The organism is Streptomyces sp. SL06 (assembly GCF_058244745.1).
Window position 1 is genome coordinate 6785299 of the sequence record NZ_JBSYOT010000002.1, and the last position, 57071, is coordinate 6842369.

45 protein-coding genes, 5 pseudogenes and 1 riboswitch (2 of these 51 only partly in view) are annotated in these 57071 nt (G+C 72.2%); of the genes and pseudogenes, 24 read left to right on the plus strand and 26 right to left on the minus strand.

From position 1 onward, the window contains the following. The 3 genes from AC4IHM_RS31185 to metE all read right to left on the minus strand — a co-directional run. On the minus strand, positions 1 to 232 hold the start of the coding sequence (locus AC4IHM_RS31185; RefSeq protein ID WP_490870313.1) for an ABC transporter permease. It extends 566 nt beyond the left edge of the window; 232 of the gene's 798 nt are visible here — the first part of the coding sequence; its start codon is at positions 230 to 232; its stop codon lies beyond the left edge, outside the window. Continuing rightward, positions 229 to 1146 carry an ABC transporter ATP-binding protein gene (locus AC4IHM_RS31190; RefSeq protein ID WP_490870314.1) on the minus strand — a complete coding sequence of 306 codons (918 nt, stop codon included), beginning with the start codon at positions 1144 to 1146 and terminating at the stop codon, positions 229 to 231. Before AC4IHM_RS31190 ends, AC4IHM_RS31185 begins: the two co-directional genes overlap by 4 nt. A gap of 169 nt (positions 1147 to 1315) precedes the next feature. Beyond that, on the minus strand, positions 1316 to 3628 hold the full coding sequence (gene metE / locus AC4IHM_RS31195; RefSeq protein ID WP_490870315.1) for a 5-methyltetrahydropteroyltriglutamate--homocysteine S-methyltransferase: 2313 nt from the start codon (positions 3626 to 3628) through the stop codon (positions 1316 to 1318). A gap of 164 nt (positions 3629 to 3792) precedes the next feature. After that, positions 3793 to 4015: riboswitch (cobalamin riboswitch) on the minus strand. Positions 4016 to 4305: 290 nt separating this feature from the next. Between metE and AC4IHM_RS31200 the strand changes: the two are divergent. From AC4IHM_RS31200 to AC4IHM_RS31210, 3 genes and pseudogenes are all read left to right on the plus strand, one after another. Beyond that, positions 4306 to 4828: pseudogene (locus AC4IHM_RS31200) on the plus strand (GNAT family N-acetyltransferase); the annotation flags it as partial. A gap of 4 nt (positions 4829 to 4832) precedes the next feature. After that, positions 4833 to 5186: pseudogene (locus AC4IHM_RS31205) on the plus strand (helix-turn-helix domain-containing protein); the annotation flags it as partial. Between the two features lie 74 nt (positions 5187 to 5260). Further along, positions 5261 to 7084 carry a glycoside hydrolase family 2 protein gene (locus tag AC4IHM_RS31210; RefSeq protein WP_490870993.1) on the plus strand — a complete coding sequence of 608 codons (1824 nt, stop codon included), beginning with the start codon at positions 5261 to 5263 and terminating at the stop codon, positions 7082 to 7084. A 59-nt stretch (positions 7085 to 7143) separates the two neighbouring features. Here the strand turns inward: AC4IHM_RS31210 and AC4IHM_RS31215 are convergent, their stop codons facing one another. From AC4IHM_RS31215 to AC4IHM_RS31240, 6 genes are all read right to left on the minus strand, one after another. Then, on the minus strand, positions 7144 to 8082 hold the full coding sequence (locus tag AC4IHM_RS31215; protein ID WP_490870316.1) for a TauD/TfdA dioxygenase family protein: 939 nt from the start codon (positions 8080 to 8082) through the stop codon (positions 7144 to 7146). Between the two features lie 303 nt (positions 8083 to 8385). Next, on the minus strand, positions 8386 to 9219 hold the full coding sequence (locus AC4IHM_RS31220; protein WP_490870317.1) for a class II glutamine amidotransferase: 834 nt from the start codon (positions 9217 to 9219) through the stop codon (positions 8386 to 8388). A 47-nt stretch (positions 9220 to 9266) separates the two neighbouring features. Then, entirely contained in the window at positions 9267 to 10745 is a 1479-nt protein-coding gene (locus AC4IHM_RS31225) for a glutamate-cysteine ligase family protein (RefSeq protein WP_490870318.1), read from the minus strand. A gap of 136 nt (positions 10746 to 10881) precedes the next feature. Further along, positions 10882 to 11385 (minus strand): peptidylprolyl isomerase, encoded by a 504-nt coding sequence (locus AC4IHM_RS31230; RefSeq protein WP_490870319.1) that lies wholly within the window; start codon positions 11383 to 11385, stop codon positions 10882 to 10884. 49 nt (positions 11386 to 11434) lie between these two features. Then, a complete protein-coding gene (gene gap, locus AC4IHM_RS31235) occupies positions 11435 to 12433 on the minus strand; it encodes a type I glyceraldehyde-3-phosphate dehydrogenase (protein WP_490870320.1) in 999 nt (332 codons plus the stop codon). A 146-nt stretch (positions 12434 to 12579) separates the two neighbouring features. Beyond that, entirely contained in the window at positions 12580 to 13536 is a 957-nt protein-coding gene (locus AC4IHM_RS31240) for a GlxA family transcriptional regulator (protein WP_490870321.1), read from the minus strand. A 180-nt stretch (positions 13537 to 13716) separates the two neighbouring features. Between AC4IHM_RS31240 and htpG the strand changes: the two are divergent. Together htpG and AC4IHM_RS31250 are read left to right on the plus strand one after the other, a co-directional pair. Continuing rightward, positions 13717 to 15619: pseudogene (htpG, locus tag AC4IHM_RS31245) on the plus strand (molecular chaperone HtpG). Between the two features lie 253 nt (positions 15620 to 15872). Beyond that, a complete protein-coding gene (locus tag AC4IHM_RS31250; RefSeq protein WP_490870322.1) occupies positions 15873 to 16994 on the plus strand; it encodes a peptidoglycan recognition protein family protein in 1122 nt (373 codons plus the stop codon). A 75-nt stretch (positions 16995 to 17069) separates the two neighbouring features. On the opposite strand, the gene AC4IHM_RS31255 is transcribed toward AC4IHM_RS31250, so the two are convergent. After that, positions 17070 to 18170 carry a serine hydrolase domain-containing protein gene (locus AC4IHM_RS31255; protein ID WP_490870323.1) on the minus strand — a complete coding sequence of 367 codons (1101 nt, stop codon included), beginning with the start codon at positions 18168 to 18170 and terminating at the stop codon, positions 17070 to 17072. Between the two features lie 244 nt (positions 18171 to 18414). Here AC4IHM_RS31255 and AC4IHM_RS31260 point away from each other — a divergent pair, with 244 nt between their 5' ends. Continuing rightward, entirely contained in the window at positions 18415 to 19134 is a 720-nt protein-coding gene (locus tag AC4IHM_RS31260) for a GntR family transcriptional regulator (RefSeq protein ID WP_490870324.1), read from the plus strand. A 3-nt stretch (positions 19135 to 19137) separates the two neighbouring features. Here AC4IHM_RS31260 and AC4IHM_RS31265 read toward each other — a convergent pair whose 3' ends face one another. Genes AC4IHM_RS31265 through AC4IHM_RS31280 form a run of 4 tightly spaced genes read right to left on the minus strand, consistent with a single transcriptional unit; the run spans position 19138 to position 23127 of the window. Continuing rightward, positions 19138 to 19998, minus strand: a complete 861-nt coding sequence (locus tag AC4IHM_RS31265) for an amidohydrolase family protein (RefSeq protein WP_490870325.1) — start codon at positions 19996 to 19998, stop codon at positions 19138 to 19140. Next, positions 19995 to 21023 carry an aldo/keto reductase gene (locus AC4IHM_RS31270; RefSeq protein ID WP_490870326.1) on the minus strand — a complete coding sequence of 343 codons (1029 nt, stop codon included), beginning with the start codon at positions 21021 to 21023 and terminating at the stop codon, positions 19995 to 19997. Before AC4IHM_RS31270 ends, AC4IHM_RS31265 begins: the two co-directional genes overlap by 4 nt. After that, a complete protein-coding gene (locus tag AC4IHM_RS31275; protein ID WP_490870327.1) occupies positions 21020 to 21775 on the minus strand; it encodes an SDR family NAD(P)-dependent oxidoreductase in 756 nt (251 codons plus the stop codon). Before AC4IHM_RS31275 ends, AC4IHM_RS31270 begins: the two co-directional genes overlap by 4 nt. Continuing rightward, positions 21772 to 23127: an enolase C-terminal domain-like protein gene (locus AC4IHM_RS31280; RefSeq protein ID WP_490870328.1), complete on the minus strand. Its 1356-nt coding sequence runs from the start codon at positions 23125 to 23127 to the stop codon at positions 21772 to 21774. The genes AC4IHM_RS31275 and AC4IHM_RS31280 overlap by 4 nt, the downstream gene beginning before the upstream one ends. A 297-nt stretch (positions 23128 to 23424) precedes the next feature. On the opposite strand from AC4IHM_RS31280, the gene AC4IHM_RS31285 reads away from it, so the two are divergent. The 3 genes from AC4IHM_RS31285 (at position 23425) to AC4IHM_RS31295 (ending at position 27587) form a co-directional block, all read left to right on the plus strand. Next, positions 23425 to 23943, plus strand: coding sequence for an SRPBCC family protein (locus AC4IHM_RS31285; RefSeq protein ID WP_490870994.1), 519 nt, complete (start codon positions 23425 to 23427; stop codon positions 23941 to 23943). 40 nt (positions 23944 to 23983) lie between these two features. Beyond that, positions 23984 to 26278 (plus strand): FdhF/YdeP family oxidoreductase, encoded by a 2295-nt coding sequence (locus AC4IHM_RS31290; protein WP_490870329.1) that lies wholly within the window; start codon positions 23984 to 23986, stop codon positions 26276 to 26278. 100 nt (positions 26279 to 26378) lie between these two features. Continuing rightward, complete coding sequence (locus tag AC4IHM_RS31295) at positions 26379 to 27587, plus strand: Cmx/CmrA family chloramphenicol efflux MFS transporter (RefSeq protein ID WP_490870995.1); 1209 nt, start codon at positions 26379 to 26381, stop codon at positions 27585 to 27587. A 54-nt stretch (positions 27588 to 27641) separates the two neighbouring features. Here AC4IHM_RS31295 and AC4IHM_RS31300 read toward each other — a convergent pair whose 3' ends face one another. Continuing rightward, entirely contained in the window at positions 27642 to 28727 is a 1086-nt protein-coding gene (locus AC4IHM_RS31300) for a MerR family transcriptional regulator (protein WP_490870330.1), read from the minus strand. 374 nt (positions 28728 to 29101) lie between these two features. Between AC4IHM_RS31300 and AC4IHM_RS31305 the strand changes: the two genes are divergently transcribed. Further along, the gene (locus AC4IHM_RS31305) at positions 29102 to 31321 is read left to right on the plus strand and encodes an MMPL family transporter (protein WP_490870331.1); all 2220 of its coding nucleotides are present in this window, start codon (positions 29102 to 29104) and stop codon (positions 31319 to 31321) included. A 43-nt stretch (positions 31322 to 31364) separates the two neighbouring features. Here the strand turns inward: AC4IHM_RS31305 and AC4IHM_RS31310 are convergent, their stop codons facing one another. After that, positions 31365 to 32042, minus strand: a complete 678-nt coding sequence (locus tag AC4IHM_RS31310) for a CBS domain-containing protein (RefSeq protein WP_490870332.1) — start codon at positions 32040 to 32042, stop codon at positions 31365 to 31367. Positions 32043 to 32416: 374 nt separating this feature from the next. On the opposite strand from AC4IHM_RS31310, the gene AC4IHM_RS31315 reads away from it, so the two are divergent. From AC4IHM_RS31315 to AC4IHM_RS31335, 5 genes and pseudogenes are all read left to right on the plus strand, one after another. Continuing rightward, the gene (locus AC4IHM_RS31315; protein WP_490870333.1) at positions 32417 to 33808 is read left to right on the plus strand and encodes an MFS transporter; all 1392 of its coding nucleotides are present in this window, start codon (positions 32417 to 32419) and stop codon (positions 33806 to 33808) included. Between the two features lie 500 nt (positions 33809 to 34308). Further along, positions 34309 to 34509, plus strand: a pseudogene (locus tag AC4IHM_RS31320) (AMP-binding protein); the annotation flags it as partial. 94 nt (positions 34510 to 34603) lie between these two features. After that, complete coding sequence (locus AC4IHM_RS31325) at positions 34604 to 35821, plus strand: AMP-binding protein (RefSeq protein ID WP_490870334.1); 1218 nt, start codon at positions 34604 to 34606, stop codon at positions 35819 to 35821. Positions 35822 to 35939: 118 nt separating this feature from the next. Beyond that, the gene (locus AC4IHM_RS31330) at positions 35940 to 37997 is read left to right on the plus strand and encodes a TerD family protein (protein ID WP_490870335.1); all 2058 of its coding nucleotides are present in this window, start codon (positions 35940 to 35942) and stop codon (positions 37995 to 37997) included. 166 nt (positions 37998 to 38163) lie between these two features. Next, positions 38164 to 38550, plus strand: a complete 387-nt coding sequence (locus AC4IHM_RS31335) for a DUF4232 domain-containing protein (protein WP_490870336.1) — start codon at positions 38164 to 38166, stop codon at positions 38548 to 38550. A 53-nt stretch (positions 38551 to 38603) separates the two neighbouring features. Here AC4IHM_RS31335 and AC4IHM_RS31340 read toward each other — a convergent pair whose 3' ends face one another. The 3 genes and pseudogenes from AC4IHM_RS31340 to AC4IHM_RS31350 form a co-directional block, all read right to left on the minus strand. Beyond that, entirely contained in the window at positions 38604 to 39800 is a 1197-nt protein-coding gene (locus AC4IHM_RS31340; protein WP_490870337.1) for a glycoside hydrolase family 64 protein, read from the minus strand. A gap of 168 nt (positions 39801 to 39968) precedes the next feature. Then, positions 39969 to 40484: a hypothetical protein gene (locus AC4IHM_RS31345; protein WP_490871025.1), complete on the minus strand. Its 516-nt coding sequence runs from the start codon at positions 40482 to 40484 to the stop codon at positions 39969 to 39971. Between the two features lie 130 nt (positions 40485 to 40614). Next, positions 40615 to 41640: pseudogene (locus tag AC4IHM_RS31350) on the minus strand (MFS transporter); the annotation flags it as partial. Between the two features lie 193 nt (positions 41641 to 41833). On the opposite strand from AC4IHM_RS31350, the gene AC4IHM_RS31355 reads away from it, so the two are divergent. Next, a complete protein-coding gene (locus tag AC4IHM_RS31355) occupies positions 41834 to 42442 on the plus strand; it encodes a TetR/AcrR family transcriptional regulator (protein WP_490870338.1) in 609 nt (202 codons plus the stop codon). On the opposite strand, the gene AC4IHM_RS31360 is transcribed toward AC4IHM_RS31355, so the two are convergent. Genes AC4IHM_RS31360 through AC4IHM_RS31375 form a run of 4 tightly spaced genes read right to left on the minus strand, consistent with a single transcriptional unit; the run spans position 42431 to position 45876 of the window. Next, on the minus strand, positions 42431 to 43369 hold the full coding sequence (locus AC4IHM_RS31360) for a LysR family transcriptional regulator (protein WP_490870339.1): 939 nt from the start codon (positions 43367 to 43369) through the stop codon (positions 42431 to 42433). The two genes, AC4IHM_RS31355 and AC4IHM_RS31360, sit on opposite strands and share 12 nt — an antisense overlap. 10 nt (positions 43370 to 43379) lie before the next feature. Further along, positions 43380 to 44522 carry an NAD(P)/FAD-dependent oxidoreductase gene (locus tag AC4IHM_RS31365; protein WP_490870340.1) on the minus strand — a complete coding sequence of 381 codons (1143 nt, stop codon included), beginning with the start codon at positions 44520 to 44522 and terminating at the stop codon, positions 43380 to 43382. Beyond that, complete coding sequence (locus AC4IHM_RS31370; protein WP_490870341.1) at positions 44519 to 44707, minus strand: ferredoxin; 189 nt, start codon at positions 44705 to 44707, stop codon at positions 44519 to 44521. The genes AC4IHM_RS31365 and AC4IHM_RS31370 overlap by 4 nt, the downstream gene beginning before the upstream one ends. Then, the gene (locus AC4IHM_RS31375; protein ID WP_490870342.1) at positions 44704 to 45876 is read right to left on the minus strand and encodes a cytochrome P450; all 1173 of its coding nucleotides are present in this window, start codon (positions 45874 to 45876) and stop codon (positions 44704 to 44706) included. The genes AC4IHM_RS31370 and AC4IHM_RS31375 overlap by 4 nt, the downstream gene beginning before the upstream one ends. Positions 45877 to 46112: 236 nt before the next feature. Between AC4IHM_RS31375 and AC4IHM_RS31380 the strand changes: the two genes are divergently transcribed. Genes AC4IHM_RS31380 through AC4IHM_RS31405 form a run of 6 tightly spaced genes read left to right on the plus strand, consistent with a single transcriptional unit; the run spans position 46113 to position 52880 of the window. Then, complete coding sequence (locus AC4IHM_RS31380) at positions 46113 to 47087, plus strand: phosphotriesterase family protein (RefSeq protein WP_490870343.1); 975 nt, start codon at positions 46113 to 46115, stop codon at positions 47085 to 47087. A gap of 50 nt (positions 47088 to 47137) precedes the next feature. Next, a complete protein-coding gene (locus AC4IHM_RS31385; RefSeq protein ID WP_490870344.1) occupies positions 47138 to 48091 on the plus strand; it encodes a phosphotriesterase family protein in 954 nt (317 codons plus the stop codon). Positions 48092 to 48103: 12 nt separating this feature from the next. Beyond that, complete coding sequence (locus tag AC4IHM_RS31390; protein WP_490870345.1) at positions 48104 to 49219, plus strand: FAD-dependent oxidoreductase; 1116 nt, start codon at positions 48104 to 48106, stop codon at positions 49217 to 49219. A gap of 4 nt (positions 49220 to 49223) precedes the next feature. Beyond that, complete coding sequence (locus AC4IHM_RS31395) at positions 49224 to 50147, plus strand: alpha/beta hydrolase (RefSeq protein ID WP_490870346.1); 924 nt, start codon at positions 49224 to 49226, stop codon at positions 50145 to 50147. A gap of 36 nt (positions 50148 to 50183) precedes the next feature. Further along, positions 50184 to 51122, plus strand: coding sequence for an MBL fold metallo-hydrolase (locus AC4IHM_RS31400; RefSeq protein WP_490870347.1), 939 nt, complete (start codon positions 50184 to 50186; stop codon positions 51120 to 51122). 18 nt (positions 51123 to 51140) lie between these two features. Next, entirely contained in the window at positions 51141 to 52880 is a 1740-nt protein-coding gene (locus tag AC4IHM_RS31405) for a CocE/NonD family hydrolase (RefSeq protein ID WP_490870348.1), read from the plus strand. Here AC4IHM_RS31405 and AC4IHM_RS31410 read toward each other — a convergent pair. Genes AC4IHM_RS31410 through AC4IHM_RS31420 form a run of 3 tightly spaced genes read right to left on the minus strand, consistent with a single transcriptional unit; the run spans position 52805 to position 55247 of the window. Further along, a complete protein-coding gene (locus AC4IHM_RS31410) occupies positions 52805 to 53347 on the minus strand; it encodes an NUDIX domain-containing protein (protein ID WP_490870349.1) in 543 nt (180 codons plus the stop codon). The two genes, AC4IHM_RS31405 and AC4IHM_RS31410, sit on opposite strands and share 76 nt — an antisense overlap. Continuing rightward, positions 53344 to 54414 (minus strand): serine hydrolase domain-containing protein, encoded by a 1071-nt coding sequence (locus tag AC4IHM_RS31415; RefSeq protein ID WP_490870350.1) that lies wholly within the window; start codon positions 54412 to 54414, stop codon positions 53344 to 53346. The genes AC4IHM_RS31410 and AC4IHM_RS31415 overlap by 4 nt, the downstream gene beginning before the upstream one ends. After that, entirely contained in the window at positions 54411 to 55247 is an 837-nt protein-coding gene (locus AC4IHM_RS31420) for an IclR family transcriptional regulator (protein WP_490870351.1), read from the minus strand. Before AC4IHM_RS31420 ends, AC4IHM_RS31415 begins: the two co-directional genes overlap by 4 nt. 54 nt (positions 55248 to 55301) lie before the next feature. On the opposite strand from AC4IHM_RS31420, the gene AC4IHM_RS31425 reads away from it, so the two are divergent. Then, positions 55302 to 56879, plus strand: a complete 1578-nt coding sequence (locus AC4IHM_RS31425) for an ABC transporter substrate-binding protein (protein ID WP_490870352.1) — start codon at positions 55302 to 55304, stop codon at positions 56877 to 56879. After that, positions 56876 to 57071: the 5' end (the start) of an ABC transporter permease gene (locus tag AC4IHM_RS31430; protein WP_490870353.1), read on the plus strand. It continues 797 nt past the right edge of the window; 196 of the gene's 993 nt are visible here — the first part of the coding sequence; its start codon is at positions 56876 to 56878; its stop codon lies beyond the right edge, outside the window. Before AC4IHM_RS31425 ends, AC4IHM_RS31430 begins: the two co-directional genes overlap by 4 nt.

The following is a 57071-nucleotide window of genomic DNA, read 5'->3' on the forward strand; positions in this document are numbered from 1 at the left end:
CGACGATGTACGTCGTCAGGCTGAGGCTCGTCGGATCCCAGGCCCGCCGCTCCGTGGCCGTCGACGTGCGGTAGATCTCACCGGCGGCGCTCGTCGCCAGGGCCGTGATGCCGAGCCCGACCAGGAAGAGACAGGCCAGCGTGTACCAGGTGGAACGCAGGCTGCGAAGCTTGATCCACTCCGCGTGGAGGGTGCGGGCGAAGGCCACCCCCGGCGTGGTCGGCGTACTCATGCGGTGGCGCTCCCGCGGTAGTCGAGGCTGTCCTTGGTCAGTTCCATGAACGCGTCCTCCAAGGAGGGGCGCCGCGGGGCGAGTTCGCTCAGGACCACGCCGTGCCGGGCGGCGAGCCGGCCGATGTCCTCGGCGGTCATGCCGGAGACGACGAGCGAGGACCCGGCACCCTCCCGCACGCTCGCTCCGGCGGCCGTCAGGCGCGGCGCGAAGGCACCGGCCCCGGGTGTGCGGACGAGCACGGTGGACGCCCCGTTGGCGCGCAGGAACTCGTCCACCCCGGTGTCGGCGATGATCCGGCCCCGGCCGATGACGACCAGGTGGTCGGCGGTCCGCGCCATCTCGCTCATCAGGTGGCTGGAGACCAGCACCGCCCGGCCCTCCCGGGCGAGGGAGCGCATGAAGTCCCGGATCCAGCGGATGCCCTCGGGGTCGAGCCCGTTCACCGGCTCGTCGAAGATCAGCACCCGGGGGTCGCCGAGCAGCGTCGCCGCGATGCCGAGCCGCTGGCGCATGCCGAGCGAGAACCCTCCGGTCCGCTTGCCGGCCACGGCCTCCAGCCCGGTCCTGGCGAGCACCTCGTCGACCCGGCTCCGGGGCAGGCCGTTGCTCACCGCGAGGGCCAGCAGATGGTCGTACGCCTTCCGGCCGCCGTGGACGGCGCCCGCGTCGAGCAGCGCGCCCACCTCCGTCAGCGGTACGGGGAGGTCGCCGTAGCGGCGACCGCCGATGGTGACGGAACCCAGGGTGGGAGCGGCCAGCCCCAGGATCATCCTCATGGTGGTGGACTTGCCGGCGCCGTTCGGGCCGAGGAAGCCGGTCACCTGCCCGGACTCCACGGTGAACGAGAGGTCGTCCACCACGGTGTCGGGCCCGTACCGCTTGGTCAGGCCCATTACGTCGATCCTTGTCATGGGCGGGATCCTGGCGGGCCGGGCCGACCGGTTCCTGAGAGCTTCTGGGAGAACCCTGTGAATCGGGCGCCGCCACCGCGCACCGCCGCCACGGCCGGGGCCGTGGCGGCGCCTCTCTCACAGGAAACGCCGAGGGACGCGGCTTCCGCGGATGCGCACCCGGCCCCGGTCAGGAACCGGGAAGCTCACCGCGGACCGTGTGGGCGGCGGCCACCAGATTCTCCAGCGAGGCCCGGATCTCGGGCCAGGCGCGGGTCTTGAGACCGCAGTCGGGGTTGACCCACAGCCGTTCCGCGGGGATCGCCCGCAGGCCGGTGCGCAGCAGTCCGGCGGCCTCCTCGGCGCTCGGGACACGGGGGGAGTGGATGTCGTAGACACCCGGTCCGGCCTCGCGCGGGTAGCCGTGGGCGGCCAGTTCGCGGGCGACCTGCATGTGGGAGCGGGCGGCCTCCAGGCTGATGACGTCGGCGTCGAGGTCGTCGATGGCCCGGACGATGTCGCCGAACTCGGCGTAGCACATGTGGGTGTGGATCTGCGTGTGCGGCCTGACGCCGCCGGTGGTGAGCCGGAACGCCTCGGTGGCCCAGGCCAGATAGGCCGGGCGGTCGGCGGAGCGCAGCGGCAGCGTCTCGCGCAGCGCGGGCTCGTCGACCTGGATGACCGAGGTCCCGGCGGCCTCCAGGTCGCCCACCTCGTCGCGCAGGGCGAGGGCGACCTGGCGGGCGGTGTCGCCGAGGGGCTGGTCGTCGCGGACGAAGGACCAGGCGAGCATGGTGACCGGGCCGGTGAGCATGCCCTTGACCGGGCGCTCGGTGAGGGACTGTGCGTACGTCGTCCAGCGCACCGTCATCGGCTCGGGGCGCGAGACGTTGCCGGCCAGGACGGGCGGGCGCACATAGCGGGTGCCGTAGGACTGGACCCAGCCGTGCCGGGTGGCGAGGAAGCCGGTCAGCCGCTCGGCGAAGTACTGCACCATGTCGTTGCGTTCGGGCTCGCCGTGCACCAGGACGTCGATCCCGGTCTTCTCCTGGAAGGAGACGACCTCCTCGATCTCGGCCTCGATGCGCTCCTCGTAGCCGGCCGTGCCGATGCGTCCCGCCCGCAGGTCGGCGCGGGCGCCGCGCAGTTCGGCGGTCTGCGGGAAGGAGCCGATGGTGGTGGTCGGCAGCGGTGGCAGATTCAGCTGGGCCCGCTGTGCGGCGGCGCGCTCGGCGTAGGGCCGCGAGCGGCGGGCGTCCGCTTTTGTGACGGCCTCGGTGCGGGTCCGGACGGCCGGGTCGCGGGTGATCGGCGATCCCGCGCGGGAGGCCAGGTCGGCGCGGTTCGCGGCGAGTTCGGCGGTCACGGCGCCGGCGCCGTGGGACAGCCCCCTGGCGAGGGTGACGGTCTCGGCGGTCTTCTGCCGGGCGAAGGCGAGCCAGCGCAGGACCTGCGGCTCGATGTCCCGCTCCGCGGCCGTGTCGAGGGGGACGTGCAGCAGGGAGCAGGAGGCGGACACGTCGACGCGGTCCGCCAGGCCCAGCAGGGTGCCCAGCGTACTGAGGGAACGGGACAGGTCGTTCACCCAGATGTTGCGTCCGTCGACCACCCCGGCGACCAGGCGCTTGCCGGGCAGTCCGCCCACGGCGGCGAGTTCGTCCAGGTTGGCGGCGGCCGGCCCGGTGAAGTCCATGGCCAGACCCTCGACCGGCGCCTTGGCCAGCACGGGCAGGGCCTCGCCCAGACGGTCGAAGTAGGAGGCGACCAGCAGCCGGGGCCGGTCGGTGAGGGCGCCCAGAACGCCGTAGGCGCGGGCGGCGGCGTCCAGTTCGGCCGGGGTGCGGTCCTGGACGAGGGCCGGCTCGTCGAGCTGCGTCCACTCGGCGCCGGCCGCGCGCAGGTCGGCCAGGATCTCGGCGTACACCGGCAGCAGGCGGTCGAGGAGGGTGAGCGGCTCGAAGTCCGCGGCGACGCCCGGGGCGGGCTTGGCGAGCAGCAGGTAGGTGACGGGGCCGACGAGGACGGGGCGGGCGGCCAGGCCCAGGGCGCGGGCCTCCCGCAGCTCGCCGACCTGCTTGGCGGAGTCGGCCGTGAACACCGTGTCCGGACCCAGCTCGGGCACCAGGTAGTGGTAGTTGGTGTCGAACCACTTCGTCATCTCCAGCGGCGCCACGTCCTGGGTGCCCCGCGCCATGGCGAAGTACCCGGCGAGCGCGTCGGCGGCGACGGCGTCCCGGTGGCGCTCGGGGACGGCACCGACCATGACGGTGGTGTCCAGTACGTGGTCGTAGTACGAGAAGTCACCGGTGGGGACCTCGTCGACGCCGGCCTCGGTCAGCTGCCGCCAGGTGGCGCGGCGCAGTCCGGCGGCGGTGGCGTGCAGGGCGTCGGCGTCGACACGGCCCCTCCAGTGGCCCTCGATCGCCTTCTTCAGCTCCCGGTTCGGGCCCTGCCTGGGGTAGCCGTACACGGTGGCGTGTGCGGTCGCGGACGTACTGGTCACGGAGATCTCCTTCGCGAGACGAATCCCTGAGATCCCGGCGACGGGACGAGAGCGCGAAGGGCGACGGCACCGGCGGTGCGACCTGGCGCGGTACGGCGCCGCGGTCCGCCTGGTGTGTACGCCGACCCGCCCTCGAGGTCACCGGGATGTCCGCGCACGAGCGGGTCGTACGCGGGCAGTTGGCAGGTCTTCGGACTCGTGGGCGCGTCCCCTTTCGCAAGGACACCTACTGGCCGTCGCTTCCCAGGTCCTTGTCGCCGGACCCAGTGCGTATGACGGCGGTCGTTCCCACTCACCGCTGCGGGGCAGTCCCGGATTCCCACCGGGTTCCCTCTTGCGACGCCTCCCGCCTGGCGGACGGGGCGAACCAGCTGCGCCGGCCAGCCTATCGGGTCCGCGCACGGGCGCGACCGGTCGTGTCCGGCATGCGGACGGTGCGGTGGGAGGACCCCGGGCCGTGCGCAGGCTCGGCGGCACCTCCCGTCGGCCGGCGGCGGAGCGGGCCTCCGGACGCCCCTGTGCCCCGCTGTTCGCCGTCCTGCGTCCCCGTTCGGGGGTGGCCAAGTGCCCCCCCGCCCGGCGGAAAGGGCGTTGTGGTCGTCCGTCGTCGCCCCCACCCTTCACTCATGTCCCCCGCCGACCCGCGCCCGGCCACCCGCGCCGTCACCACCATGGAGGCCGGGGCACGGGAGAACGGAGCGGCGCGGGCCGTCGTCCACCTGCATCTCGACTCCCGGCCCACGACCGGCACCGCGCTGTTGACGGAGCGGGGCTGGAGCGTCGTGCGCCGCCACCACGTCCTGCGCCGAGGCGGACCGTGCGCGGGTGCACGAGCTGCACCGGCGGGCGTTCGCGGACCACTTCGACTTCGGGCCGCGCGACTGCGCGCTCCGGCTGAAGGACATCGGCGCCGAGCGGCTGGACTGGTCCCTGGTGTGGATCGCCGCCGTCGACGGCCTGGGGGACACCGGGTTCCCGCTGGCCCGGGACGACCGTGAGGCCATGGGCCGGATCCGCAACCTCGGTGTGCTGCCCGAGGCCCGCGGTCGCGGTCTGGGGGGCCTCCTCCTGCGGCACGCCTTCGCCCGCTTCGCCGCGCGGGGCCGGGACACCGTGGGCCTCGGGGTCGGCACCGCGGACACCACCGGCGCCCCGCGGCTGTACGGCCGCAACGGCATGACGGTCCACTACGCGGTCGAGGACGGCCATGAGCGAACGGGCCTTCACCCGACGCTTTCGCGCACAGACGGGGGACAGCCCCGCCGTCTGGCGGGCCCGCGCACGCCTGCTCGCGGCCGTCCCGCTGCTGCGCACCGCGTCGGTCAGCGAGGTCTCCGGCCGGCTCGGCTACGCCTCGCCCGCGGCCTTCACCGCCGCCGACCCCGACCTGATGACCCTCCCGGTGGGCCTGGCCACCGTGAAGGACGCCTACGGCATCCAGTACGCCCGGTCCATGGCCTCCGCCCTGCTCGCCGCGCTGCCGCTGATCGCGGTCTTCCTCCTCTTCCAGCGCCGCATCGTCGACTCCGTGGCCACCACAGGCCTCGGCGGCGCCTGACCACCCCCGTCCCACCCGCCGCACACACGGGCCCGGCACCCCCGCGCCGGCCCACCGATCGACTGGAGCATGTGTTGCCCACTCACTGCGCACCGCGCCCGGAGTACCCGCGACCGCAGTTCGCGCGCCGCGACTGGCTCAACCTGAACGGCGCCTGGCAGTTCGAGACCGACCGGGGGGACAGCGGCCTCGAACGCGGCCTGCTGGACCGCGAACTGGCCCACGAGATCCTCGTCCCCTTCCCGCCCGAGTCCGAGCTGTCCGGCATCGGCGACACCGACTTCCTGGAGGCCGTCTGGTACCGCCGCGCCCTCAGCCTGCCCGCGCACTGGGCCGGACGCCGGGTGCTGCTGCACTTCGGCGCCGTCGACCACGACACCACCGTGTGGGCCGACGGCACGGAGGTCGCCCGCCACCGCGGCGGCTTCACCCCCTTCACCGCCGACCTCGGCGACATCGCCGGGACTGGGAGGGAGGTCGTCGTCACCGTCCGCGCCCGCGACCCCAAGTCCGGCCCGCAGGCGCGCGGCAAGCAGGCGGTCCGCTACGCCAACCACGACTGCAACTACACCCGGGTGACCGGCATCTGGCAGACCGTCTGGCTGGAGCCCGTCCCCGAGACACATCTGCGCCGCCCCCGGATCACCCCGGACCTGGCCGGCTCCGCCTTCCACCTCGAACTGCCCCTGTCCGGCAACCGGCCCGGCCACCGGGTGCGCGCCGTCCTCAGCGACGCCTCCGGCGAGGTGAGCCGTGCCGAGGCACGCGCCGACCTGGACCTCGCCCCGCGCCTGCACCTGCCGGTGCCGGACGACCGGCGCCGCGAGTGGAGCCCCGAGGACCCGCACCTGTACGACCTGCGCCTCGAACTCCTCGACGCGGCGGGGCGGGTCGTCGACGGCGCGGAGAGCTACGCCGGGCTGCGCGCCGTGGGCATCCGCGGCAAGGCCGTCCTGCTCAACGGGCGCCCGCTCTTCCAGCGACTCGTCCTCGACCAGGGCTGGTACCCCGACGGGCTGATGACCGCGCCGAGCGACCAGGCACTGGTGCGGGACATCGAACTGGCCGTGGCGGCCGGCTTCAACGGGGCCCGGCTGCACCAGAAGGTCTTCGAGGAGCGCTTCCTGTACCACGCGGACCGCCTCGGCTACCTGGTCTGGGGCGAGTTCGGCGACTGGGGCTGCGAGACGGGCGGCTCCTCGGGCGACAACCAGCAGCCCGACGCCTCCTACGTCGGCCAGTGGCTGGAGGCGCTGGAGCGCGACTACTCGCACCCCTCGATCATCGGCTGGTGCCCGCTCAACGAGACCTACCAGAAGCTGCACGACCGCATCACCCGACTGGACGCCGTGACCCGGGCGATGTTCCTGGCCACCAAGGCCATGGACACCACCCGGCCCGTCGTCGACGCCTCCGGCTACGCCCACCGGGTCGCCGAGACCGACGTCTACGACTCCCACCACTACGAGCAGGACCCGGCCGCCTTCCGGCAGTTGATGTCCGGCCTCGCCAAGGACGACCCCTTCGTCAACGCCCACGAGAGCGGCGCCCGCTACTCCCTGCCCTACCGCGGCCAGCCGTACTTCGTCAGCGAGTTCGGCGGCATCTGGTGGGACCTGGAGGCCGCCGCCGACCTCTCAGGAGAGGACCGCACCGTCTCCTGGGGCTACGGGCAACGCGTCCACGACGAGGACGAGTTCCACGAGCGGTTCGGCGGCCTCACCGCGGTGCTGCTCGACGACCCCGCCATGTTCGGCTACTGCTACACCCAGTTGACCGACGTCTTCCAGGAGCAGAACGGCATCTACCGCTTCGACCGCGGCGAGAAGCTCGACATCGCGCGCGTCCGCGCCGCACAGCGGCGCCCGGCCGCGATCGAGCAGCAGGACACTCCCTAGCCGGACCCGCGGGCCGCAGGCGGTCACCGCCTGCGGCCCGCACGCGGTCGGACACGCGGTCAGAAGGGCCGGTCGCCCTCGATGGCGACGCGTTCGGCGACGCGGCGCTCGGAGCCGTAGTCGCCCACGGCGTAGTGCTGGGTGGCGCGGTTGTCCCAGAAGGCGATGTCGCCGGGCTGCCAGTGGAAGCGCACCTGGTACTCGGGGACGTGCGCCTGCTGGAACAGGAAACGCAGCAGGCGGTCGCTCTCGTCACGGTCCATGCCGGTGATGTGGGTGGTGAACGACGTGTTCACGAACAGCATGCGCCGCCCCGTCTCCGGGTGGGTGCGCACGACGGGGTGCTCCACGGGCGGGAAGAGGTCCTGGTGCGGGATCAGCCGCTCCGGACCGTAGAACCTGGCGAAGCCCGGGATGAAGTCGTGCACGGCGCGGGCGCCGTCGACCCGGTCCTTCACCTCCTGGGGCAGGTTGTCGTAGGCCGCCGCCATGTCCGCCCACATCGTGTCCCCGCCGAACGGCGGGACCTCGCGCAACTGGAGGACGGCGCCGAGCGCGGGCCGCTCCCGGAAGGTGACATCGGTGTGCCAGACGTTCTCGTACGTCGGCGCCGCCCCGGCGCCCTTGTCGAACCGGGCGACCTCCTCGCTGGCACCCGCCGTGAGCAGGGGATTGGTCTCCAGCTCGCCCCAGTGCCCGGCAAAGGCGCGCTGCTGGTCGGAGGTGAGGTGCTGGCCGCGGAAGAACAGTACCTTCCACTCCAGCAGGGCCCGGTTCAGCTCCTCGCGCAGCGCGGGAGCGAGCGGCCGGGACAGGTCGACGCCCCGGATCTCGGCGCCGATGGTGCGCGCCTGCGGAACGACCTCGAAGCGTTCGTAGGGCCGTTCCTCCCACCCCTCGGGCAGCCTGCGCAGCGTGCGCCGGCCCTCGTACAGGCCGTCCCCCGGGATGTGTGTCTCGCGCAGTTCGACGGTCGGACCGGCGGTCGTGACGGTCATGAGAGTCCTCCCCTTGTGTGTGCTGGTTCGGGTCGGGCCACGGCAGTGCGGCATCGCCGCCGGATGGCCGGGAAAACGGAAGTGCTCCGAGCTGTTCGCCGGGAGGGAAGAGCGCCTCGCCTTGACGCGGCGTGGGTGCGTCGAGCCCTTGGCTCGGGGGCGGCCGGTTATCGGCCGGAGCGCTCACATCCGGTTCGCTCGGGCACGCGGGGACACTCCGCCGTGGTGCCGAACCGGTATGTGGTCATGGCCCCGATTGTGTGATCTTCCCCGGCTTATGTCAATGGGCGGCCGGGCAACCGGTCAGACGCGGTGCGGAGCGAAGGGCAGCAGGACGTCTCCTTCGGGCCGTACGACGCCGTAACTGCTCTCGGGCATCCTGTTCCAGACGCCGGGCAGATCGCCCAGGGGCTCCGACACGATCAGGCGGGTCGCGTCGGACGCCCCCCGCAGCAGCGGCAGCCCGGGATGGAGGGCGCGCAGGGTGTCCACGCGGCTGCTGTAGTAGAGCGAGCGGGAGGCACCCTCGCTGGAGTAGCGGAAGGCCCACAGCCCTCGCCCGTCGGTCACGGCGACGGTCATCTGCAGCGGGTACTCCACGCCGTGTTCGTGACCGATCTTCTCCACCAGCCCCGCCATCCGGGCCACGGCGCCCGGCGGGTTGTGCTCCAGGCCCAGCGTGAGGGCCAGGAAGAACATCAGCTCCGAGTCCGTCGACCCCTCGATCTCGGGGAAGAGCCGGGGGTCGACCGCCAGGGCGAGGTCGCGCCTGAGCCGGTGGAACTCGGCGATCGCGCCGTTGTGCATCCACATCCAGCGGCCGTGGCGGAACGGATGGCAGTTGGTCTGCTGCACCGTGCTGCCCGTCGAGGACCGGATGTGCGCGAAGAACAGGGACGAACGGACATGGCCGGCGATCTCGCGCAGATTGCGGTTGTTCCAGGCCGGTCCGGTCTCCCGGACGATCGCGGGCGTCCGCATCTGCGGGCCGAACCAGCCGACGCCGAACCCGTCCCCGTTGGTCGTCTCGACGCCCATCCTGGAGTGCAGGCTCTGGTCGATCAGCGAGTGCTCCGGCTGGTACAGGATGGTCTCCAGCAGCACGGGCGTTCCCGAGTACGCCAGCCATCGGCACATCGTCCGCCGCCTCCCTCGTCCTCGGCACCGTGCGCGGTGCCCGATCCTCAGTCGACCGGCCAGGTGTGGACCGGGGCGTTGAGATGCATGTAGTCCATGTACTGCCGGGTCATCCGGCGCAGGGACTCGTGGCGGCCGGGACGCGCGCAGGCGTCGATGCGGTGGAACATCTCCTTCTGCCAGACGGCGCCGTTGCGGGCGGTGGCGCACCGCTGCTCGATGATGCCGAGCAGCGGCTCCCGCCAGGCCGCGTCCATGCCGGAGAGTTCCAGTCCCCGGTGCGCCAGCGGCAGCAGCCGCCGCAGGACCAGTTCCGGCACGGTCACCTCGCCCACGCCGGGCCAGTACAGGTGTGCCTCGATGCCGTGCCGGGCGGCCGTGTGCAGGTTGTCCTCGGCGACCGAGAAGGACATCCGCGACCACACCGGCCGCTCCTCCTCCACCAGGGCGCGGGTGAGCCCGTAGTAGAAGGCTCCGTTGGCGAGGGTGTCGGCGACGGTCGGACCGGCGGGCAGCACGCGGTTCTCCACCCGGACGTGCGGCTTGTCGTGGGCGACGGCGTACACCGGCCGGTTCCAGCGGTAGATGGTGCCGTTGTGGAGGGTGAGTTCGCCCAGTTCGGGGATGTCGCCGCGATCGAGTGTCTCGGCGGGGTCCTGCTCGTCGCACAGGGGAAGCAGCGCGGGGAAGTAGCGCACGTTCTCCTCGAAGAGGTCGAAGACACTGTTGATCCACCGCTCCCCGAACCACACCCGGGGCCGCACCCCCTGTGCCTTGATCTCCTGCGGCCGGGTGTCGGTGGCCTGCTCGAACAGCGGGACACGGCTCTCGTGCCACAGCTCCTTGCCGAGCAGGAAGGGCGAGTTGGCGGCGAGCGCCACCTGGACGCCGGCGATCGCCTGGGCCGCGTTCCAGTAGTCGGCGAACTCCTCGGGGGAGACCTGGAGGTGGAACTGCGTGCTGGTGCAGGCGGCCTCCGGCGTGATCGTGTCGGCGTAGGTGCGCAGCCGGTCGACGCCGTCCACCTCGATGTGCAGGTCCTCGCCCCGGGCGGCGAAGACCTGGTCGTTGAGCAGCCGGTAGCGCGGGTTCTCCGAGAGGGCGGCCTCGCCCACGTCCGACTGGCGCAGCGTGGGCAGGATGCCGACCATGATCAGATGGGCGCCGACCGACGTGGCGCGGTCCTCGGCGTGGTTCAGGGCGGCCCGGATCTCGGTCTCCCAGGAGTCGGGGCCGCCCGCCGTCAGCCGGCGGGGCGGGATGTTGATCTCCAGGTTGAACCGGCCCAGCTCGGTGGACCAGGCCGGGTCCGCGATCGCCGCGAGCGCGTCGCTGTTGCACATCGCCGGCTCGCCCCGGTCGTCGACCAGATTCAGCTCGATCTCCAGTCCCACCTGGGGCCGCTCGGTCTCGAACCGCGACTCGCGCAGCATCTGCGCGAAGGCCTCCAGGCACTGCTGCATCTTGATCCGGTACCGGCGGCGGTCCTCACGGGTGAAGACCTGCGCCGGGACGTCCCGTCCCATCGGTCCTCCCGGGTTGCCTTCCTCGGACGCCTCTCAACCCCAGCGTCGCACCACCCGGCGCCCCTCACCAGGCGGGACGGGGCCCACCGCGCCGTGCGCGATGGGCCCCGTCCCGTTCCGGTGGGCGTGCGGGCGGTCAGTCCTTCACAAGGCCGGACTCCCGCACCACGATCTTCGCGGAGGTGCGGCCCGCGGGCGAGGAGCCGTAGCCCTCGATCCTGTCGACCACGTCCGTGCCCTCGACGACCTTGCCGAAGACGACGTGCTTGCCGTCCAGCCAGGGGGTGGGCACCGTGGTGACGAAGAACTGCGAGCCGTTGGTGTTCGGGCCCGCGTTCGCCATGGAGAGCAGGTACGGCTCGGTGTGCTTCAGCTGGAAGTTCTCGTCCGCGAACTTCTCGCCGTAGATGCTCTTGCCCCCGGTGCCGTCGCCCCGGGTGAAGTCACCGCCCTGGAGCATGAACTGCGGGATCACCCGGTGGAACGGGGATCCCGCGTAGCCGAAGCCGTGCTCGCCGGTGGACAGCTCCAGGAAGTTCCTGGCGGTCTTGGGGGTGACGTCCTCGAACAGCTCGAAGACGATGCGGCCCGCATCCTGGCCGTCGATGTCGATGTCGAAGTAAACCTTGGAATTGCTCATCGCACCATTGTGACGTGCCGGGCCCGGCGGTGCCGAACCGGCTGCCCCTTCAGCGTGTGGCGAGCAGTTCGAGCGTGTCGATCACACGGTTCGAGAAGCCCCACTCGTTGTCGTACCAGGCGACCACCTTGATGTGGCGGCCCTCGACGCGGGTCAGGGCCGAGTCGAAGATCGACGAGGCCGGGTTGCCGGTGATGTCGGAGGAGACCAGCGCGTCCTGCGAGTACTCCAGCACGCCGGCGAGCGGTCCCTCGGCGGCGGCGCGGTAGGCCGCCAGCACGTCCTCGCGCGTCACGTCCCGGGCGACGGTCGTGTTCAGCTCGACGATCGACCCCACCGGGACCGGCACGCGGATCGAGTCGCCCGACAGCTTGCCGTCGAGGTTCGGCAGCACGAGGCCGATCGCCTTGGCCGCGCCCGTCGTGGTCGGCACGATGTTGACCCCGGCGGCGCGGGCGCGGCGGGGGTCGCGGTGCGGGCCGTCCTGGAGGTTCTGCTCCTGCGTGTAGGCGTGCACCGTCGTCATGAAGCCGTGCTCGATGCCGGCCAGCTCGTCGAGCACCGAGGCCAGCGGCGCGAGCGCGTTGGTGGTGCAGGACGCGTTCGAGACGATCGTGTGCGCGGCCGGGTCGTAGGCGTCGGTGTTCACGCCGTACGCGAGCGTCACGTCGGCGCCGCTCGACGGCGCGCTGACCAGGACCTTCCGTGCGCCCGCGGTGAGGTGGGCGCGGGCGGCGTCGGCGGAGGTGAAGCGGCCGGTCGCCTCCAGCACGATGTCGACCTGCAGTTCCTCCCACGGCAGCCGTGCCGGGTCGCGCTCGGCGAGCACCTTGATGCGGTGGCCGTCGACGACGAGGGCGTCCCCGTCGACCGTCACCGGGCGGCCCAGCCGGCCGGCCGTCGAGTCGAAGGCGAGCAGCCGTGCCAGGGCGGCCGGTTCCGTGAGGTCGTTGACGGCGACGACCTCGATCTTGCTGTCGCGTTCGAGCAGCGCGCGCAGCACATTGCGTCCGATGCGGCCGAATCCATTGATGCCGATGCGTGTCATGAGCGATGTCCCTTCGTTCTGACCGGGTCCTGCGCCACCCAGGTTCGCGCGCTCCGCACGCCCGCGGGAGAGGCGTGAGTGCCATGGTTCGAAAGGATCGCGCCAGCCACCTCGGCGACCGGGGCGGGGCAGCCCCTCCAGTCGCCCTAGTCGCCCCGGGCGAAGGTGCGCCGGTACTCGCCGGGTGTGGTGCCGAGGATGCGCCGGAAGTGCAGGCGCAGGTTCGTGCCGGTGCCGAGGCCGACGTCGGCCGCGATCTGCTCGACGCTCCGCTCAGAGCGTTCGAGCAGCTCACGGGCCATGTCGATGCGGGCGCGCATGACCCACTGCATCGGCGTGTACCCGGTGTCCTCGACGAAACGCCGGGAGAAGGTGCGTGCCGACACCGCGGCGTGCCGGGCCAGCGTCTCCAGGGTGAGCGGCTCGCCGAGCCGGCGCAGCGCCCACTCGCGGGTGGCGGCGAACCGCTCGCCCAGCGGCTCGGGGACGCCGCGCGGCACGTACTGCGCCTGACCGCCGCTGCGGTAGGGGGCCGCGACGAGCCGCCGGGCCGCGTGGTTCGAGGCGGCCACCCCGAGGTCGCCGCGGAGGATGTGCAGGCACAGATCGATGCCCGAGGCGGCGCCCGCTGAGGTCAGTACGCTGCCCTCGTCCACGAACAGGACATTCTCGTCGACCCGGACGCGGGGATGCCTCGCCGCGAGCGCGCGGGTGTAGTGCCAGTGCGTCGTGGCCCGCCTGCCGTCGAGCAGACCCGTGGCGGCGAGCGCGAAGGCACCCGTGGAGATGGCGGCGAGCCGGGCGCCCCGGTCGTGGGCCGCCGTCAGCGCCTCGACGACGGTCCCCGGCGGGTCGTCGACATCGGGGGACCGGTAACCGGGGAGGAAGACGACATCGGCCCACGCCAGCGCGTCGAGGCCGTGGGCGACGTGGTACGACAGGCCGTCGCCGCCGGTCACGAGGCCGGGTTCCGCACCGCACACCCGCACCTCGTACGGCATGCTCGCGCGCGTCGTGAACACCTGCGCCGGAATGCCGACATCGAGCGGCTTGGCGCCTTCGAGCACGAGAACGGCGACGCGACGCAGGCGGGAGGACGACACGCGGCACAGCGTACGGGGGAGATCCCGGCAGGACGGGCACCACGCCCGGCCCGGACGCACTGGCCGGATGAGGCCGCCGTACCGAAGGACGTTCCGAGCGGCCGGTGCCGAGGGGGACACGGCTGATTTAGAGTGACTTCCGCCAGTGCGCACCACGGACCTGTGAGGTACTCACCAGCCATGACGACCGAAACGTTTGAGTTCCAGGTAGAGGCGCGTCAGCTCTTGCAGCTGATGATTCACTCCGTCTACTCGAACAAGGATGTCTTCCTGCGCGAGCTTGTCTCCAACGCCTCCGACGCGCTCGACAAGCTGCGCCTCGCCGCCCTGCGGGACGACGCCCCCGACGCCGAAGTCAGCGACCTGCACATCGAGTTGGAGGTCGACAAGGAGGCACGCACGCTCACCGTGCGGGACAACGGCATCGGGATGTCGTACGACGAGGTCACCCAGCTCATCGGCACCATCGCCAACTCGGGCACCGCCAAGTTCCTCCAGGAGCTGCGCGAGGCCAAGGACGCGGCCGGGGCGGACGGGCTCATCGGCCAGTTCGGCGTCGGCTTCTACTCCGGCTTCATGGTGGCGGACGAGGTCACCCTGGTCACCCGGCACGCCGGCGAGACCCAGGGCACCCGCTGGACATCGCGCGGCGAGGGCACGTACACCCTGGAGAAGCTCGACGAGGCACCGCAGGGAACCTCGGTCACCCTGCACCTCAAGCCGGCCGACTCCGAGAACCAGCTCCACGACTACACCTCCACCTGGAAGATCAAGGAGATCGTCAAGCGGTACTCGGACTTCATCACCTGGCCGATCCGCCTGGTGCCGGAACCGGGCGAGGACGGCGCCGAGACACCCGAGGCCGAGACGCTCAACTCGATGAAGGCGCTGTGGGCCCGTCCGCGCGACGAGGTGTCCGACGACGAGTACCACGAGCTGTACAAGCACATCGGCCACGACTGGCGCGACCCGCTGGAGACGATCCGGCTCCAGGCGGAGGGCACCTTCGAGTACCAGGCCCTCCTCTTCGTGCCCTCGCACGCCCCGCACGACCTGTTCACCCAGGGCTACCGGCGCGGCGTCCAGCTCTATGTGAAGCGCGTCTTCATCATGGACGACTGCGAGGAACTGCTGCCGCCCTACCTCCGGTTCGTCAAGGGCGTCGTCGACGCCCAGGACCTCTCGCTCAACGTGTCCCGCGAGATCCTCCAGCAGGACCGCCACATCCGCATGATCCAGCGCCGGCTGACGAAGAAGGTCCTGTCCACGGTCAAGGACCTGCGCTCGTCGGCGCCGGAGCGCTACGCCACGTTCTGGCGGGAGTTCGGCGCGGTCCTCAAGGAAGGGCTGGTGACCGACTCCGAGAACCGGGACGCGATCCTCGCCGCCTCCTCGTTCGCGAGCACGCACGACGCCGAGGAGCCGACCACGCTGAAGAGCTACGTGGAGCGGATGAAGGACGGCCAGGACGACATCTACTTCATGACCGGCGAGTCCCGGCAGGCCATCGAGGACTCCCCGCACATGGAGGCGTTCCGGGCCCAGGGCGTCGAGGTCCTGCTGCTCACCGATGCCGTGGACGAGGTCTGGGTCGACGCGGTGGGGGAGTACGAGGGCAAGCGGCTGCGCTCGGTCGCCAAGGGCGAGATCGACCTCGGCGGGGAGCAGGACGACAAGAGCGACGCCGAGAAGGAGAAGCAGGGCGAGGAGTACGCCGGGCTGCTCGGCTGGATGACGGAACACCTCGGCGAGGAACGTCAAGGAGGTCCGCCTCTCCTCGCGGCTCACGGTCTCGCCGGCCTGCGTCGTCTCCGACGCGGGCGAGCTGACGCCCGCCCTGGAGAACATGTACCGGGCGATGGGCCAGGAGGTCCCCAGCGCCAAGCGAATCCTCGAACTCAACCCGGAGCACCAGCTGGTGAAGACCCTGAACCGGGCCTACACCGACCAGCGGGACCGCACCGAACTCACCGAGACCGCCGAACTGCTGCACGCGCTCGCGGTCCTCGCCGAGGGCGGCCGGCCGAAGGAGCCGGCCCGGTTCGTGAAGCTGGTGGCGGACCGGCTGGAGCGCACCGTGTAGGCGTGCCGGTCAAGCCGTGAGGCCCCGTGGCGAAACCACCACGGGGCCTCACGGCTGTCCACGCCCGAACACGGCCGGCGGCGCCGGCCAACGGCGCACGCAGCGCCCGGGGCGAACCTCCACCGCATGGTCACGGCCGGAGTTCGGAACCGAAGTCCCGTCCGGTTAGTCTGAGTTGACGATCCAGCGCACGCCGTCGCGAAAGCCGCCCCGGCGCGCGCCCCGTCATGCGAACGCCTGAAGGGCAATTCCTGTGTCACAGACCCCCCACTCGTCCCACCGCAGAAAGCACTCCCTGTCCCGGCGCGGCGTCATCGGCACCGCCGCCGCCGTGGCCGCGGGTGCCGGACTGACTCCGGCGGTGTTCGCGGTCACCGGCTCGGACGACGGCGACACGCAGGCCGCGAAGCCGAAGACCCCAGGAACGAAGGGCGAGGACTTCCCGGCCACCCGTTCCGCCGCGGCCGCCGGCACCGGCAGGGCCGCCACCGCCTTCGCCGCCTCCTACGTCGGCCTCCGCTGGAGCGGCCGGCGCGACGGCGCCGGCATCCGCTTCACCGACGGCGACGCCGCGCCCGACGAGTGGCAGACCCTGGGCGGCGGCTGCGCCACCGTCGACGGCGGCGGAGCGGCCCTGGTGGCCGCGGGCGCGGCCACCGCCTACGAGGTGCGCGCCGCGGACGGCGCCACCGGCCTGCGCACGGTGGCGATCGACACCACCGGCGGCCCCCGGCGCACCGTCGAGGTGCCGACGGAGCCCACGCGCGTACGGGGCGTGAGCTATCTGTCCCGGCCGGCCTGGGGTGCCGACGAGTCCAAGCGGTACAAGGACGGCGAGGTCAACTCGCCCGAGCAGTACTACCCGTTGCAGACGATCACCGTCCACCACTCGGACACCCCGAACGACGACCCGGACCCGGCCGCGACCGTCCGGGCGATCTACGAGTACCACGCGGTCACCCTCGACTGGGGCGACATCGGCTACCACTTCCTGATCGACGAGGCCGGCGTCGTCTACGAGGGCCGCTACTCCGGCGAGGACGGCATACCCGCCTTCGACGGGGACGGCAACCTCGTCACCGCCTTCCACACCTCGGGCTTCAACTCGGGCAACCTCGGCATCACCCTCCTGGGCAACCTGACCGAGCAGGCACCCACGGAGGCGGCCAAGGCCTCGCTGATCCGGCTGATCAAGGTGATCGCCCGCCTCGGCGGCCTGGACCCGCAGACGCGGACCACGTTCGTCAACCCGGTCGACGGTGCCACCAAGGAGGTGGCCGTCGTCAGCGGACACCGCGACTGGCTGGAGACCGACTGCCCCGGCCGGACCATGTACGACCTGCTCGCCGAGGTACGCGCGGCGGCCGCCCGCTGACCGACGGCGCGCGCGGGCCCGCGGGCCGGGGTGTACGGACGTGCACTCCCGGCCCGCGGCCCCCGCCCCGTGCCGTCAGCGGCCCTTAGCGCACAGCGCCGCGTCCACCGCCCCCTGGAGGTGGCGCAGGGCGTCGCCCTCGGCCGCCACGGTGGTGGTGTAGACGGTCACGGTGCCCCGGCCGCCCGTGGCCCGGCCGCCGCCCACCGAGTCGCCGGGCAGATCGCCGCCGTGGCCCCAGTAGGCCCCGCCGCAGCTGAGCGGGATCGAGGCGACGCCGTAGCCGTAGCGGCTGCCCGCCGGGTAAACGTCCCGGCCGCCGACGTCGGTGGTGTCCCGCGTCATCAGGCGCACCGCCCAGCCGGGCAGGAGCCGGCCCCCGAACAGCCCGTCCCAGAAGGCGTTGAGGTCCCCGGGAGTGGAGACGAGCCCGCCGGAGGCGCCGAACTCGTACCCCGGAAGCTCGGTCACGTCCACCGTGCCGGCCTCCGGATGCGCGGGGTTGACACCGTAGTTGCGGGCGTGCGGTCCACGCAGGCCCAGTTCGCCGGGCGCGGGCCAGTAGGTGTCGTCAAGGCGCAGCGGGCGCAGGACCGTTCGCTCGATGTACGTACGGAAGTCGACGCCCGTCACCTTGTCGATCACCATGCCGAGCACCAGGTAGTTGGTGTTGGAGTAGCCCCAGTCGGTGCCGGGCGCGAAGTCGGGTTCCTCGTCGAGCGCGAGGGCCAGGTAGTCCTCGGGCGTTCCCGGCCGGCTCCAGTCGACCAGCGCCGAGTACTCCGGCAGCCCGCTGGTCTGCTTCAGCAACTGCCGTACGGTGATGCCGCTGTGGGCCAGCTGGGGCACATGGGCGCCCGCGCGGTCGTCGAGCCCCAGCCGCCCGTCCGCCACCAGCCGCATCACGGCCGCCGCGGTGAACGGCTTGGTGTTGCTGGCGAGCCGGAACCGGCCCCGTTCGCCGACCATCGGCCGGCCCGAGTCCAGGTCCGCGACGCCGGAGGTGCGGGTGGTCCCGGCGCCGTGGGCGAGCGCGCCCGGGACACCGTCGCGCTCGGTGAGCAGGTCGAGCCGGTGTTGCACCGGATCCGTCTGGTGGGCCGCCGCCGCGGGGGCGAACGCTCCGGTGACGGCGGCGGCGAGCAGGACTGCGGCGGCGAGGCGCTTGCGGCGCATGGGTCTTCCCCCTGGCTGGTCGTGGCCGCCCGGTATGCGCGGGCGGATCGGTCCGTACACCGACGACCTTGGCAGGGGCCCGGCGCGGGAGCATTGGGATCAGCCCCCGGAACAGGGGTGTACCAACCACCCCCCCTGCGCGCCGCAACCGGCGTGCCGCCGGCTGCGGCGCGGCGATCAGGGACCACCCGCCTCGGTAAACTGGCGCCCGCCGCAGCGCACCGCACCTGACGAGGAGGCCCGGATGCCGGCACACGACCCGTCCGCCGCCTCCGCGGACGCGGCGGGGGCGGCCGTACCGCCCACCGCGCCGGTCCGGCAGGTGCTCTCCGACAGCGTCTACGAGGACATCAAGGCCATGGTCATGGACCATGGGATCGCCCCCGGCGCCCGCGTCGGCATCGAGGCCCTCGCCCGCACGCTCAACGTCTCCCCGACCCCGGTACGGGAGGCCCTGGCCCGGCTGGAGTCCGACGGCCTCGTCGTCAAGCGCTCCCTGTCCGGGTACCGGGCGACCGCGCTGCTGACCCGGCAGGGCGTGGAGGAGCTGTTCGAGATGAGGTTGCTCCTGGAGCCACGGGCCGCCGCGCTGGCCGCCCGCAACGCCGACGAGGCCCAGCTCGACGCCGTCGAAACCATCCTGGAGGACATGCAGGCCCACCCGGGCCCCGCCGGACCGTACGCCGCCTACCGGGACTTCGCCGCCCTGGACCAGCGCTTCCACGACGCGGTCGCCGAGGCCGCCCACCGGCCCCTGCTCGCGGACGCGGTGGAGCGCCTCCACGCGCATCTGCACATCTTCCGCCTGAGCAGCCTCCAGAGCGAGGGCGCCCCGACCCTCGCGGAGCACGAACGCGTGGTCCGCGCGATACTGCGCCGCAGGCCCGAGCGCGCCGCCGAGGCCATGGCCGACCACCTCACCCGAAGCCTGGAGCGCCGCCTGAGCCGGTTCGAGCGGGAGTGACGGTCACTCGCCGGGGGCGCCGGCCATCCCGTACACGCGGCGCGCGGTGCCGGACCACACCTCGGCCCGTTCGGCGGGGGTGAGCGGGGCGATCAGCTCGCCGGTGGCGGCCACGACCTCGCCGTAACCGGCGGCGAGCGTGCTCACCGGCCAGTCGGAGCCGAACATGAGCCTCCGGGGCCCGAAGGCCTCGATCACCGTGTCGGCGTACGGTCTGAGGTCGTCGACCGTCCACGACCGCGGGTCGGCCTCGGTCATCATGCCGGAGAGCTTGCAGACCGTGTTCGGCAGGGCGGCGAGGGCACGCAGGCGCGTCGCCCACGGTTCCCGTCGCCCCGACGCGATCGGCGGCTTGCCCAGGTGGTCGAGGACGAAGAGGAGATCGGGGACGGCCGCCGCCGCACTCGCCGCCGCCGGCAACTGGTGGGGGAGGACGACGAGATCGTGGACGAGCCCGGCCGCCGCGAGCGCGCGCAGTCCGCGCAGCACCTCGGGCCGGACCAGCCAGTCCGGGTCCGGCTCGGCCTGGACCTGGTGCCTGATGCCGCGCAGGAGGTGTCCGCCGGGCAGCGAACGCAGCCGGGCCAGCTCGCCGGCCGCCCCGGGCAACGTCAGATCGGTCCAGCCGACGACCGCGCCGACGAGCCGGCTGTCCGCGGCCAGGGCCAGCAGCTCCGGGGTCTCCTCGGGCACGGTGACCGTCTGCACCAGCACGGTGGCCGTCACCCCGGCCGCCCGGGTCTCGGCCCGCAGGTCCGGCAGGAGGAAGGAGCGGCGCAGCGGGGCGAGTTCGGGGCCGGTGAGCCACTCCTGATCGCGTACGCCGAGGTCCCACAGGTGGTGGTGGGCGTCGACGACGGTCATGGCCCGCTCCCACCGGGCACCGGCACCCCGCCCGGCAGCAGGCCCCGCGCCCGCAGGTCGTCCCACACGGCCTCCGGCAGGGGCCGGTGGAAGTGCTCGGCCGCGTCGGCGACCTCTGCGGCCGACCGCGCCCCGAGGAGCACGGAGGCGACCGCCGGATGCCCGAGCGGGAAGCGGAGCGCGGCCGCACGCAGCGGCACCCCGTGCGCCTCGGTGACATCGCGCATCCGGCCGGCCCGGCGCAGCAGTTCGGGGGGAGCCGCCGCGTAGTCGTACCTGGCGCCGGGCGAAGGGTCGGCCAGCAGCCCGGAGTTGAGGGCGCCACCGACGATCACACTGAGGCCCGCCGCCTCGGCCGCGGGCAACAGGGCCTTGAGCGCGCCCTGTTCGAGGAGGGTGTAGCGCCCGGCGCACAGCACGGTGTCAACGTCCGTGTCCGTCAGGAAGCGCGTCAGCATCCGGGTCCTGTTCATTCCCGCGCCGATCGCCCGGACCACCCCCTGCGACCGCAGCTCCTCAAGGGCCGGGTACGCCTCCCGGAACGCCTGCTCCTCGTGGTCGTCGGGATCGTGCAGCAGGACGAGGTCGACCCGGTCCAGGCCGAGGCGGGTGAGGCTGTCCTCCAGCGAGCGGCGCACGCCGTCGGCGCTGAAGTCCCACCGCCGCCGGTGGGTGGCCGCTACGGCGAATCCGTCGGCCAGGTCGTCCCCGCCGCCGTGGTGCGGGACGAGGACGCGCCCCACCTTGGTGGAGAGGGTGAAGCAGTCCCGGGGCCTGTGCCGCAGGGCCTCGCCGAGCCTGCGCTCCGACAGGCCCAGGCCGTAGTGCGGGGCGGTGTCGAAGTAGCGGACGCCCGCCTCCCAGGCGGCGTCGACGGCGGAGCGGGCCGCCTCCTCGCCCACGTCCTGGTAGAGACCGGCGACGGCCGCGCCGCCGAAGCCGAGGGCGGTGACGCGGACACCGCTGCGGCCGAGGGTGCGGCCGGGCAGCGAAGCCCCTGCCCCGCTCCCGTCCGGCCGCGTCACCGCCCCTCCGGCCGCAGCCGCAGGCCCTGCATTCCGCCGTCCACGGCGAGGGCGGTACCCGTGACCGAGGCGGCGGCCGGGCTCGCCAGGTACACGATGGCCGCGGCGACCTCCTCCGCGGTGACCAGCCGGCCCATGGGCTGCCGGGCGTCGAGGGCCGCCCGCTCGGCGACCGGATCGGCCGCCCGGTCGAGGAGCCGGCCGATCCAGGGGGTGTCCGCGGTGCCGGGGTTCACGCAGTTGACGCGGATCCCCTCCCGGACGTGGTCCGCCGCCATGGCCAGGGTGAGGGAGAGGACCGCGCCCTTGCTGGCGCTGTACAGGGCGCGCCGGGGCAGTCCGGCCGTGGCCGCGATCGAGCAGGTGTTGACGACGGCGGCGTGCGCGGAGGCGCGCAGCCGGGGCAGGGCGGCGCGGGTGGTGCGGACCATGCCCAGGACGTTCACGTCGAGGACGCGGTGCCACTCGGCGTCGTCGTTGTCCTCGACGGTCCCGATCGCGCCGACGCCGGCGTTGTTGACCAGGATGTCGAGGCCGCCGAGGTCGTGGGCCGCGGCCGCCACCGCGCGGCGCACGGAGCCGTCGTCGGACACGTCCGCCGTGTACCCGCGCAGCGGCCCGGCCGCCGGCGGGGGATCGAGGTCCAGTACGGCGACATCGGCGCCGCGCTCGGCCAGCAGGCCGGCGGTGGCCCTGCCGATGCCGGACGCGCCGCCGGTCACCAGGGCCCTGAGTCCGGACAGTTCGCTCATCGCTTCGTCCCCTCCCGTTGGTTGCGCTGTTTGCGTCGTGCGGCGAGGTCGGCGGCCCAGAAGGTCCCGTCCGGGTACCGGTACGCGGCGATCGACGCGGCGTGCATCTCCGAGGAGAAGCCGGGGGCCGCGGGAGCCGCGTAGCGCCCGTTCGCGATGACCACCGGGTCCTTGAAGTGCTCGTGGAGATGGTCCACGTACTCGATCACCCGGTCCTCGGTCGTCCCGGTCAGCGCCACGAAGTCGAACATCGACAGATGACGCACCAGTTCGCACAGACCGACGCCGCCGGCGTGCGGGCAGACGGGCACGCCGTACTTGGCGGCGAGCAGCAGGATGGCCAGGTTCTCGTTGACGCCGCCCACCCGCGCCGCGTCGATCTGGAGCACGTCGATCGCTTCCGCCTGCAACAACTGCTTGAAGACGACCCGGTTGTGGACGTGCTCCCCGGTGGCCACCTTGACCGGCGCCACGCCCCTGCGTACGGCCGCGTGGCCGAGGATGTCGTCGGGGCTGGTGGGCTCCTCGACCCAGTAAGGGGCGTACTCGGCCAGCGCGTTGGTCCACTCGACGGCCTCGGCGACGTTCCAGCGCTGGTTGGCGTCGACGGCGATCCGGATGTCCGGGCCGACGACCGCGCGCGCCGTGCGCAGCCTGCGCAGGTCGTCGGCCAGATCGGCGCCGACCTTCAGCTTGATCTGGGTGAAGCCGTCGGCGACCGCCTGCTCGGCGAGCCGGGCCAGCTTCCCGTCGCGGTAGCCGAGCCAGCCGGGGGAGGTGGTGTACGCCGGATAGCCCTCGGCGCGCAGGCGGGCCGCGCGCCCGGCGGCGCCGTCCCGGCCCGCGCGGAGCAGGGCCACGGCCTCCTCGCGGGTGAGGGCGTCCTCGATGTAGCGGAAGTCCACCTGGTCCGCGAGCCACTCCGGCTCGGCCTCGGAGAGGAACCGCCACACCGGCTTGCCCGCGCGCTTGGCCGCCAGGTCCCACACCGCGTTGACGACGGCACCGACGGCCATGTGCATCACGCCCTTCTCCGGGCCGAGCCAGCGCAGTTGGCTGTCGCCGGTGAGGACCCGGGCGAGCGAGGCGGGATCGGCGCACACGGCCGTGACGGACCGGCCCACGACATGGTCGCGCAGGGCGGCGATCGCCGCCGTCTGCACGTCGTTGCCGCGCCCGATGGTGAAGGCGAAGGCATGCCCCTCCAGCCCGTCGCCCGCGTCGGTGCGCAGGACGACGTACGCGGCCGAGTAGTCGGGGTCGGGGTTCATCGCGTCGGAGCCGTCCAGCCCGCGCGAGGTGGGGAAACGGATGTCGACCACGTCGAGGTCGGTGATGCGTGCCGCGGCCATGGTCGCTTCCTCACTGGAACCACAGGAAAATGCGTGGAATCACATAGGATCCTCTCGCCACTGATGGTGTGGCAGCCTTGATCACCTCGTCAAGACCTGCGTATGGGCGGACTTTCCCGCGTCGGTGTGGGCAGATCACATAGGATTTCCGCTCTCGGTGGTGGTACCGGCCGTCACCCGCGCGGTGGCCGCTCCGCTTGCGGAGCCGTCGGACCCGGGTTTCCGTGTAGACGACTCGCCACCGCCACAGGAGCCGCCATGCCGATGCCGTCCCTCGCGTCGTCGCCCGGTCGCGGCGTGACCACCGTCGAAGAGACCGTCGAGGTCGCGGTACCGGTGCGCACCGCCTACGACCAGTGGACCCAGTTCGAGAGCTTTCCGCGGTTCATGGCCACGGTGCGACGGGTCGAGCAGATCCGGCCCGCCCTGGTCATGTGGGACATCCGGTTCGGACCCGTGTGCCGGGAGTTCGGGACCGAGATCGTGGAACAGGTGCCCGACTCGCACCTGGCCTGGCGCAGTCTCGGGCGCCGCCACCGCCACCGGGGCGAGGTGGCCTTCCGGCCCACCCCCGAGGGCCGCACGGCGGTCACCGTGCGGCTACGCGTCGAGCCGCGCGGCCTGAGCCGCCTGCTCACCGCGGTCCCCGGCACGGCCGACCGCCTCGTACGGCGGGAACTCGCGAACTTCAAGTGGTACATCGAGGGACTGGGAGAGGCGTGCGGCGCCTGGCGGGGAACCGTCCGGAGCGGGCAGGTGCGGCCGGCGGAGGCCGAACCGCCGCGAAGCCGGGTGCCGGTCTGGCCCGTGGGCTGAGCTTCGCGCGGCGACACAGCGAACGAGAGGCGATCCACAGATGAAGAAGCCGCCCGAGGGCGACTCCGGGGACGACCTGACCGTCACCCGGCCCAAGACATGGGCCGCGGGCGTCCCGGCGGTGGCGCACGCGCTGGAGTACTCCCTGGAGCAGACCTCCCCCCGGAAGACCGCGGTGGACCTGCTGACCATGAACCAGGTGGACGGCATCGACTGTCCTGGCTGCGCCTGGGCGGACCCCTCGCCCGGCCACCGGCACCGCAACGAGTACTGCGAGAACGGCGCCAAGCACATCAACGACGAGGCGACGACACGGCGGATCACCGCCGGCTTCTTCCGCGAGCACACCGTCTCCGACCTGGGCCGGCGCTCCGACATGTGGCTCAACCAGCAAGGACGCCTCACCGAGCCGATGGTCAAGCGGCCCGGTTCCGACCACTACGAGCCGATCAGCTGGCTCAAGGCCCTGGACCTGCTGGCCGGGGAGCTGAAGGCGCTCGACACCCCCGACGAGGCGGTCTTCTACACCTCGGGCAGGGTCAGCAACGAAGCCGCCTTCCTGCTCCAGCTCTTCGCCAGGGCCTTCGGCACCAACAACCTGCCCGACTGCAGCAACATGTGCCACGAGTCGAGCGGCTTCGCCCTGCACGAGACCCTCGGCACGGGCAAGGGCACCGTCAGCCTCCAGGACCTCCACCACGCCGACCTCATCTTCCTGGTGGGACAGAACCCCGGGAGCAACCACCCGCGGCAGCTGTCCGCACTGGAACAGGCCAAGTCCAACGGCGCCCGCGTCATCGCCGTGAACCCCCTGCCCGAGGCCGGACTGCTGCGGTTCAAGAACCCGCAGAAGCCACGCGGAGTGGTCGGCCGCGGCATCCAGATCGCCGACCGGTTCCTGCACATCCGGCCCGGCGGCGACCTCGCCCTGTTCCAGGCGCTGAACCGGCTGCTCATCGAGGCCGAGGACGCCTGGCCGGGAAAGGTGCTGGACCACGACTTCATCCGCGCCGACACCAGCGGCTTCGAGGAGTTCGCCGCGCACGCGCGCGAGGTCTCCTGGCCGGACGTGCTCACCACGACCGGGCTGACCCGCGAGGAGATCGAGCAGATCCGCGACGACGTCCTCGGCAGCGAACGGATCATCGTCTGCTGGGCCATGGGCATCACCCAGCACAAGCACGGCGTCCCCACCATCCGGGAGATCGTCAACTTCCTGATGCTGCGCGGAAATCTCGGCCGGGCCGGAGCCGGTGCCTGCCCGGTGCGGGGACACAGCAACGTCCAGGGCGACCGCACGATGGGCATCTGGGAACAGATGCCGGACTCCTTCCTGGACGCCCTGCGACGGGAGTTCGGCTTCGACCCGCCGCGCGCCCACGGACTGGACTCGGTGAACTCCATCAGGGCCATGCGGGAGGGCCGGATCAAGGTCTTCCTGGGCGTCGCCGGCAACTTCGTGCGGGCCGCGCCCGACAGCACCGTCACCGAGGAGGCCATGCGGCGCTGCCGGCTGACCGCCCACATCTCCACCAAGCTCAACAGGTCGCACACCGTCTGCGGGCGGACCGCGCTCATCCTGCCCACCCTCGGCAGGACCGAACGGGACCGTCAGGCGGGCGGGGAGCAGTTCGTCACGGTGGAGGACTCGATGAGCGAGGTGCACACCTCCCGGGGCCGGCTGAAGCCGGCGTCCCCGCTCCTGCTCAGCGAGGTCGCCATCCTGAGCCGGCTCGCCCGCCGCACCCTCGGCGAGGGCCGCGGGAACCTGCCGTGGGAGGAGTTCGAGTCCGACTACAACGTGATCCGCGACCACATCTCCCGAGTCGTGCCGGGCCTGCACGACTTCAACCGGCGGGTGGTGCGCCCCGGCGGCATCAGACTGCCCAACCCCGTCAACGAGGGCATCTACCGCACCGCCACCGGCAAGGCACGGTTCACCCGCAACACCTGGGAAGTGCCGCACGTGCCCGAAGGGCATCTGCTCCTGCAGACCATGCGCTCCCACGACCAGTGGAACACCGTCCCCTACACGGACGACGACCGCTACCGGGGCATCCACGGCAGCCGCCGGGTGGTCCTCGTCAACCCGGCCGACCTGACCGCGCTCGCCCTGGCCGGGGGCGAGCGTGTCGACCTGGTGAGCGTCTGGCACGACGACACCGAACGCCGCGCCGAGGGCTTCGAGGTGGTGCCGTACCCGACGGCGCTCGGCTCCGCCGCCGCCTACTATCCGGAGGCCCAGGTCCTGGTGCCCCTGGACAGCGTCTCGGACCTCAGCAACCAGCCCACCTCCAAGGGCGTCCTGGTCCGGCTGGAACGCGCGGTGCCGTAGCCGCATCGTGAGACGGGCCGCGGGCGCGGGAATGGCGGCAGGCACGGCCCCGTTGACACCTGTCATGCCCGATTCTGCTCCGCGGACCGCAGCCGCCCGCATGCCGCTCGCCGTCTACATGCTCGGCCTGGCCGTCTTCGCACTCGGCACGAGCGAGTTCATGCTCTCCGGGCTGCTGCCGCCCATCGCCGACGACATGGACGTGTCGATCCCCCAAGCCGGGCTGCTGATATCCGCGTTCGCGATCGGCATGGTGGTCGGCGCGCCCCTGCTCGCGGTCGCGACCCTGCGACTGCCGCGCAAGACCACCCTGGTCGCGCTGATCTCGGTGTTCGGCCTCGGCCAGGTGGCGGGCGCGCTGGCGACGACGTACGAGGTCCTGTTCGTCTCGCGGGTGGTGAGCGCCCTCGCCTGCGCCGGGTTCTGGGCCGTGGGCGCGGCCGTCGCCATCGCGATGGTGCCGATGACGGCGCGGGCCCGCGCGATGGCCGTGATGATCGGCGGCCTCTCGATCGCCAACGTCCTCGGCGTCCCGGCGGGCGCGTTCCTCGGCGAGAACCTGGGATGGCGCTCCGCGTTCTGGGCCGTGGGCGCCGCGTCCGCCGTCGCGCTCGTGGGCGTGGTGACCCTGATCCCGCGCATCCCGCTGCCCGAGCGGCGGCCCCGTCTGAAGGGCGAGCTGGCGATCTACCGGGACCGTCAGGTGTGGCTGTCCATCGTGGTGACCGCGCTCGCCGCGGGCGGTGTGTTCTGCGCCTTCTCCTACCTCGCGCCGCTGCTCACCGATGTGGCCGGACTGGCGGACGGCTGGGTGCCGACCGTGCTGGCGCTGTTCGGAGTCGGCGCGCTGATCGGGACCACGATCGGCGGCCGGGTCGCCGACGCGCACCTGTTCGGCGTGCTGCTCTCCGGCATCACCGCCTCGACGGTGCTGCTGGCCGCGCTGGCGCTGTTCGCGTCGAGCCCCGCCGTCGTGATCGCGCTCGCGCTGCTGCTCGGTGTCTCCGCGTTCTACACGGCACCTGCGCTCAACGCCCGCATGTTCAACGTGGCCGGCGCCGCGCCCACGCTCGCGGGCGCGACGACGACCGCCGCGTTCAACCTGGGCAACACCGGCGGCCCCTGGCTCGGCGGCACGGTGATCGACGCGGACCTCGGCTACGCCGCCACCGCCTGGGCGGGCGCGACGATGACCCTGGTCGCGATCGCCTTCGTCACCGTCTCGATGCGGCTGCACAGCCGGTCGCGCCTCGTGACGGGCGCCCTGGCCGCCGGGCCCGCGAGCGCGGACCGGACCCAGCGGGTGTGACGCCCCCGGACCCCCGGAGGCGCCGCGTACGACCGTCCGCGCCGGGCCCGGTGTTCAGCGGGCCGGGTCGCTCGCCACGACATCGGCGACCACGCAACTGACGTTGTCGGGACCGCCGGACGCGTTGGCGAGGGCGACGAGTTCGCCGACGGCCTGCCCGGGGTCCCCGGCGTCGGTGAGCACCCGGTGGATCTCCCCGGCCGGCACCACGCTCGTGAGGCCGTCGGAGCAGAGCAGATAGCGGTCCCCGCGCAGGGCGTCGTGCAGGCGCATGTCGGCGGTGGCGTCCGCTCCCCGGCCAAGGGCCCGTACCAGCAGTGAGCGCTCGGGATGGGAGGCGGCCTCCTCCGGGCTGATGCGTCCCTCGTCGACCATCGACTGCACCACGGTGTGGTCGTGCGTGATCTGGAACAGTTCCCCGTCGCGCAGCAGATGGACCCGGGAGTCGCCGATGTGGACGAGGGCCAGTTGCGAGCCGGTCCAGAGCATCGCGGTGAGGGTCGTGCCGGCCTCCTGGTCGGCGGGGCCGGCCGGGACGGCGTCGTGCACCGCCCGTTCGGCCTCCTCGACGGCGTCCGCCAGGACGTTGAGGAGACCGCCCGCCGCGATGCCGTCCCTCTCCAGGTGCTTGAGCGCCCCGACGGCGGCGGCGCTCGCGGGGGCTCCGCCGCTGCCGAAGCCGTCGGCGACGGCGAGCAGGCGGGAACCGGCGTACACGGTGTCCTGGTTGGTCTCGCGGACCAGACCGGTGTCGGAACGGGCGGCGTAACGGATGCTCAGGGGAGTCGTGGTCGGGGACATGGCGGGGTCCTTTCGGGCCAGATGGTCGACGAGGAAGGCGGCAAGGTCGCGCCGTGCGGCGGTGTCGGCCTCGGCCCGCGCCCAGAAGGCACGCACCTCCCGGGCCGCGGCCCCGGCCTCCAGCGAGCAGACGTGCCGGATGCGGACCAGCGGCATCCCCAGGCGCCGGAGCCAGGCGACGAGCCGGGCCTGTTCCACCTGTTCGGGCGCGTAGTGGCGATAGCCGGTCACCGGGTCGACGCGGGCCGGGGCCAGCAGGCCCAGCTCGTCGTAGAGCCGCAGCGCCTTCGGCGACAGCCGGGACGCCCTCGCGAACGCCCCGATGGTCAGCAACTCCATGCCGCTCCTCCTCGTGCCGGACACGTCGCCCGGCCCCACGATGCTGTGGCCTCCCCCAAGGTGAAGGTCAACCGCCGCGGTGCGTCACTCACCGCCCGGACGGCGAGGGCGGCGACACGGCACCGGTGACCTGCCGCACCGCCTCGGCTGCCCGCGGCAACGGAATGCGGCGTACACCCATCGCGCCGCCCTACACCACGGGGAGCGGACCACGGGGACCCACTACACCCCATGGAGTACGCCGGTCCAGACCCAGGGTCGGATCAAACGCGGGAACCTCCGGGTGAGCATGGAGGAGTGCCCCGGTCAATGCCTCCGCCTTCCCTCGTGCGCCGGGTCCTCGTCCTGCCCGCAACCCGACCGATTGGTCCCAGGTGGCTACGTTTCTCTACCGGCTCGGCCGACGCGCGTTCCGGCGCCGCGGCCTCGTCGTCCTGCTGTGGCTGGCCGTACTCGTGGGCGCCGGCGTCGCCGCGTCCACCGCGCCCGCCCCGCCCGAAGACTCCTTCTCCATGCCAGGCACCGAGTCCCAGAAGGCGTTCGACCTGCTCGACGAGCAGTTCCCGGCCGCCGGTGCCGAGGGCGCCACGGCACGGGTCGTGATCCGCGCGCCCGACGGCGCAAAGATCTCCGACCCGGCGGGCAAGGCCAGGGTCGAAGAACTGGTGACGGCCCTCGGCGCGGGCCCGCAGGTCACCTCCGTGGACGACCCGTTCGCGGCGGGCGCCGTCAGCGCGGACGGCACGACCGCGTACGCCTCCGTGACGTACGAGGTCAACGCGATGGAGCTGACCGACCGGGCCCGCGAGTCGCTCGTCGCCGCCACCGACGACGCGCGCGGCGACGGCTTCACCGTCGAGACCGGCGGTGACGCGGTCGAGGCCGATCAGGAAATGGGCGGCACCGCCGAGCTGTTCGGCATCGGGGTCGCCGCGGTCGTGCTCCTGCTGACCTTCGGCTCACTGGTCGCGGCCGGCATGCCGCTGCTGTCGGCGATCATCGGCGTCGGCACGGGCATCTCCGCCATCGGGGCGCTCGGCAGCACACTGGAACTGTCCGCCACCACCTCCACGCTGGCCATGATGATCGGCCTCGCGGTCGCCATCGACTACGCGCTGTTCATCGTCTCCCGCTACCGGGCGGAGATCGCCGAGGGCCGCAGCCCCGAGGAGGCCGCCGGACGCGCGGTCGGCACCGCGGGCTCCGCCGTCGTCTTCGCCGGACTCACCGTCGTCGTGGCCCTGGCCGGCCTCGCGGTCGTCGACATACCGATCCTCACCAAGATGGGCCTGGCCGCCGCGGGCACCGTCGGCATCGCCGTACTGATCGCGCTCACCCTCACCCCGGCGCTGCTCGGCTTCGCCGGCCGGAGGGCGCTCAGCCGCAGGGACCGCAGGGCACCCGCCGGGACGCAGGGCGCCTCCGCCGGGCCGACGCTCGGCACCCGCTGGGCCCGCTTCGTGCTGCGCCGCCCGCTGACCGTGCTGCTGACCGCGGTGCTCGGGCTCGGTGTCGTCGCCGTGCCGGCCGCCGGAATGGAGCTGGGCCTGCCCGACGAGGGCAGCTCGGCACCCGACACCACCCAGCGCAAGGCCTACGACATGCTGTCCGAGTCCTTCGGCGCCGGGTTCAACGGCCCGCTGCTGGTCACCGTCGACACCCGGGGCGCCGCCGACCCGCAGGCCGCCGCCGACACCGTGGGCAAGAAGATCACCGGCCTCGGCGGGGCCGCGGCCGTCACACCGGCGAGCTTCAACGAGGCCGGCACCACCGCGGTCCTCACGGTGGTGCCCAAGACCGGCCCGAGCGACGCGGCCACCGAGTCGCTGGTGCGGGACATCCGCTCGCTGTCCGGCGGCGTCAGGACGGACACGGGTGCCACGATGCTGGTCACCGGCGCGACCGCGATGACCATCGACTTCTCGCAGACCCTGGACGACGCGCTCGTCCCGTATCTGGCGCTGGTCGTCGGCCTCGCCTTCCTGCTCCTGATGCTGGTCTTCCGCTCGGTGCTCGTCCCGCTCAAGGCGGCCCTCGGCTTCCTGCTCTCGGTGGCCGCGGCACTCGGCGCGGTGGTCGCCGTGTTCCAGTGGGGCTGGCTCGCCGGCGTCTTCGGCGTGGACCAGCCGGGCCCGATCATGTCGATGATGCCCATCTTCATGATCGGGGTGGTCTTCGGACTCGCCATGGACTACGAGGTGTTCCTCGTGACCCGGATGCGTGAGGCGTACGTCCACGGATCGTCCGCCGCCGAGTCCGTCACCACGGGCTTCACGCACGGCGGCCGGGTCGTCGCGGCGGCCGCGATCATCATGATCAGCGTCTTCTCCGGCTTCATCATGGAGAACGACGACATGATCAAGATGATGGGCTTCGGGCTCGCGATCGCGGTCCTCTTCGACGCCTTCGTGGTCCGCATGGCCATCGTGCCCGCGGTGCTCGCCCTGCTCGGCGCCAGGGCGTGGTGGCTGCCCGGGTGGCTGGACCGCGTCCTGCCGAACGTCGACGTCGAGGGCGAGAAGCTCCACAGGGAGCTGGGCGACACCGCGGCGCCCGCCGGGCCCGCCCGCGAGCCGGAGACCGCCGGAGTCTGACACCCGCTCACGAACCGGGGCCGCCGGGCCCCGGTTCGACCGGTCACCGGCCGATGGCGGCGGCGCCCCCGGCGTCGGCCTCGCCCGCCGTTCTGAACTCCACGGCGACGACGCCGTCGACGCGTCGGCAGTGCTCCTCCAGCGCCGGGACGGTCACATGGTCCGGGAGCCGGCCGCTGAGCACGACATGTCCGTGTGTCACGTCCACCTGCATCGACGAGGGCGCCAGGCCGAGAGCCCGGACCAGGGACTCCTCGATGATCTCGGTGCGGATCGCCCGGTCCGTGCGCAGGAAGACCCGCAGCAGGTCGCTCCTGCTGACGACCCCGATCAGCCGCCCCCCGTCGTCGACGACCAGGAGCCGCTTGATGCCGTGCGCCGCCAGCACCCGGGCGGCGTCGACGACGCTCCAGCTCTCTCGTGCGCACAGCGCGGGTGAGGTCATGAGCCCCGCCGCGTCCGTGGCGGACGCCTTGTCCCCGGCCGAGCGGGGCCCCTCCTCGTGCCCCGCCCCGTTCGAGCCGGCCGGGCCCGAGCCCCACATCTTCTGCAGGAGGTCCGCCTCCGACACGACCCCCACGGGGCGGTTCTCCCCGTCCACGACGGGCACCGCCGTGATGTCGTACTCCTGCAACAGGTGGGCGATCTCCTTGAACGGTGTGCCGCGCTGGACGCGGACCACGGCGTCGCTCATCAGATCGCCCACCTTCAGGTGCTTCATCTGGGGTCTTCTCCTCCGCTGCCGGCCCGTGTCGAGCGGCGTTCGTCCTTCGTACCCGTGAAAACGATCTGCCGGCCCCGGGAGTGCCCGGCGGTCACGTCCGTGGACCGGTGGGGAGCGGGGCGGCGGCGCCGCGACCGGGCGACTTCCAGCAGGGCGGCGAGGGCCGCGGCGGCCGGGTACGGGCGACACCGGGCACACCGAACATCAGGCATATGAGGACACTATGCCCGTCTTGTCGCGAGCGTACGCGGCGGCACGCGACGACTGCCGCAGGGACCGGCGCCGCACATACGGGCGGCCGTGTCGGGATTTCCGGCCGGCACGGCGCCCCAGTGGGGCGTCTGAATCTCTCATGAAGAGAGCTTTTCGCTGTGCCCGAAAACACCTGTTTCGCTCAGCCTGCCCGATGGCTGATCTTCGCTGTGGTCCTGGTCGCGGATGTCATGGACTTGCTGAGCACCACCGTTACGAACGTGGCGACTCCGTCCATCCTTCGAGACCTCCACGCTCCTGACTGGCCGGCGCCCTGGCTGGGTGCCTCGTACGCGCTCGCCCTCGGTTCCACGCTGGTTCTCGGTGCGCGCCTCGGCGACCGTTTCGGAGCCCGCCGTGTGTTCCTGACCGGACTGTGCGGATTCGCGGCCGCATCAGCCCTGTGCGCGCTCGCTCCGGCAGTCGGCGTCATCGTGTTCTTCCGCGTCGTTCAGGGCGGGTTCGGAGCCCTGCTGATCCCGCAGGGCTTCACCCTGCTGGTGCGAGCATTCCCCCGGACGGAACTCGGCAGGGTCTTCGGCCTGTTCGGGCCACTCATGGCCGTGAGTTCGATCTCCGGCCCGGTGCTCGCCGGCCTCGTGATGACGGCGAATCCGTTCGGCTCCGGTTGGCGGGCCGTGTTCCTCCTCAATGTTCTCGTCGCCATCGCGCTGTTTCCGCTCGCCGCCGGATCGCTGCCCCGCCCTGACGCCGATCCGACGGTCGAGCTCGACCCGGTCGCGGTGGTGCTCCTCAGCGCGGGCCTGCTCGGTGTCCTTGCCGCGCTGACGCTTGTGCAGGCTCCGACCTCGCTGCTGCCCGCCGCCCTCGGCGCACTCGGGATCATGGCGCTGATCGGATTCGGGCTTCAGCAGCGTGGTGCACGCCACCCGCTGCTGGCGCCCTCGCTGCTCCGCAACCGTTCGTTCATCGCCGGCGTGGTCGTGGGGATCGGTTTCTTCGCGGTCACCGCGGGGCTGCTGTTCGCAACGACCCTGTACCTGCAACTCGGCCGCGGGCCGGCTGTCCTGCCCGCCGCCGCGATTGCCGCAGCCGCGTCGGCCGGGATCATCACGGCATCGTTCTCGACCCGAGCGCTGATCACGAGGCTCGGCAGGCGCCTGATGCTGATCGGGCTTCTCCTGCTCGCCCTCGGCGTGTGCGGCTACCTGTCCGCCGTCCTCCTCGCCGGCGGGCCGCCGTGGCTGCTGGTGATCCCCTTGTTCGTGTGCGGGCTGGGGATGGGGTGCGGCTTCGGAACCGTGTTCGCGGTCGCGCTCGGCGACATCGACGAGACCGAAGCCGGGAGCGCGAGCGGAACGCTCAACGGGGCGCAGCAGATCGCCAATGCGATCGGAGCTGCGCTGGTCTCCGCCGGCTACCTCACCGTCGCGGCCCGCACCTCGCCCGAGCGCGGGCTCCTCGTCTGCCTCGTCGTCGTGCTGGGATGCATCGCCCTCTCGCTGCTCGCTCTGCCACTGCTGCCGCGCCGCGCTGCCGACACCCACTGAACACCCGCTTGCCGACGGCCGGGCACCCATGCAAGAGGTTCGGCGAACCAGGGCTTCTCGATCGCTCATCGGCACCAGCCGGCAGCCGACCTCGACGCCAAGTCGCCTCATGAGCCGGACCGAGTCGACGCGCCGCCACCACAAGTGGTCGGCCTCCCGCACCGCCTGTGCGGGACCGCGAACGGCAGCGGCATCAGCTGTGTGGTGCCATGATGCTTTGCGCGAAAGTCCGGTGTGAGCCCCCCTTGCCTTGTCCGGGTGACGGTTCGCGGTCGGTCTCGTTGGACGGGTGGCCGAGTCCGCTGCCGAATGGAGTGCCTGTGTCCGGCGAAGCCTCCCCGTCCGGGGGTACCCCCACGGCCGTCTTCAGCCCCGTGCCCACCGCTGTTCCCGTGGCTGGTGAGGGCCTGCCCGAGGCCCCCGTGCGGCAGAGCGCGGCAGCGGGGGCGGTCCCGGAGCCCGCCCGGCCGCGCACCTTTGTCGAGGACAGCCTGGAGGCGATGCGCTCCGACCCGGACCGTGAGCTTCTCGTGTACGGGGACCGGCGCCTGTCGGCCGGGCGGTTCAGGGCGCTGGTGCACCGCATGGCCCATGCGTTGTCGGCCCTGGGTGTCGAACGGGGCGCGACCGTCACCCTGCTCAGCGGCAATCTCCCGGAGACGATCGCGGCCCGCTACGCGGCCAACCTCGCGGGCTGCAAGGTCAACCACCTCTACAACCGGATCTCGGTCGGCATGCAGGCGGCGATCGTGCGGGACGTTCGAGACCCGGGCGCTGATCGTCGACCCGCGGTTGGTGGACCGCGCCGCGGAGATCACCAGGACGGCGCCGGTGGCGCACGTGCTCGTACTGGGAGATCCCGGGCGCGCGTTCGGACAGGACCTTCTGGCGCTGGCGGCCGGGCTGCCCGAGGGCCCGTTTTCCGCGCTGTGCCGCCCCGACGACATCTGCGTCATCCGGCACACCGGGGGCACGACGGGGCGCCCCAAGGGCATCGTCTCCGCCTTCGACCAGGCCGGGCGGATCAGCCGGGTGATGACCCCCGCGCGGCGCGGTGCCGACGGGGCCCTGCGGCAGCTCGTGTGCACGACCCTCGCCCATGCCGGGGGAATGATGGCCGACGGCGTGCTGCGCTCCGGCGGGACCGTGGTGCTGCAGGACGAGTTCGACCCGGGCGAGGTGCTCGCTGCCGTCGAACGTGAACGCATCACCTGCCTGTTCCTGCTGCCGCCGCTGCTCTGCCGGCTCCTGGACCACCCCGACTCCCTCCACCGGGACCTCAGCAGCCTGAGCACCGTGACCTACAGCGGCTGCCAGGCGTCACCCGTCCGGCTCGCGGACGCCGTACGGCGTCTGGGGCCCGTGCTCGTACAGGTCTACGCCCAGAACGAGACCGGCGGGATCAGCGTCCTGAGCGCGCAGGACCACGACCTTCGGAGCCCGGACCGGATGCGTACGGCGGGCAAGGTCCTGCCGGGTGTGGACGTCGCCGTACGCAATCCGGAAGGCGAGGACCTGCCGGCCGGCGAGCTGGGCGAGATCTGCGTGCGCTCACCCGGCACCATGCGCGGCTACTGGAAGCAGCCCGAGCTGACGGCCGAGGTGCTGCGGGACGGCTGGGTGCACACCGGCGACCTCGGCCACCTCGACCAGGAGGGCTACCTGACCGTCGTCGACCGGCTCAAGGACATGATCGTCGTGGTCGGCGGACACGTCTACACCACCGAACTGGAAGACCTGCTCAACTCCCACCCGGCAGTGCGTCAGAGCGCCGTCTACGGCGTACGGGACGCCGACCGCATGGAGCAGGTGCACGCCACCGTGGTCACCGCGCCGGGCACCGCGGTACAGGCCGAGGAACTACGGGCCATGGTGCGCGAACAACGCGGCCCCATGTACGAACCGGCCCGCATCGACTTCGTGGACGCCCTGCCACTCACGGACGCCGGCAAACCGGACAAGAAGCTGCTGCGGCAGCCCGAGGAACCCACCCGCGTCCTGCCCCGCCTCTGACCCCCTGCCCTGGCGCCTCCCACGGGCGCCGAATGCGCCGCCCAGTTCACACGGAGCTGCCGCAGGCCATGGTTATCGAGTACTAGGGTTACCCGTGCATTGATATGTGGGGGGATTCATGTACGAAATGGTCAAGGGCGCCAACATCGGGCTGGCAGGGCTGAGCGAGAACGCCGACTCGGTGATCGTGAGTCTGGGGTGGACCAGTCAGACGGGGGAGGGCGACGCCGACGTCTCCGTCCTGCTGCTGAGCGCGGACGGCAAGGTGCGCAGCGACACCGACTTCTACTTCTACAACAACCCGGTGGCCGCCGACGGAAGCGTGCAACTCCTGGGCAAGAAGCCCTCCGGCGAGGGCAGTGAGGACCGGATCGTCTTCGATCTGACCGCGGTTCCGCCGGACATCGAGCGGATCGTCGTCGCCGCGAGCCGGTACGAGAGTATGCGCTTCGACGAACTGGACGCTCTACAGGTCACGTTGGCCGACGCGGCGGGCGACGACCTGCTCCGCTTCGCCATCGCGGACGCGGGGTCGGTGAGCGCGTTCATCTTCGGGGAGCTGTACCGGCGGCAAGGGGAGTGGAAGTTCCGGGCCGTGGGCCAGGGCTACGACACGGGCCTCGCCGGGCTGGCCACGGACTTCGGCGTCGACATCGACGACGACGCGTCCCAGACGCCGACGGCGCCCGAGACCGCGACGGGCCCGGCGGCGGTCGAGGAGAAGGCGGCCGGTCGAGCGGAGCAGCCCGCCGCGCCGACCCCGCCCGTCGGCCCGGAACCGCGGGCCCGGTCGGCGGCGGTCCCGGCGCCGAGGCAGCCCGGGGCAAAGGCCGTTGCGGACAAGAGGCCGTCGCGACCCCGCACCGCCAAGAAGAAGGTCACGCTGCCCAAGGCGGTCAGGAAGACCCTCGCGGAGAACGAGTCCTGGAAGGACGCCAGCCTCTTCCCCGTGCCGGTCCTCAAGAGCGACCGCGACCGCGAGACGCGCGCCACGTCCGTGCTGCTGTCGGTGATGGCACAGGTGCCGGAGTTCGGCCGCCGCCTCACCGCCGCCTTCGGTGCGCCCGCCGGACGGATGGAGACCTTCACCGAGGTGACCCTGCCGCACGGCGACACCCCGCGCCGTCCCGACGGTGTGATCCGGGTCGAACGGGCCGGCAAACTGTGGACGGCGCTCGTGGAGACCAAGACCAACGGCAACGCCCTGAAGTCCGAGCAGGTGCAGGCCTACATGGACATCGCCGCACGACGCGGCTACGAGGCGGTGATCACCTTGTCGAACGACGTTGCGCTGGAAGGCAGTCCCCTGGTCGACGTCAAGATCGACGGACGGCGCAAGCACAAAGTGGCCCTGTGGCACCTCTCCTGGGCCGAAGTCGCCCACCAGGCGCAGATGCTCATCCGCCACGAAGGCGTCGGCAACAGCGCCCACGCCTGGCTGCTCCAGGAATTGCTGAACTACCTCCAGCACGAGAACTCCGGATGCCACGGCTTCCAGAACATGGGCGCGGCCTGGGTCCCCGTACGCAAGGGCATCGAGGACGAGACCCTGTGCCACGGCGACCCCCGCGCCCTGCACGTGGTGGAGAGCTGGGAGCGGCTCATCCGTCAGGTCTGCCTCGGACTCGGTGGCGACCTCGGCCAGAAGGTCCTCCCCGTCCGACGGGTGAGGAAGGGCGCCGATCCCGGCGAACGGCGGGCCCGTATGGCCGACCGACTGTGTGCGGAAGGCCGGTTGCAGGCCGAACTGCGGATCGAGGGAATGCCCGGGGTCCTGGCGATCAGCGCGGACCTGCGCACCGGCAAGCTGCGCACCTCCATGGAGATCCCGGCGCCCGAGCAGGGGTACCCGCTGGCCCGGACCAAACGGCTCGTCAGGCGCCTGGCGGAGGCACCCGCCGACCTGCACATCGAGACGCTGGTCGACACCGAGACGGGCGGCCCCCGGGGCACCCTGGAACGGCTGCGCCCCGAACCCGGCGACCTGGTCCCCAAGAACGGCACGCAGATCACCGGCTTCCGGCTGTCCCTGTTCAAGGGCATGGGCAGCACGCGCGGCAACGCGGAGTCCGGCTTCATCCGCAGTCTCGACGACGCCGTCAACCGGTTCTTCTCCACGGTGGTCGTCCATCTCGACCGCACGGCGCCCCGGCGGGCCGAGCCGGTGCCCGCGTAACGACGCGACCGGGACCGGGAGCCGGCGGCTCCCTCCGGGCCACCCGCGCCACGGGCGGCCCGGACCGGCCCGAGCGCGGGTAACAGCCACGTATTGGTGGGCGGCCGGACGGAACGCCCCCTTTGGCGCCCCGTGTCCCAGCGATCGGTAAGGCTCGCGCCGATGTGTGAGCGGTACTGATCCGAGGGGTGCGAGTGACTCCGCCGCGCAGGATCCGGGCTCCCAGGACTCGGAGTCCCAGGACACCGGTGGCGGCGATACGTCCGCGTCGGACTCCGGTCAGAGGGCCGCCTCCGGCTCCGCCGCCCGCGCCCTCAAGGGGTTCCCCGGGGCCGACCTCAAGGGCGAGGACGGCACCGTCAGCGCCGACCGCAGCGGACTGGACGCGCCGCTGGTCGACCTCGGGCCCGGCGAGGAGACCCGCTCCACCCTGCACTGCACGCCGAACACCTCCGGCGGCACCGGCACGACCTTCACGAGCCTGGTCGTCACCCCGCCCGACGACACCACCGCCCCCGGCATCCGCGTCGACCCCGTCGGCACCGGCAAGTAGCCGGCAAGCGGCCCGCCCCCGCCGAACAGGCGGAGGCGGGCCCGGGTACCGGGTCAGTCGAGCGGGTCGAGGGTGAGCCGCGCCTGCGCCGGGTCGCCGTCGTGCACCAGCGACTCGTGGTTGCCGACGTCGTCGAAGGCGAAGGCGTACGCCTTCGCGTCGGCCATCCGGTCGTGGATGATCCGGGCGTAGTGGTTGGTCACGGAGTCCTGGTAGAAGCCGGCCGCCGAGCCGTCGGGCTGGTTGGGGTTGCTCAGCAGCGTCGAGCGGTTGAAGGCGGCGCACAGTGTGCGGGAGATCGGCCCGCGCACCAGGTCGTTCGGCGCGTCCAGGAGCTGGTGGCAGCCGAACACACTGGAGGCGTCGGGCTTCTGGAAGCTCGTGACGACCGCGCCCGAACTGTCGGTGAAGTTCATGACGTTGCCCGAGACACGCCCCGAGAACCTCGTGTTCGGCTGGTCGCCGAAGGGCGTGACGGTGAGCGTGTCCGTCGTGTACTTCTGCCAGACCCGGTTGATGTAGTCGTCCAGGACGGACGCGGGCAGTGCCCCGGTCTCCACCCCGTACAGCGGTGCCAGCGCCCGCAGTACGGTGCCGTCGGAGCGGGTCTGGATCAGCCCGCCCCAGCCGGGCTGCGCCCGCAGCGCGTCGAACACCCCGTTGTAGCCACCGGCCTTGAGCCGCCCGGCGCTGATCACGCCGCCGTCGGCGCGCTGCACGCCGACCGTGTAGGGCGCGGAGAACATGTCCACCTGGGTGCTGTTCAGCCACAGCCCGGCGTCGTTGAGCGTGTACTCGGACCAGTTGAACAGGATGTCGCGGTTGGGGTCGCTCGGGTTCTGGACGGCGGGTTGCACCAGGCCGCCCGTGGTCAGCCGGAAGTCGAGCTTTTGGCCGTACGAGAAGTAGATGCGCCCGGACAGCTTGGGGATGCTGATCGTCCTGGTCTGTCCCGCGGCCGGGCCCGGGATCGACGCGTCCGGCGCGGGGGTGGGCGGATTGCCGCCCGCGGGCCAGGCGTGGAAGGTGCCGTCGGCGTCGGCCCAGCCCTGCTGTCCCGTGGTCAGCGAGGTGCCCAGGTTGTAGATGTGGACCTGTTCGCCGCGGTTGGAGTTGTTGGTGATCTGCAGGGGGATGGTGGCGGGCACCGCGGCGTCCGCGGGCGGTGAGGCGCCGAACGTGAGCAGGGCGCCGGCCAGGCCTGCGGCCATGGCCACGGCGAGCAGACGATGTCTGAGTCTGGAGAGCACTCTCCACCTCCGTGCGGTGTGGGGGCATTGGTCCGTACCGGTGAGAGCGCTCTCAGCGTTGCGCTGGGACGCGTTCATGTCAATGTGCGCGGCAGGGAAATCGCCGATGTCCCGTCGTCGGGCGGGGCCTCACCGCGCGGCTCGTGAGGTGAGGCCCCGTCCGGGCTCCTAGCTGGTGAGCGCCGACTCCGGGCTGCCGTCGCGTCCCGGCGGCACGGGTACGGGCGGCTCGTTCGCGGCGGGATGGTGCGAGTGGACCCCGATCATGCCGAACGCGGTGAGCGCCGCGGCGACGACGGCGGCCGCACCGCACACCAGGAACGCGGTGCTGAAACCGCTGCCCAGGGCGTCCAGGGCCAGACCGTGCGCGGCGGACCCCGGGGCGCCGGGCGGCAGGCTGTTCACGGCGATGGGTCCGCCGGCGTCGGCGATCCGACGCGCCGCCGCCGTCTGGTCGGCCGGCAGACCGGCACCGGCCAGCCCGGTGGCGAAGTCCGACCCCGCGTTGCTGAGCGCGACCGCGCCGACGACCACGGGTCCCAGGGCGAAGCCGAGGTCGCGCAGCATGTTGGTGGTGGCGCTGGCCATGCTCGCGAGGCTCTGGGGCACGCTGTTCAGCGCCACGGCCGTCACCGAACTGACGGTCAGGGCGAAACCGATGCCGATCAGCAGGGCGGGCGCCATGAACGCGCCGAGTCGCGGGTCGGTGACGTTCCAGCCGGGTGCACAGCAGGCAGCCGGTCGCCATCAGGAGGAACCCGGAGGTCAGCAGCCAGGACGCGGCGACGCGGTGCAGGAGCCGGGAGACCACGGGGATGAGCAGGAACGCGGGCCCCTGGAGGAGCAGGAAGGGGATCGCGACCCGGATCGGGTCCTGGTGCTGCACCGGGCCCAGCCACATGCTCGTCGCGAAGCAGGCGCCCAGGAAGGAGAGCATGCCGATGACCGCGACGACGGACGACACGGTGAAGGCCCGGTTGCGGAACAGCTTCAGGTCCAGGATCGGGGTGTCGGCACGCAGCTCCACCAGCACGAACGCGGCGAGGAAACACGCGCCGAGGGCGAAGGCGAGCAGGACGGGAAGGGTGGCCCAGCCCGACTCGGGCCCCTCGACGGCGCCGTACAGCACCAGGATGAGGCCGAGCGCGAAGGTGATCTGACCCGGCACGTCGAGCCTGCGCCCCTCGGGGGCCCTGGACTCGGTGGCGAGCGTCAGGGTGAGCACCGTGCCGGCCAGGGCGAGTGCGACCAGGACCCAGAAGGAGCCGCGCCACGAGCCGACCTTGGCGAACATGCCGCCGAGCAGGGGCGAGACGGCGGCGCCCGCGGACAGGAAGCCGCTCCAGACCGCCACCGCGTGGGCCCGTTCCCGCATGGTGCGGGTGACGGAGGTGATCGCCGTGAGCGAGCCGGGGAACATGGCGCCGGCGCCCAGTCCGTTCAGGGCGGCGCCGATCCACAGCACCTGCACGGTCGGTGCGAGCGCGGCCACGGTGCTGCCCGCGGCGACCAGCACGGTGCCGGCCGCGACGAGCCGGCGGCGGCCGAAGAGGTCGCCGAGGACGCCGAAGGTGAACTCGAAGCAGACCACGGCGATCATGAACGCGGCGGTGATCCACGTCAGCTGGGACCCGTGGGTGTGCAGGTCCTCCTGGAGGAGTCCGTTCAGCGAGGCCGGCAGCGCGTTCGCGACCTGGGCCACGAAGACCGCGGCGCAGGCGGCAGCCAGTGTTCCCGCGTAGCCCGGTGTCCGGGCGGCCCCCGCGGTGGGGCTCGGGGACGTTGTCGTCCCGTTGTTGAGCGTCATTGCTGATTCTCCCTGGCTGGGAAAGACGGGCATCCCTGGAAGCGGGAGCCTTGAGCGTGGAAGGGCTCGGCTCTGCGTGCGCGGTGGGGGAGAGGGGCACGACGCGAGTCGGGCGTGCTGCCGTGGAGAATCGCATCCGCTTTACGGTGCGTCAAGGGTCTGTACATGGCGTCTTATGCAAGGTCGGTCTGTATGTTCGACGTGCGGTGACGGTTAGGATCCCGTCATGGCAAACCTTCGTGAGGCGCAGAAGCGGATGACCCGCCGGCTGCTGCTGGAGTCGGGACTCGAACTCTTCAAGGCGAAGGGATACGCCGCCACCACGGTCGACGACATCGCGACCGCGGCGGGCACCACCCGGGTGACCTTCTACGCGTACTTCCCCTCCCGCAGCGAACTGATGAAGGCGCTCATCGACGAGCAGCTCAACGAGGTGCTGCAACGCGTCCGCTCCGCCGAGCACGGCTCCACCGCGCGGGACCTCGTCGCCACCGTCGCCGACGGGACGCCGGAGGCGATCACGGCGTGGCTGCGGCAGACCGCCGACAGCTGGCCGGCCATCCGGCCCATCATCCGCCTCGGCCGCGACGCCGCGGTGATCGAACCGGAACTGACCGACCTGGTGGAGCGCTGGATGGAGGAGGCCATCAGCGACATCGAGGACGGACTGACGAGGGCCGGACGCCTGGAGCCCCATCAGCGCCACTTCCGGGGCGTCCTCGCGATGGCCCAGCTCGACTTCGTGGCACAGAACTGGGACCGCGCCGACTGGAAGCTCACGCGCAACCAGATGCTCGACGAGCTGAGCGCCAGCTGGGTGGGGCTACTGACCTGACCCGCGTTCCACCCGCCCCGCGGCGTCGAACAGCAGCGCCCGGAGCCATTCCACGAAGTACTGGTCGGCCAGCCGGGGATTCCAGACCATGTCGATCCCGAGACCCGGGATCGGGAACGGGAACTCCTCGATCCGCAGGTCGGAGAGGGTTCGCATGGTGGCGGCCACATGGTAGCGAAGGAGTGCCACGCCACCCGCCCGCGCGACCAGGAACGGCACCAGCAGGAAGTCGGAACTCAACTGGCCGACGCGGTAGGGGACACCCTTCTCCTCAAGCACCGCGTACGGGAACACCCGCCGCTCGGTGTCGACGACGACGTGCGGCTGCGTGGTCAGGAGGTCGAGCGCACTCGCCCGCGGCGGCGTGTCCGGCGAGGCCACCACCACGCAGCGGTCGTTGTACAGCCGCTCGCGCGGATGCGGCGAGTAGTGCCCCTCCGACAGGAGTACGACATCGACGCCCCGGTCCGTGAAGGTGGCCTCGGTCGGCACCGTGATGGTCCGCAGGCGCAGTGTGGCGTGCGGGGCGCGCTCCGTGACGAGCCGCGTCAGATGCGGGCCGACGACGAACGCCGTGCTGGTCGTCATCGCGACCGTGATGACCCGCCGGTCGGTCGCGGGGTCGAAACGGGGGAAGTCCACGATGCGCGCCGCCCGCCGCAGGGCGTCGCGCAGCGGCCCGGCCAGCTCCAGCGCGCGCGGGGTCGGTGTCACGCCCGTCCCCCTGCGGACGACGAGGTCGTCGCCCAGCAGTCGCCGCATCCTGGTGAGGGCGTGGCTCATCGCCGGCTGCGACAGGCCCACCCGCTCCGCCGCCCTGGTCACCGAACGCTCCTCGATGAGCGCGAGGAGGGGCACCAGCAGGTTGAGGTCGACCGATGCCAGCCGGTCCAGTTCCGCGCCCGTGGTGCCCTCGTCGTCGCTCATGCGGCGAACCCTATGCGGCCGCCAGAGCCGTTCGCCGCAGCCGGGGGATCGGGATCCGGTGGTTGAGCGCGACGGCGGTACCGCTGCCGTCGGCGTGCGACCAGCGCATCAGCGCGGGCCCGCCACCGGGCCCGCCGTCGACGTACACGGGGTCTCCCACCAGCGGCAGCGGGCCCACCGCCTTGAGGCCCAGCCCGAACTGCTCGGTCCAGAAGTAGGGCTGGAAGCGCAGCGGCGGTGCCTCGTCGCCGCGGACGAGTGCCGTCGCGGCCACCTTCGCCTGCTCGATCGCGCTGCTCCACAGGGGGAGGCGGCGCGGCCCGTCCGGGGTGGGGAACGCCGCGAGGTCTCCGACGGCGGCGACTTCCGGCCGGACCAGCCCGCGCGAGTCGACCGGCACGGCGCCCTTCACCACGAGTCCCGTGTCCGCGAGCCACTCCGTGTTGGGCACGTCGCCCACGGCGGTCAGCACAACCTCCGCCTCGATCACCCGGCCGTCGTCGAGGAGGACCCGGGCGCTTCCCCCGTGCGGCTCCAGCCGGGCCGGCCCGGTCTCCACGAGGGACAGCCCCCGCTCCAGCGCCGCCCTCACGAAGACCCCGGCGAGGTACGGACCGAGCTGGGCGACCAGCGGCGTCCCCTGGGAGACGAGGGTGACCCGGCAGCCGGCGGCCAGGCAGCCCGAGGCGATCTCCATGCCGAGCGGCCCCCCGCCGACCACCGCGACCGACGGCCGGTCCGCCAGCCGGTCGCGCAGGGAGAGCGCGTCGTCGAGCCCGCGCAGGGTGAGTTCCCCGGGCAGGCCGGACAGCCGCCTCGCCCGGGAGCCGGTGGCGAGGACGACGCGGTCGTACGGCAGGTCCGTGCCGTCGTCGAGCGTCACGAGCCGGCGGTCGAGGTCGAGTCCGGTCGCGCGCACGCCCAGCAGTTCCGTCGCCCCGTGCCCGGCGGGCGGAAGCCGGTGCGCCGCCATGCCGGCGCCGTCGAGCAGGAGCGCCTTCGAGAGGGCCGGGCGGCTGTACGCCGGGTGCGGCTCGTCGCCGACGACGGTCAGCTCGCCGTCGAAGCCCGCGCCGCGGAGTGTGTCGGCCGCGGTGAGCCCGGCGATCCCGTTGCCGACGACGACGACGCGGCCCGCCGTGCCGGTGCTCATACGATCCTCAGCGCCGCGACGGGGCACACCCGGACGGCGGCGTTCGCCGGGGCCGCGTCGGCGTCGTCGACCTGTTCGCGGTCGAGCACCAGCTCGCCCTCGTCGTCGAGGTGCATGAGCTGCGGTGCGGCCTCCTCGCACAGGCCGTGGCCCTCGCAGCGGGGGCGGTCGAGAACGATCCTCACGCGGGGATCACCTCCAGGACGGGGAGCTTGTCGATGCTCCGGGTGATGTTGCCGGGGATCCGGACCTCGGGTCCGACGACGAGGCGCCGCACCCGCCGGGACAGCGCCTCGATCACGGCGTGCGCCTCCAGGCGGGCGAGCCCCTGGCCCGCGCAGCCGTGGGGGCCGTAGCCGAAGGAGAGGTGGTCGACCGGGTTGCGCCGGACGAGGAAGTCGTCCGGGTGCTCGTAGTGCCGCGGGTCGCGGTTGCCGGCGCCGAACAGGATCGCGATCTGCGCACCCCCGGGGACGACGGTTCCGTCGATCTCCACGTCCTTGGTGGCGCGCCGGCCCCAGGCGTGGACCGGAGCCCAGAAGCGCAGCACCTCGTTGAAGGCCGCCGGTACCAGCGAGGGGTCCTCGCGGACCAGGTCGAGCTGGTCGGGGTGCGAGCCGAAGAGGGCCACGACGTTGCCGATCGCCGCGACGGTGGTGTCGACGCCGGCCCCCAGGTACTGGTGGATGATGTGGCCGGCCGTGTCCGGCGGGATGGCGCCCCGCTCCTCGGCGTCGAAGATGGCGCGGCCCACGGACCCCTCGGCCAGGTCTTCGGCCCGGACCCGGGAGCACCAGGCGTACAGCTCGCCGGCGATCGGGAAGCTCTCGGCCGTGCGCCCGTTCATGGGGCCGATGACCTGCATGGCGGCCTGTCCCCAGCGCAGCATGTTGTCGCGCACGTGGCCGGTGAAGCCGATGAGGTCCGCGACGACCTCCAGCGGGAACGCTCGGGCCAGGGCGTCGATCGCCTCGAAGGAGCCCTTCTCGACGAGTTCCGCGACGAGGGTGTCCGCCTTCGCTGTGATCCGCCCCTTGAGGCCGCGCAGCGCGCGCGGCGAGAGGTTCTCGGTGAGCGTGGCGCGCAGTCGGGTGTGCGCCGGCGGATCGGAGGCGAGGGAGGTGCCGGTGAGCGCCTCGTTGGCCATCGGGTTGAACCCGATCGAGGTCGAGGAGAACGACTCCCAGTCCGCGAGCGCGCCTCGGACCGTGTCGTACCGCGTCAGCGCGTAGACGTCGTTCTTCCGCAGGTGGACGACGGGGCCCAGCTCTCGCAGCCCCGCGTAGACGGGATAGGGGTCGAGGACGACCTCGTCCGCGAAAAGGTCGAGGTCGCAGATGGGTGGGGTGGTCATGTTCCTCAGTGAAGAGGCCCGCCTCACATCCAACAAGTGAATGTTTGGCATGCCACGGCATGCACGCGGTGCATGCCGTTCGACCCCGGGCATGCCCTTCGGGCCCTGAAAACATGCTCTCCGTATGTTGTTTTTTCTTAGTGTCCAATTCATTGACGCTATGTAAAGCAAATGGTTAATGTGCTTGCCAGCCACAGGGTGCGACGCAGCACCCCACCGGACACGTGAGGGCAGGCATGAGCGTCAAGAGCAACACCGTGAACACCGTCCTGGGCCCGGTGGCGGCCGAGGAACTGGGCGTCGTCTCGGTCCACGAGGCACTGCTGTCGGTCGTTCCCGGCGCGGAGCACGCCTTCAACGTCACCATCGACCGCGCGGAGGTCTTCGAGACCCTCGCCGCGAAGCTGACGGACTTCCGGGCCCACGGCGGCGGCACCGTCGTCGACAGCACCGGCATGTTCCACGGCCGGGACCCGCGCCTGTACGAGGCCCTGTCCCGCACGACCGGCGTGCACCTCGTCGCCTCGACCGGGCAGGGCCCCGAGGAGATGCTCGGCGGCTACTTCCGCACCCCCCAGACCAACCCGCCGACGCCCTGGCCGGCCGACAGGTTCGCCGACCTCTTCACCAAGGAGGTCACCGAGGGCATGGTGGTCCCCCGCGTGGAGCGACGCGGCGCCGCCGGCCTGGTGGCCACCGCCACGACCGCCGAGGGCACGACCGCCACCGACGAGAGCCTGCTGCGCGGCGCGGCCCGCACCGCCCTGAGCACCGGCGTCGCCGTCTCCGTCCGCCACGGGAAGGACGCCGTCCACGACCTCGGCATCGTCCTGGACGAGAAGCTCCCGGCCGACCGCGTCGTCGTCGGCGGACTCGACCGCAAGGACGCCGTCGCCGCAGGCGCGCCCCACGAGATCGCCCGCCGCGGCGCCTACGCCGCACTCGACCACGTCGGAGCGCGCGACGGGGCCCACATCAGCGACGCCGAGCGCGCCGCCCTGGTCGCCGGCCTCGTACGGGCCGGCCTCGGCGACCGGATCCTCCTGTCGAGCAGCGCGACCGGCGTGGCCAAGGGCCACCCGGGCAACGACCTGCCGTACAGCCACGTGCTGACCGCCTTCGTCCCGCTCCTGAAGGCACAGGGCCTCGGCGACGAGGACATCCGGCGGATCCTCGCGGACAACCCGCGCGACCTGCTGTCGGTGCGCTGAACGCGCCGGCGCCGACGACCGTCAAGTCTCTTTCTCCAAAGGTGAGTGTTGTGTCGAGAGTGAACACCGTCCTGGGGCCGATCCCCGCCGAGGAGCTGGGGCTCGTGGCCGTCCACGAGCACATCGGCTACGGCATGCCCGGCTCCGAGCTGGACACGAAGTGGTGGAAAAAGCCCGAGCAGCGCTACGAGGAGACCGTCCCCAAGCTGCGCAGGTTCCACGAGCTGGGCGGCGGTACCTTCGTCGACGCGACCGGGATCTGCAACGGCCGGGACGTCGACCACTACAAGTCGCTGTCCGCGAAGACCGGCGTCCACATCGTCGCCTGCACCGGCTTCGTCGGCGGCGACACCGCCCTGCCGCACTTCGCCGACGCCGACGTGGACTACCTGACGCGCCAGTTCGTCCACGAGATCACCGTCGGCATCGGCGACACCGGCAGCCTCGCGGGCGTCATCAAGGTCGGCGTCAGCCGCGGCGGCCGCATGACGGACCTGGACAAGCGCATCTACCGCGCCGCGGCCCGAGCCTCGCTCACCACGGGCGTACCGATCCTGACCCACCTCGCGATCGACGCAGAGAACGCGATCGCGATCTTCGGCGAGGAGGGCCTCCCGCTGGACCGCGTCCTGTTCGGACACGTCGACGACGGAGTGAACGCCGACAAGACGCGCGACATCTGGATCGCGGAGCAGGGCGGCCGCATCGGCTTCGACACCTTCGGCTACGAGACCGAGCTGCCCGACCCGCCGTTCTGGGCCCGCCCCCGCAAGGAGCGGCTGGACCACTTCCTGCGGTTCATCGGCGAGGGCCGGCTGAGGCAGGTCCTCGCCTCGGCCGACGCCAACTGCAGCCCGCTGGGCTGGCCGGGCGTGCGGGGCCACACCGTCAACTACCTCTTCGAGGACCTCATCCCGGACCTGCGCGCCGCCGGTCTCGACGAGGCCGCGATCAAGACGATTTTCGTCGACAACCCGGCCGACTTCCTCACCATCCAGAAGTAGAGAGAACCCTCCATGCAGCTCTCGGACCTGAAGAAACTGAAGATCGCCGTCGTCGGCGCGGGATACGGCGGCGCGGCGGCGGCCAAGGCCCTCAGCCTGCTCGGCGCCCGCGTCGACGTCTACGAGCAGGCGAACCGCATCCGCGAGGTCGGCGCCGGCATCGGCCTGCGCCCCGCCACCATGAACCGGTTCCGCGAGTGGGGGATCTTCGACGCGATCGCTCGGGTGAGTTCGCCCAGCGAGTACTTCGAGATCCTCACGGCCACCGGTGAACCGATCATGAAGGAGGCGTGGCCGGTCGCCGGCGAGCAGACCCACACCCATCTGATCCACCGCGGCGACTTCATCGAGGCCCTCATGGGCGTGCTCCCCGAGGGCATGGTGCACCTCGGCCACCGGCTGGAGAATGTCCGGGACAAGGGCGACAGCTCGGTCCTCACCTTCGCGGGCGGCAGGAGTGTGGAGGCCGACCTCGTGGTGGGCGCCGACGGCATCAGGTCCGTGGTGCGCAGGGAACTGTTCGGCGACAAGGACCCGGTGTTCTCCGGGGAGCACGCCTACCGCGCGGTCATCCCCGTCGACGCCGCCCACGGCATGGCCACCGACGACAACCTGCGGATGTACATCGGCCGGGGCACGAAGATCTACCTGCTGCCGCTGCGCCACCGGAACCAGGTGTCGTTCGACATCACCGCCCTGTGCCCGGACGGCACCTGGAACCCGGAGATCACCAAGGAAGAACTCCTGGCGACGGTGGACGGCTTCGACGAGCGCCTCGTGAACATCGCCCGCGGCCTCGACATGGACACCGTGAACATCCGCGCGGTCTACGACATCGACCCGGTGGGCACCTGGCACTCGGACTCCGTCGTCCTCGTCGGCGACGCGGCCCACTCGATGCTGCACCACCAGGGGCAGGGCGCGAACTCGGCCATCGAGGACGGCGGCGCGCTCGCCGACGCGCTGCGCGAGGCGGACTCCGTCAAGGAGGCGCTGGCCCGGTACCAGGCCACCCGCAAACCGGTCACCGACGAATTGCAGCGCATCTCCCGCCAGGGCTGGACCGAGGAAGAGATCAACGACGTCTTCCCCGGCCAGAAGCCCGCGACCGCCGCCGGACAGGAGTGACGTCATGCCACTGCACCCCGAGATCGCCGCATTCCTCGCCGGCCTGCCCACCCCGCCCAAGGGCCCGCTCGACCCGGTCGCCATGCGCGCGGCGGACGAGGCCCACGTCGCCCCCCTCGCCGAGCGCCTGCCGCTTCACGCGGTCGACGACGTGAGGGCGAAGACCGCCTCCGGCGAGGTGCCGGTGCGGATCTACACGCCGACCGAGGCCGACAGCCACGGCCTGCTGGTCTACTTCCACGGCGGAGCGTTCTTCCTCGGCAGCCTGGAGACCCACGACCACGTCGCCCGCTCGCTGGCGAAGGAGACCGGGCTCAAGGTCGTCTCCGTCGGCTACCGGCTCGCGCCCGAGGCGGCGTTCCCGGCCGGCCTCGACGACTGCTGCGCGGTCGTCCGCTGGGCCGCCGAGGAGGCGGAACGTCTCGCCTGGGACGGCACGACCCTCGCCCTCGCCGGTGACAGCTCCGGCGGCACCTTCGTCGCCGCGGTCGCCGCCATGGCGCACGACGACGGCTTCGACCGGATCACCCACCAGGTCCTCTACTACCCCTCGCTCGACCTGGACTTCAACGTCGACCGCTATGCCTCGCTGCGGGAGAACGCGGTGGGCTACGGCCTGGAGACGGCGGGGCTCAAGCCCTTCAACGCCTTCTACCTCGACAGCGGCGCCCATCCCGCGGACCCGCTCGTCTCGCCGATCAGGCGGACGGACCTCAGCGGACTGCCCCCGGCCCTCGTCGTCACCGCGCAGTACGACCCGATGCGCGACGAGGGAGAACTCTACGGCCGACGGCTGCGGGAGGCCGGCGTCGAAGCGACGGTGAGCCGGTACGAGGGCGCGGGCCACGGGTTCGTCCAGCACTTCTCCTGGCTCCCGGAGTACCACAAGGTCTTCGCGCAGACGCGTGACTTCCTCGCTCGGCGCTGACCGGGCCGACCCGCGCACGAGCCGAGAAGGAAAGCCATGACACAAGCAGTGGACATCCACCCCCTGTTCTCCCCGTGGGGCCGCTTCGGTCTCTACAGCTTCTTCGTCGACGCACCCGAACCGGCCGTCGTCGACACCGGGATCGCCTCCTCGCCCGCCGAGGGGATGGCGCCCGCCCTCAAGGCGATCGGACGCCGTGTCGAGGACGTGCGCTGGATCCTGCTGACCCACGGTCACATCGACCACGTCGGCGGGGCGCACGCCCTGTGGGAGCTGACCGGCCGGCGCGCGCGGGTGGTCGTCCACGAGGCCGACGCCCCGATGCTCCGCTCCCGGCGGGCGCATGTGGAGGAGTACCTCGCGGGCCGGGGCCGGTACCTGGACGACCCCGGGGGCGAGGCGAGGGTGAGGGCCGCCGCGCAGGCCGTCATCTCCGGCGAGATGGAGCCCTCCCTGCTGGTCAGGGGCGGCGAGACGCTCTCCCTCGGCGGCGATGTCACCGTCTCGGTGCACTCGGTACCGGGCCACACGCCCGGGTCGGTCGCCTATGTCGTCGACGGGCAGCGCTCGGTCTTCGTCGGCGACGCCGTGCAGGTCCACGGGGCCGCCAACGGCTTCCCCGGCTACACCGACCCGGTGGCCTACCGCGCCGGCCTGGAGTACCTGCGCGACGGGATCCGTCCGCGGCGCCTGTACCTCGGGCACCCCTACCGCCGCGCCGACGGCACCCCGTACGGCGTGGAACTCGACGCCGTACGCGCCCGGGAGGCCCTCGACCAGAGCATCGCGATCGAGCGCCGCGTCGCCGAGGCCGCCCGCGGCTGCCTGGAGGCAGGCCTCAAGGAGACGGATTCGCCGTACTCCCCGTTCGCCGGCGCGGCCGAGGACCTCGGTTACACCGGCGACCCCACCCTCGAACCGTCGCCGTTCTTCACCTCGATGCACGGTTACCGCACCCGTCACCAGAACGTGTAGCACAGGAGCTTCGCACCCATGACCGACCTTCACACGATCCGGGCCGGCGAGCAGTCCATCGCCGTCCGCAAGGACCTGCGGGTTCCGATGCGCGACGGCGTCGTGCTGGCGGCCGACGCCTACGCGCGCCCGGACGACACACCGCGGCCCGCACTGGTGGCCCTGAGCCCGTACGGCAAGGAACTTCAGGTCCTCGCTCTCACCACGCCGCCGCAGCGCCGGCCGAGCCCGATGTGGGACGGCTGCATCGAGGCGGGTGACATCGCGCGTGTCGTCCAGGAGGGATACGTCCACGTCATCGGCGACCTGCGCGGCTCCGGTGCCAGCGAGGGCGAGCACATCGGCAACTACAACGCCGGTGGTGTTCCGCTCGGCCAGGACGCCTACGACTTCATCGAGTGGGTGGCGGCGCAGCCCTGGTGCGACGGCAACGTCGGCATGATCGGCATCTCCTACTTCGGCTCGATGCAGGTGCTGGCGGCGGCCGAGCGGCCACCCAGCCTCAAGGCGATCTTCGTCAGCGGCGGTCACTACGACTTCTACGAGACCACCTACCACGGCGGCGTCATGTGGTTCATGCCGCGCGCCGCCCGGGAGGGCCGCGGCGGCGACTCCGGCTGGGCCTTCACCGACGGAGTCAAGTCCCGCATGCTGGAGGCCTTTTCCCCCGAGGAGATCAGGGAGAGGGTCGCCGAGCGGCTCCGGGACCCGGACGTGGCCGCCTGGCCCAACCTGGTCCATGTGCTCAACTACCCGAAGAACCACGAGGCCTGGTTCGACATCGTGCTGAACGAGGTCGACGGGGACTGGTACGAGGAGCGCAACCCGGTCACCCTCGCGCCGACCATCGACATCCCGGTCTGGCTCCAGATCGACCAGGGCCGCGGCTGGACGATGGACGGCACCATCGAGCTGTACAGGTCGCTGAAGGGCCCGAAGAAGCTCGACATCGGCCCCTACCCGCCGATGCAGTCGCGCCCCTTCATCGAGGAGCACGACAAGATGTTCCGCTGGTACGAGTACTGGCTCAAGGGCGTCGACAACGGGATCATGGACGAGCCCGCCGTCACCGTCCACGTCGAGGGCTCGCGCGAGTGGGTCAGCGGTGCGCAGTGGCCGCCGAAGGACGTGGAGTACCGCTCGCTGTACTTCCGTCCGCGCCGGGCGCTCTCCTTCGAGCCCGAGCCGATGGGCGCCGAGCACGCCGCCCCCGACGGCTTCTACCAGGCGCCGCTGACGGTGACCGACAAGGTGGAGATCCTCGCCTGGAGCACCGCACCGTTCACCGAGCCCACCGAGATGATGGGGCAGGGCGCGGCGCATCTGTTCGCGGAGATCGACCAGCCCGACACCAACTTCATCCTGCGCCTGTGGGACGAGGCCCCGACGGGCCGGCGCCGGCTCGTCACGACCGCCTACCTCAAGGCCTCGCACCGCGAACTGGACGAGGCGCGCACCACCGAGGGCGACCCCCGTCACCCGCACACCCGCGCGGTGCCCGTGGAGCCGGGGCGGATCGAGGAGTACGTGCTGCGCGTCTACCCGTTCGCGGCGACGTTCCTGCCGGGCCACCGGCTGGTCGTGGAACTCTCCAACGACGAGCCCCTGGCCGACGAGCACAACGCGCTCCTGCCGCCGGACGCCTTCCACCTGCCGGTGGGGCGTCCCGTCACCCACAAGATCTACCGCGACGTGGCGCACCCGTCCCGGCTCGTGCTGCCGTTCACCACGACCGGGCCCGGCGCGGCCACCTCGTAGCGCCGGACCCCTGCGGCGCCCCGCCGCTCCGCCCCGGGCCACAGGCAGTCCAGGACCGAGGCGGACGGCGCGAAGAGCGCGCGGGGCACGTCGGGGCGGGCGAACCACTCCCAGCGTTCGATCTTGTCGGGCTCGGTGACCCGGGGCGCTCCCACCGCCCGCCCGGTGACGGCCGCAGCCGTCACCCGGGTCAGCCCGGCCGCGCCGTCGACGAGCACGGCCAGCACCCGCACGTCCGCCGCCGCCACCGCGAGCCCGGTCTCCTCCGCCAGCTCCCGCGCGGCGGCCGCCTCGAAGTCCTCGCCCGCGTCGACCTTGCCGCCCGGAAGCTCCCAGCGTCCGTCGTGACCGAGCCCGAGCAGGACCCGGCCGTCGCGGTCGAGGACGGCGAGGCCGACTCCCGTGAGGCTGTGCGAGGTGGGGCGGGCGCGTTCGGGGCGTTCGGCGCCCGGGGTGGGGGAGGTCATCGGGGCGTTTCCTGCCGTGTGGGCCCGCGGTCGCCGGCGGGGGGCAGGTCGGCGGCGGCGTCGTGGAAGGCACGGCGTATGCCGGTGATCCCGTCGCCCGTCCTCGTGGGGTGCACCCGGTTGGTGAGCAGCACGGCGTAGCGGCCGGTGGCCGGGTCGACCCAGACACTGGTGCCGGTGAAGCCCGTGTGGCCGTACGAGTCCGGGCCGAAGCGCTCACCGACGGGGGAGCCGACCGGATCGCGGCCCTGCCAGGCGAGTGCGCGCCGCAGTGCCAGGCCGTCCGTGTGGGCGGCCGTCATCAGCGCGAACGTGTCCGGCCTCAGCAGGCCCCGGCCGCCACCTGCGAGGGCGGCGCCGAGCAGCTCCATGTCCTCCAGCGTGGAGAACAGCCCCGCGTGTGCGCCGACGCCGCCGAGCACGACCGCGTTCTCGTCGTGGACCTCGCCCACGACCGGGCGCCCGCGCCAGGGGCAGTCCTCGGTGGCCACCGCCCGTGCCCGGCGCCCGGCGTCCGGACGGAAGACGGTGTCCCGCATCCCGAGCGGCGCGCACACCAGCCGCTCCACCAGGGCGTCGAGCGGTTCTCCGGTGGCCGCCTCGGCGATCAGCCCGAGGACGATGAACCCCTGCGAGGAGTACTGGACCCGGGTGCCCGGCTTCGCGGTCAGGGGCAGCAGGCGTACCGCCTCCAGCAGTGACGCACGGGTGGGACTGTCCCGGTAGAGCGGCACCTGCCCCGGTATCCCCGAGGTGTGCGTGAGGAGTTGACGTACCGTCAGGTCTGCCTTGTCGCCGCCCCGGTACTCCGGGAGGCAGGCGCCCACGGTTGTGTCGAGGCCGAGCACACCCCGCTCGACGAGTGCCATGACCGCGAGCCCGGCGATCGGCTTCGTCACCGAGGCGAGGTCCCACACGTCGGTGCCGTCCAGCGGCGGGCCGTCCCAGCTGCGGGTGCCGGTCCGGCCCCGGTCCAGCGGTCCGGCGGCGTCCCCGACGGACCAGGCGGCGCCCGAGTGGACGCGCCGTTCCCGTCCCTCGGCGAGCAGTTCGGCCAGGGCGCTCACGAGCGCTCACCCCCGGCCTCCGTGTGCACCACGCCGAGGACGGGGGTGCGGGCGCCGAGGCCGGCGGAGACCGTGCGCGCGGCGGCCCGCACCATCGGCCCGAACACCTCCACGCTCTCCGGGTCCAGGGTGAAGGTCAGCCCCGAGACGCCGATCGCCCCCACGACCCGGCCCTCGGCGTCCACGACGGGAGCCGCCACCGACCGCACGTCGGGCTCGTCGTACTCGTCGTCCACGGCGTAGCCGCACAGCGCCGCCCGTGCCAGCACCGCCCGCAGTGCCGCCGGGTCGGTGGGCGTGTGCGGTGTGCGGGCCTCGGGCTCCGCCGCGTCGAGGACGGCGGCGGTCTCCTCGGGAGGCAGGGCGGAGAGCATGGCGAGCCCCACACCGCAGGAGTGCAGGGGCGATCGATGGCCCGGCCGGGTGCTCATGCGGTACTCGCGGGCCGGCTCGGACTGCTCCAGGTACACGGCGTCGCAGGCGTGCCGCACGGCGTAGAACGCGACGTGGCCGGTGCGCCGGCGCAGGTCGGCGAGGGCGGGCCGGGTGAGTTCGAGGATCCGGCTGTCGTTGAGGGCCGCCGCGGCCAGGCCGAGGAGCCTCGGGCCCGCACGGTAGCTGCCCCCCTCGGCGGGCTCGGCGAAGCCGTACTCCGCCATGGTCCGCAGATGCCGGTGGACGGTGGGCTTGGTCAGCCCCGTGCGGCGCGCGATCTCCCCCAACCGGTGGGGGCCGCCGGGCTGGACAAGCGCTTCGAGCACCTCCATCGCCTTGTCGACGGGGCCCTTCACGAGTTCCTGGTCGACCGACCGGGTGTTGACCGTTTTCACCATGTCGCTTAGCTTAACCCAACCGCATTCCATCTAACGGAACGGAGGTGTTGTTCAATGGAACGAATTCTTCAGGGGCGCACGATGGACCGCAGCCGTCCCAGCCGGCGCCACGTTCTGCGGACCGGTGGTCTGCTGCTCGGCGCCCTCAGTGCTCCGGCGCTCCTGAGCGCGTGCGGCACGACGGCCGCCGCGGACCGGGCCGGCAATGTCCTGCGGGTCTCCCAGCCCGGCGACCCCAAGACGCTGGACCCGCAGAAGCAGGGCGACATGGTGTCGATGAACGTCCTGATCAACATGTTCGACACGCTCACCACCCGGGGCCGGGACAACGAGCTGCGTCCGAGGCTTGCCCTCTCCTGGAAGGCGACCGACGCGCGGACCTGGCGCTTCGTCCTCCGCCCCGGGGTGACCTTCCACAACGGCGAGACGTGCGACGCGCGGGCCGTCAAGTTCAGCATCGAGCGACTGCTCGACCCCGCGACCAAGTCACCGATCGTCGAGCTGCGCTTCGTCAAGGCCGTCACCGTCGTCGACCGGCTCACCGTCGACATCCACACCACCGTGCACGACCCGATCCTGCCCGCCAAACTCTCCCTGTTCGGCGGTGTGGTGGTGCCGCCCCGCCATCTGTCCGAGGTGGGCGACGCCGCGTTCGCCGACCACCCCGTGGGCACCGGCCCCTTCACCTTCGTCAGTTGGCAGCGCGACCACGAACTGCGCATGCGGGCCTACGACGACCACTGGAACGGACGCCCGGCCGTCGACGGCCTCCTCTTCACCCCCGCGCCCAACGCCTCGTCCTCCCTGGCCGCCCTCCAGAGCGGCGGCGTCGACCTCGTCGCCGGGCTCACCCCGGACGCCGCCCAGCAGTTGGAGGGCTACGGCGGCGTCACCCTCGACGGCTACACCGGCGTCCGCACCGCCTATCTGTCCCTGAACACCCTGGAGCGGGGCCCGCTCCAGGACCGCCGGGTACGCCAGGCGCTCAACCACGCGGTCAACGTCCCGCTGCTGATCAAGGCCGTGCTCGGCGGCAAGGCCACCGAGACCCCCGCCCTCGTACCGCGCGGCGCCTTCGGCTTCGACGCCACGGTCAAGCCCTTCACCCGCTCCGTCGACACCGCGCGCCGACTGCTCGCCGAAGCCGGCCACCCGCACGGCTTCTCCACCACACTCACCGCCTCCAACATCGACGCCAACGTCGCCGAGGCCCTGTCCGGACTGCTGGCCAAGGCAGGAGTGGACGCCCGCGTCAACCTGCTCGACCCCGGCACCTACTCCGCACGGCTCACCTCCGACAACAGCGGCGCCCTCGGCCCGATCTACCTCGCGGCCAGCACCGTCTGGACGATGGACGGCGCCAGCATCGTGCAGTCCAACGTGCGCAGCGACCGCCGTCAGAGCCGCTGGCACTCCAAGGAGGCCGACCGGCTCATCGACACCGAGGAACTGTCCGAGGACCCGGCCGAGCGCGAACGGGCCTTCTCGGACCTGCAACGCCTGATGCGCGAGGAAGCCCCCTTCGTCTTCCTCTACCAGCTCGACAACATCTTCGCCCGCAACAACCGGCCCCGCTGGACGCCGGGATCCGCGGGCGTCCTCGCCATGGAGAGCGCGGAGGTCTCCCGATGAGCGCCCTCACCCTCGACAAACCACCCACCCCGGCCGGTCCCCCGACGCGCCGCCCGGACCGCACCGGGCTGCTGCGCACGGTGGTGAAGCGCCTGGTCACCGCCCTGATCGTGCTCCTGTGTACGGCGACCGTCGCCTTCTTCCTGGTACGGCTGTCCGGCGACCCCGTGAAGATCCTGCTGCCGCCGGACG

Coding starts and splice junctions, on each gene's coding strand:
- AC4IHM_RS31190 (WP_490870314.1), bottom strand. CDS start 1,146: ATGACAAGGATCGACGTAATGGGCCTGACCAAGCGGTACGGGCCCGAC.
- AC4IHM_RS31215 (WP_490870316.1), bottom strand. CDS start 8,082: ATGACCGTCACGACCGCCGGTCCGACCGTCGAACTGCGCGAGACACAC.
- AC4IHM_RS31220 (WP_490870317.1), bottom strand. CDS start 9,219: ATGTGCCGATGGCTGGCGTACTCGGGAACGCCCGTGCTGCTGGAGACC.
- AC4IHM_RS31225 (WP_490870318.1), bottom strand. CDS start 10,745: ATGGGACGGGACGTCCCGGCGCAGGTCTTCACCCGTGAGGACCGCCGC.
- AC4IHM_RS31230 (WP_490870319.1), bottom strand. CDS start 11,385: ATGAGCAATTCCAAGGTTTACTTCGACATCGACATCGACGGCCAGGAT.
- gap (WP_490870320.1), bottom strand. CDS start 12,433: ATGACACGCATCGGCATCAATGGATTCGGCCGCATCGGACGCAATGTG.
- AC4IHM_RS31255 (WP_490870323.1), bottom strand. CDS start 18,170: ATGCGCCGCAAGCGCCTCGCCGCCGCAGTCCTGCTCGCCGCCGCCGTC.
- AC4IHM_RS31260 (WP_490870324.1), top strand. CDS start 18,415: ATGCCGGCACACGACCCGTCCGCCGCCTCCGCGGACGCGGCGGGGGCG.
- AC4IHM_RS31265 (WP_490870325.1), bottom strand. CDS start 19,998: ATGACCGTCGTCGACGCCCACCACCACCTGTGGGACCTCGGCGTACGC.
- AC4IHM_RS31275 (WP_490870327.1), bottom strand. CDS start 21,775: ATGAGCGAACTGTCCGGACTCAGGGCCCTGGTGACCGGCGGCGCGTCC.
- AC4IHM_RS31280 (WP_490870328.1), bottom strand. CDS start 23,127: ATGGCCGCGGCACGCATCACCGACCTCGACGTGGTCGACATCCGTTTC.
- AC4IHM_RS31290 (WP_490870329.1), top strand. CDS start 23,984: ATGAAGAAGCCGCCCGAGGGCGACTCCGGGGACGACCTGACCGTCACC.
- AC4IHM_RS31295 (WP_490870995.1), top strand. CDS start 26,379: ATGCCGCTCGCCGTCTACATGCTCGGCCTGGCCGTCTTCGCACTCGGC.
- AC4IHM_RS31300 (WP_490870330.1), bottom strand. CDS start 28,727: ATGGAGTTGCTGACCATCGGGGCGTTCGCGAGGGCGTCCCGGCTGTCG.
- AC4IHM_RS31310 (WP_490870332.1), bottom strand. CDS start 32,042: ATGAAGCACCTGAAGGTGGGCGATCTGATGAGCGACGCCGTGGTCCGC.
- AC4IHM_RS31330 (WP_490870335.1), top strand. CDS start 35,940: ATGTACGAAATGGTCAAGGGCGCCAACATCGGGCTGGCAGGGCTGAGC.
- AC4IHM_RS31345 (WP_490871025.1), bottom strand. CDS start 40,484: ATGGCGCCCGCCCTGCTGATCGGCATCGGTTTCGCCCTGACCGTCAGT.
- AC4IHM_RS31355 (WP_490870338.1), top strand. CDS start 41,834: ATGGCAAACCTTCGTGAGGCGCAGAAGCGGATGACCCGCCGGCTGCTG.
- AC4IHM_RS31360 (WP_490870339.1), bottom strand. CDS start 43,369: ATGAGCGACGACGAGGGCACCACGGGCGCGGAACTGGACCGGCTGGCA.
- AC4IHM_RS31365 (WP_490870340.1), bottom strand. CDS start 44,522: ATGAGCACCGGCACGGCGGGCCGCGTCGTCGTCGTCGGCAACGGGATC.
- AC4IHM_RS31375 (WP_490870342.1), bottom strand. CDS start 45,876: ATGACCACCCCACCCATCTGCGACCTCGACCTTTTCGCGGACGAGGTC.
- AC4IHM_RS31380 (WP_490870343.1), top strand. CDS start 46,113: ATGAGCGTCAAGAGCAACACCGTGAACACCGTCCTGGGCCCGGTGGCG.
- AC4IHM_RS31390 (WP_490870345.1), top strand. CDS start 48,104: ATGCAGCTCTCGGACCTGAAGAAACTGAAGATCGCCGTCGTCGGCGCG.
- AC4IHM_RS31395 (WP_490870346.1), top strand. CDS start 49,224: ATGCCACTGCACCCCGAGATCGCCGCATTCCTCGCCGGCCTGCCCACC.
- AC4IHM_RS31400 (WP_490870347.1), top strand. CDS start 50,184: ATGACACAAGCAGTGGACATCCACCCCCTGTTCTCCCCGTGGGGCCGC.
- AC4IHM_RS31405 (WP_490870348.1), top strand. CDS start 51,141: ATGACCGACCTTCACACGATCCGGGCCGGCGAGCAGTCCATCGCCGTC.
- AC4IHM_RS31410 (WP_490870349.1), bottom strand. CDS start 53,347: ATGACCTCCCCCACCCCGGGCGCCGAACGCCCCGAACGCGCCCGCCCC.
- AC4IHM_RS31420 (WP_490870351.1), bottom strand. CDS start 55,247: ATGGTGAAAACGGTCAACACCCGGTCGGTCGACCAGGAACTCGTGAAG.
- AC4IHM_RS31425 (WP_490870352.1), top strand. CDS start 55,302: ATGGAACGAATTCTTCAGGGGCGCACGATGGACCGCAGCCGTCCCAGC.